The 57,483-nt window shown below is 72.3% G+C and carries 50 protein-coding genes (1 of these 50 only partly in view); 25 read left to right on the top strand and 25 right to left on the bottom strand.

From position 1 onward, the window contains the following. Positions 1–242 precede the first annotated feature (242 nt). The gene (locus D3273_RS01810) at positions 243–1,718 is read right to left on the bottom strand and encodes an ABC transporter substrate-binding protein (RefSeq protein WP_129222880.1); all 1,476 of its coding nucleotides are present in this window, start codon (positions 1,716–1,718) and stop codon (positions 243–245) included. A 143-nt stretch (positions 1,719–1,861) separates the two neighbouring features. After that, a complete protein-coding gene (locus D3273_RS01805) occupies positions 1,862–2,101 on the bottom strand; it encodes a hypothetical protein (RefSeq protein ID WP_129222878.1) in 240 nt (79 codons plus the stop codon). Between the two features lie 365 nt (positions 2,102–2,466). On the opposite strand from D3273_RS01805, the gene ileS reads away from it, so the two are divergent. Genes ileS through D3273_RS01790 form a run of 3 tightly spaced genes read left to right on the top strand, consistent with a single transcriptional unit; the run spans position 2,467 to position 6,831 of the window. Next, on the top strand, positions 2,467–5,550 hold the full coding sequence (gene ileS, locus D3273_RS01800; RefSeq protein ID WP_129222876.1) for an isoleucine--tRNA ligase: 3,084 nt from the start codon (positions 2,467–2,469) through the stop codon (positions 5,548–5,550). Then, positions 5,550–6,074, top strand: a complete 525-nt coding sequence (gene lspA / locus D3273_RS01795) for a signal peptidase II (protein WP_129222874.1) — start codon at positions 5,550–5,552, stop codon at positions 6,072–6,074. The genes ileS and lspA overlap by 1 nt, the downstream gene beginning before the upstream one ends. A gap of 52 nt (positions 6,075–6,126) precedes the next feature. Next, on the top strand, positions 6,127–6,831 hold the full coding sequence (locus tag D3273_RS01790; protein ID WP_129222872.1) for a hypothetical protein: 705 nt from the start codon (positions 6,127–6,129) through the stop codon (positions 6,829–6,831). 153 nt (positions 6,832–6,984) lie between these two features. On the opposite strand, the gene msrB is transcribed toward D3273_RS01790, so the two are convergent. From msrB to D3273_RS01745, 9 genes are all read right to left on the bottom strand, one after another. Further along, complete coding sequence (gene msrB, locus D3273_RS01785; RefSeq protein WP_129222870.1) at positions 6,985–7,392, bottom strand: peptide-methionine (R)-S-oxide reductase MsrB; 408 nt, start codon at positions 7,390–7,392, stop codon at positions 6,985–6,987. Between the two features lie 97 nt (positions 7,393–7,489). Then, on the bottom strand, positions 7,490–8,527 hold the full coding sequence (locus D3273_RS29540; RefSeq protein ID WP_129222868.1) for an energy transducer TonB family protein: 1,038 nt from the start codon (positions 8,525–8,527) through the stop codon (positions 7,490–7,492). Beyond that, positions 8,524–8,982, bottom strand: coding sequence for a TonB system transport protein ExbD (exbD, locus tag D3273_RS01775; RefSeq protein WP_129222866.1), 459 nt, complete (start codon positions 8,980–8,982; stop codon positions 8,524–8,526). Before exbD ends, D3273_RS29540 begins: the two co-directional genes overlap by 4 nt. Positions 8,983–8,986: 4 nt before the next feature. Continuing rightward, positions 8,987–9,880 carry a tonB-system energizer ExbB gene (exbB, locus tag D3273_RS01770; RefSeq protein WP_129222865.1) on the bottom strand — a complete coding sequence of 298 codons (894 nt, stop codon included), beginning with the start codon at positions 9,878–9,880 and terminating at the stop codon, positions 8,987–8,989. 65 nt (positions 9,881–9,945) lie between these two features. Beyond that, positions 9,946–10,863, bottom strand: coding sequence for a hypothetical protein (locus tag D3273_RS01765; RefSeq protein WP_129222863.1), 918 nt, complete (start codon positions 10,861–10,863; stop codon positions 9,946–9,948). Further along, positions 10,860–12,419: a PepSY-associated TM helix domain-containing protein gene (locus D3273_RS01760; RefSeq protein ID WP_129222861.1), complete on the bottom strand. Its 1,560-nt coding sequence runs from the start codon at positions 12,417–12,419 to the stop codon at positions 10,860–10,862. Before D3273_RS01760 ends, D3273_RS01765 begins: the two co-directional genes overlap by 4 nt. Then, positions 12,416–12,724, bottom strand: a complete 309-nt coding sequence (locus D3273_RS01755) for a hypothetical protein (protein WP_129222860.1) — start codon at positions 12,722–12,724, stop codon at positions 12,416–12,418. Before D3273_RS01755 ends, D3273_RS01760 begins: the two co-directional genes overlap by 4 nt. Before the next feature lie 310 nt (positions 12,725–13,034). Then, positions 13,035–13,787 (bottom strand): SDR family NAD(P)-dependent oxidoreductase, encoded by a 753-nt coding sequence (locus tag D3273_RS01750; protein WP_129222859.1) that lies wholly within the window; start codon positions 13,785–13,787, stop codon positions 13,035–13,037. Positions 13,788–13,841: 54 nt separating this feature from the next. Further along, on the bottom strand, positions 13,842–14,489 hold the full coding sequence (locus D3273_RS01745) for a Crp/Fnr family transcriptional regulator (protein WP_165359334.1): 648 nt from the start codon (positions 14,487–14,489) through the stop codon (positions 13,842–13,844). 253 nt (positions 14,490–14,742) lie between these two features. On the opposite strand from D3273_RS01745, the gene D3273_RS01740 reads away from it, so the two are divergent. From D3273_RS01740 to D3273_RS01730, 3 genes are all read left to right on the top strand, one after another. After that, positions 14,743–15,318, top strand: coding sequence for a chromate transporter (locus D3273_RS01740; RefSeq protein WP_207210621.1), 576 nt, complete (start codon positions 14,743–14,745; stop codon positions 15,316–15,318). Further along, positions 15,315–15,845, top strand: coding sequence for a chromate transporter (locus tag D3273_RS01735; protein WP_129222856.1), 531 nt, complete (start codon positions 15,315–15,317; stop codon positions 15,843–15,845). Before D3273_RS01740 ends, D3273_RS01735 begins: the two co-directional genes overlap by 4 nt. Positions 15,846–16,027: 182 nt before the next feature. Further along, complete coding sequence (locus D3273_RS01730; RefSeq protein WP_129222855.1) at positions 16,028–17,608, top strand: carbohydrate porin; 1,581 nt, start codon at positions 16,028–16,030, stop codon at positions 17,606–17,608. Positions 17,609–17,632: 24 nt separating this feature from the next. Here the strand turns inward: D3273_RS01730 and D3273_RS01725 are convergent, their stop codons facing one another. Together D3273_RS01725 and D3273_RS01720 are read right to left on the bottom strand one after the other, a co-directional pair. Further along, positions 17,633–19,126: a CYTH and CHAD domain-containing protein gene (locus D3273_RS01725; protein ID WP_129222854.1), complete on the bottom strand. Its 1,494-nt coding sequence runs from the start codon at positions 19,124–19,126 to the stop codon at positions 17,633–17,635. 36 nt (positions 19,127–19,162) lie between these two features. Then, positions 19,163–19,705, bottom strand: coding sequence for an inorganic diphosphatase (locus D3273_RS01720; protein ID WP_129222853.1), 543 nt, complete (start codon positions 19,703–19,705; stop codon positions 19,163–19,165). Positions 19,706–19,872: 167 nt separating this feature from the next. Between D3273_RS01720 and D3273_RS01715 the strand changes: the two genes are divergently transcribed. The 4 genes from D3273_RS01715 (at position 19,873) to hemA (ending at position 25,572) form a co-directional block, all read left to right on the top strand. Beyond that, complete coding sequence (locus tag D3273_RS01715) at positions 19,873–21,921, top strand: M3 family metallopeptidase (RefSeq protein ID WP_129222852.1); 2,049 nt, start codon at positions 19,873–19,875, stop codon at positions 21,919–21,921. Positions 21,922–21,928: 7 nt separating this feature from the next. Further along, positions 21,929–23,023, top strand: a complete 1,095-nt coding sequence (locus D3273_RS01710; protein WP_129222851.1) for an ATP-dependent DNA helicase — start codon at positions 21,929–21,931, stop codon at positions 23,021–23,023. Between the two features lie 438 nt (positions 23,024–23,461). Beyond that, positions 23,462–24,043, top strand: coding sequence for a hypothetical protein (locus D3273_RS01705; RefSeq protein WP_129222850.1), 582 nt, complete (start codon positions 23,462–23,464; stop codon positions 24,041–24,043). A 293-nt stretch (positions 24,044–24,336) separates the two neighbouring features. Further along, positions 24,337–25,572 carry a 5-aminolevulinate synthase gene (gene hemA / locus D3273_RS01700; RefSeq protein ID WP_129222849.1) on the top strand — a complete coding sequence of 412 codons (1,236 nt, stop codon included), beginning with the start codon at positions 24,337–24,339 and terminating at the stop codon, positions 25,570–25,572. 112 nt (positions 25,573–25,684) lie between these two features. Here the strand turns inward: hemA and D3273_RS01695 are convergent, their stop codons facing one another. Further along, the gene (locus tag D3273_RS01695) at positions 25,685–26,896 is read right to left on the bottom strand and encodes a pyridoxal phosphate-dependent aminotransferase (RefSeq protein WP_129222848.1); all 1,212 of its coding nucleotides are present in this window, start codon (positions 26,894–26,896) and stop codon (positions 25,685–25,687) included. 178 nt (positions 26,897–27,074) lie between these two features. Further along, entirely contained in the window at positions 27,075–28,685 is a 1,611-nt protein-coding gene (locus D3273_RS01690) for a hypothetical protein (protein WP_129222847.1), read from the bottom strand. Positions 28,686–28,935: 250 nt separating this feature from the next. Here D3273_RS01690 and D3273_RS01685 point away from each other — a divergent pair, with 250 nt between their 5' ends. Further along, the gene (locus tag D3273_RS01685) at positions 28,936–29,670 is read left to right on the top strand and encodes a hypothetical protein (protein ID WP_129222846.1); all 735 of its coding nucleotides are present in this window, start codon (positions 28,936–28,938) and stop codon (positions 29,668–29,670) included. 172 nt (positions 29,671–29,842) lie between these two features. Beyond that, complete coding sequence (gene ychF / locus D3273_RS01680) at positions 29,843–30,940, top strand: redox-regulated ATPase YchF (protein ID WP_129222845.1); 1,098 nt, start codon at positions 29,843–29,845, stop codon at positions 30,938–30,940. 566 nt (positions 30,941–31,506) lie between these two features. On the opposite strand, the gene D3273_RS01675 is transcribed toward ychF, so the two are convergent. Genes D3273_RS01675 through petA form a run of 3 tightly spaced genes read right to left on the bottom strand, consistent with a single transcriptional unit; the run spans position 31,507 to position 34,314 of the window. Further along, the gene (locus tag D3273_RS01675; RefSeq protein WP_129222844.1) at positions 31,507–32,403 is read right to left on the bottom strand and encodes a cytochrome c1; all 897 of its coding nucleotides are present in this window, start codon (positions 32,401–32,403) and stop codon (positions 31,507–31,509) included. A gap of 29 nt (positions 32,404–32,432) precedes the next feature. Then, positions 32,433–33,719 (bottom strand): cytochrome b, encoded by a 1,287-nt coding sequence (locus D3273_RS01670; RefSeq protein WP_129222843.1) that lies wholly within the window; start codon positions 33,717–33,719, stop codon positions 32,433–32,435. 40 nt (positions 33,720–33,759) lie between these two features. Then, positions 33,760–34,314 (bottom strand): ubiquinol-cytochrome c reductase iron-sulfur subunit, encoded by a 555-nt coding sequence (gene petA, locus D3273_RS01665; RefSeq protein WP_281011153.1) that lies wholly within the window; start codon positions 34,312–34,314, stop codon positions 33,760–33,762. A 282-nt stretch (positions 34,315–34,596) separates the two neighbouring features. Between petA and D3273_RS01660 the strand changes: the two genes are divergently transcribed. Further along, a complete protein-coding gene (locus D3273_RS01660; protein ID WP_245500931.1) occupies positions 34,597–35,064 on the top strand; it encodes a tRNA (cytidine(34)-2'-O)-methyltransferase in 468 nt (155 codons plus the stop codon). 4 nt (positions 35,065–35,068) lie between these two features. Here D3273_RS01660 and D3273_RS01655 read toward each other — a convergent pair whose 3' ends face one another. Then, positions 35,069–36,310, bottom strand: a complete 1,242-nt coding sequence (locus tag D3273_RS01655; protein ID WP_281011152.1) for a BaiN/RdsA family NAD(P)/FAD-dependent oxidoreductase — start codon at positions 36,308–36,310, stop codon at positions 35,069–35,071. Positions 36,311–36,408: 98 nt separating this feature from the next. On the opposite strand from D3273_RS01655, the gene hemF reads away from it, so the two are divergent. The 10 genes from hemF to D3273_RS01605 all read left to right on the top strand — a co-directional run bounded on the left by hemF (position 36,409) and on the right by D3273_RS01605 (position 49,078). Then, positions 36,409–37,335, top strand: coding sequence for an oxygen-dependent coproporphyrinogen oxidase (gene hemF, locus D3273_RS01650; RefSeq protein ID WP_129222840.1), 927 nt, complete (start codon positions 36,409–36,411; stop codon positions 37,333–37,335). A 187-nt stretch (positions 37,336–37,522) separates the two neighbouring features. Continuing rightward, positions 37,523–40,546, top strand: coding sequence for a DUF1217 domain-containing protein (locus D3273_RS01645; RefSeq protein ID WP_129222839.1), 3,024 nt, complete (start codon positions 37,523–37,525; stop codon positions 40,544–40,546). Between the two features lie 215 nt (positions 40,547–40,761). After that, positions 40,762–40,962, top strand: a complete 201-nt coding sequence (locus tag D3273_RS01640; RefSeq protein WP_129222838.1) for a DUF2158 domain-containing protein — start codon at positions 40,762–40,764, stop codon at positions 40,960–40,962. Between the two features lie 328 nt (positions 40,963–41,290). Beyond that, entirely contained in the window at positions 41,291–41,854 is a 564-nt protein-coding gene (locus D3273_RS01635; RefSeq protein WP_129222837.1) for a hypothetical protein, read from the top strand. A 110-nt stretch (positions 41,855–41,964) separates the two neighbouring features. Continuing rightward, positions 41,965–42,438, top strand: a complete 474-nt coding sequence (locus D3273_RS01630) for a hypothetical protein (RefSeq protein ID WP_129222836.1) — start codon at positions 41,965–41,967, stop codon at positions 42,436–42,438. Between the two features lie 257 nt (positions 42,439–42,695). Beyond that, positions 42,696–43,316, top strand: a complete 621-nt coding sequence (locus tag D3273_RS01625) for a hypothetical protein (protein WP_129222835.1) — start codon at positions 42,696–42,698, stop codon at positions 43,314–43,316. A gap of 164 nt (positions 43,317–43,480) precedes the next feature. After that, positions 43,481–46,804, top strand: coding sequence for a carbamoyl-phosphate synthase large subunit (carB, locus tag D3273_RS01620; RefSeq protein WP_129222834.1), 3,324 nt, complete (start codon positions 43,481–43,483; stop codon positions 46,802–46,804). A gap of 207 nt (positions 46,805–47,011) precedes the next feature. Beyond that, positions 47,012–47,485, top strand: a complete 474-nt coding sequence (gene greA / locus D3273_RS01615) for a transcription elongation factor GreA (RefSeq protein ID WP_129222833.1) — start codon at positions 47,012–47,014, stop codon at positions 47,483–47,485. A gap of 13 nt (positions 47,486–47,498) precedes the next feature. Further along, complete coding sequence (locus tag D3273_RS01610) at positions 47,499–48,053, top strand: hypothetical protein (protein WP_129222832.1); 555 nt, start codon at positions 47,499–47,501, stop codon at positions 48,051–48,053. Between the two features lie 20 nt (positions 48,054–48,073). Beyond that, positions 48,074–49,078: a mitochondrial fission ELM1 family protein gene (locus tag D3273_RS01605; protein WP_129222831.1), complete on the top strand. Its 1,005-nt coding sequence runs from the start codon at positions 48,074–48,076 to the stop codon at positions 49,076–49,078. Between the two features lie 45 nt (positions 49,079–49,123). On the opposite strand, the gene D3273_RS01600 is transcribed toward D3273_RS01605, so the two are convergent. Continuing rightward, the gene (locus tag D3273_RS01600; protein ID WP_129222830.1) at positions 49,124–50,215 is read right to left on the bottom strand and encodes an NADH:flavin oxidoreductase/NADH oxidase; all 1,092 of its coding nucleotides are present in this window, start codon (positions 50,213–50,215) and stop codon (positions 49,124–49,126) included. Between the two features lie 74 nt (positions 50,216–50,289). On the opposite strand from D3273_RS01600, the gene D3273_RS01595 reads away from it, so the two are divergent. Continuing rightward, entirely contained in the window at positions 50,290–50,643 is a 354-nt protein-coding gene (locus D3273_RS01595) for an ArsR/SmtB family transcription factor (protein WP_129222829.1), read from the top strand. 872 nt (positions 50,644–51,515) lie between these two features. On the opposite strand, the gene cobD is transcribed toward D3273_RS01595, so the two are convergent. After that, a complete protein-coding gene (cobD, locus tag D3273_RS01590; RefSeq protein WP_245500930.1) occupies positions 51,516–52,589 on the bottom strand; it encodes a threonine-phosphate decarboxylase CobD in 1,074 nt (357 codons plus the stop codon). Between cobD and cbiB the strand changes: the two genes are divergently transcribed. After that, a complete protein-coding gene (cbiB, locus tag D3273_RS01585; RefSeq protein WP_129222827.1) occupies positions 52,573–53,550 on the top strand; it encodes an adenosylcobinamide-phosphate synthase CbiB in 978 nt (325 codons plus the stop codon). The genes cobD and cbiB overlap by 17 nt on opposite strands. Here the strand turns inward: cbiB and D3273_RS01580 are convergent. The 4 genes from D3273_RS01580 to D3273_RS01565 form a co-directional block, all read right to left on the bottom strand. Continuing rightward, complete coding sequence (locus tag D3273_RS01580) at positions 53,534–54,970, bottom strand: cobyric acid synthase (protein WP_129223035.1); 1,437 nt, start codon at positions 54,968–54,970, stop codon at positions 53,534–53,536. The genes cbiB and D3273_RS01580 overlap by 17 nt on opposite strands. A 29-nt stretch (positions 54,971–54,999) precedes the next feature. Next, entirely contained in the window at positions 55,000–55,608 is a 609-nt protein-coding gene (gene cobO / locus D3273_RS01575; protein ID WP_129222826.1) for a cob(I)yrinic acid a,c-diamide adenosyltransferase, read from the bottom strand. A 135-nt stretch (positions 55,609–55,743) separates the two neighbouring features. Continuing rightward, on the bottom strand, positions 55,744–56,349 hold the full coding sequence (locus D3273_RS01570) for a TVP38/TMEM64 family protein (RefSeq protein ID WP_129222825.1): 606 nt from the start codon (positions 56,347–56,349) through the stop codon (positions 55,744–55,746). Between the two features lie 79 nt (positions 56,350–56,428). Next, on the bottom strand, positions 56,429–57,483 hold the 3' portion of the coding sequence (locus tag D3273_RS01565) for a L,D-transpeptidase family protein (RefSeq protein ID WP_129222824.1). Its footprint extends 553 nt past the window's final position; the window shows 1,055 of its 1,608 coding nt (coding positions 554–1,608); the start codon falls outside the window, past its right edge; the stop codon is at positions 56,429–56,431.

Below are 57,483 nucleotides of genomic sequence, written 5' to 3'. Positions count from 1 at the left end.
CGAACGCGTGGAGGACCAGCCCTCGCGCGGGATGCGGGAGGGGCCGGTCTCGGGGATGCAAAGCGTTTCAGCGCGCCGTCGCGGGCGGCACCGCCGGGAAAGGGGAGGCGGTGCGGCGCCGTCGCGACCGGGCGTGTTGCCGCCCGTGAGCGCGTTCGTCCTACATCATCCCGCCGCGCTTGGGAACCCTCCATGGTGCAGTGCAACCGGCATGGCCGGGCGCCGCGTCGGGACGGGCCCGGTCATTCGGCCGCCAGCCGCATCGCCACGGCCTCGGCCGGCTTCGGCTCGGCGCCGATCTGCGCCCGGCGGTCGCGCACCGCCGCCCGCACCTGGTCGAGCGCCAGGCCGAAGGCGGCGAGGCGGCGGTCGTCGGAGCCCGACGCGGCGCCGTCGAGCACCGCCGTCATCAACCGGTCGGCTTCCTCCTGGAGCGCGTCGAGCTCCTCGGCCGAGCCCGCCGCGCGGGCGGCCGCCATCATCTCGACGAGGCGGTGCACGACCCCCTCCAGCGCCGAGGAGCGCGCGCCGTTGAGCCGCCCCATCACGGCCGTGATCCCCGACGCCAGCACGCCCACCAGCATGGCGCCGATGTAGATCATGTCGCTGTATCGATCGAAGAAGGTCTGCTCGTCGTCGTCGATGTAGGCGGCGGAGCCGGCGTGGACCGGCAGGGACGCGCCCTTGTCGGTGCTCGGCGCCTCGATCCGCATGGCGATCGGCGCCGTGGCGGCGATGGGGCCCTTCTCCGTCAGGAAGAACCGCGTCAGTCCGCCCACGAGGTCCTGAGACACGTCCTCGTTGGCGACGAGGCGGTGCGTGATGCTGAGCGTGTCGTAGTCCTTGCCGGGGCGGGGCGGCGTGCCGCCGAAGATGCCGCGCAGGACCTCCGACTTCTCGTAGGCGGGCGAGCGGGCCGCGATGGCCTCGGCTTCGGCCACCGGGATGAAGACGACCGTCCCCTTGGCGAGCTCCGCTTCGTCCTTGTCGTCGTCATCGTCGTCCTTCGGCGGGGGCGCCTTGCCCTTCGCGCCGGCCTTGGCCGCCGTCCGGCCGACCTTGGCGCCCCGGGCGCCGGATTTCGCGGGCGCCGGCGCCGCCGCGGCGGGCGGGTCGATGGCCGCCACGGTGCGGACGATGGCGCGCAGGGCGGAGCTGGACACGACGTCGACCGCCATCACCCCCGCGACGCGCTTCGCGCGCAGCGCACCCTCGACCTCCTCGGGCTTCAGCTCCACCTGGACGACGCTGTCGGGCGAAAGGTCCGCTTCCGCCAGCATGGTGGACAGCAGGCTGCGGTTGCCCGCGCCCATGCGCAGCACGCCGATTGCGTGCCCCGGCAGGTCGGCGATGCCCTTCAGGCCGCTCGACGCGGGCGCCACCAGCACGGCCGCGTCGCGGTGCAGGATCACCACGGTCTGGGCGTCGCCCGGGATGGCGACGTCGGTTCGGATCACCGCGAGGTCGGCCCGGTGGGCGTCGACCGCTTCGGAGGCCGCCTTGGCGTTCTCGACCAGCTGCACCTGCAGGCGCACGGGGTTGCGGCTGCGCTTGAGCAGCCGCGTCGCGGAATCGATCAGGGCGCGGTCCGGCTCGTCGGTCTGCGACACCGCGACGGTCAGGCGCGTCGGCCGTTCGTACCACAGGGCGCCGGCCGCGACGGCCGCCCCCGAGGCCGCGAGGCCGCCGATCACCACCAACAACAAAGGGCGCTGCATCGACGCCGCGTCTCCCGACCCTGATGCATCGCGCCGACGGGGCCCGGACCCCGCCGACGCGATGCACGATCACCGTCCCATCCCACGACGCGTTGTGGCTTATTGTAAGGCGGCGGCCGCGTCGGGCCGCCGGATCCCGGCGTTCAGGCCGCGGCGCGCAGCAGCTGGAACAGGTAGAAGCCGTTCATGCGCACGGCCTGGTGCGCGACGGAGCGCTGGAAGCCCGGCAGCGCGTGCCGCTCCGGGTGCTGGCCGCCGTAGTTCCAATCGCCGGAGAAGAGAAAGCGCGGCACGGCCGCGTCGGCCGGCACGGCGCACCAGATCTCGCCCTCCTCGCGGCGCTTGAACATGTTCCACACGTGGGGTTCCATCGGTGTCCCCATGGGTCGAGGGTCCTCCTGAGGTGGCGCGGCGGGGCGGCCCGAAGGCCGTCCCCGTCCGCTGCCGATACGCTGACGCGAGTCCGCCGGTCCCGGCCGGCGGCTCCAGCGGGGTGAATGCGCGAGCATGGAGTTCGGTTACGGCGGGATCCGGGCCGGCCGAAAGAACGGAAGCCTTCCAATCTCCGTGGCAGGCTGCTACGTCACCGCCATGACGACGCGGGCCCGGATCACGCCGATTATGGGCCCGTGCGGCGCTTGAGCGACACGCTCGCCCCGCACGGGACCTTTCGCTCGTCCGCCATCCCGCATCTCGACGCGACGCGCCCGCACGGGATCCCGCCTCGCCGCCAGCCTCCCGGTCCCCCATGAACGACGCTTCCCCGCCCGCCGACCCGGCCGGCCCCGACTACGCCAAGACGCTGTTCCTGCCCCACACGGATTTCCCGATGCGGGCCGGCCTGCCCGCCAAGGAGCCCGAACTCCTGGCGCGCTGGGCCGCGATCGACCTCTACGGCCAGCTGCGCGCCCAGGGCGCGGGGCGGCCGAAGTTCGTGCTGCACGACGGCCCCCCCTACGCCAACGGCAACATCCACATCGGCCACGCGCTGAACAAGATCCTGAAGGACCTCGTCACCAAGTCCCAACAGATGCTGGGGCGCGACGCCAACTACGTGCCGGGCTGGGACTGCCACGGCCTGCCGATCGAATGGAAGATCGAGGAAGAATACCGCGCCAAGGGCCGCAACAAGGACGCCGTGCCGGTGGTGGAGTTCCGCCGGCAATGCCGCGCCTTCGCGCAAGGGTGGCTCGACGTGCAGCGGGAAGAGTTCAAGCGCCTCGGCATCGTGGGCGACTGGGACCACCCTTACGCCACCATGGCGTTCGACGCCGAAGCCCACATCGCCCGCGAGATCATGAAGTTCGCCCGCAACGGGCTGCTCTACCGCGGTTCGAAGCCGGTGATGTGGAGCGTGGTGGAGAAGACCGCGCTGGCCGAAGCCGAGGTCGAATACGAGGATCACACCTCCGACACGGTCTTCGCCGCCTTTTCCTGCGCCACCGTGCCGGCCAGCGGCGCGGTGCTGGACCACCGCGCCGCCGAGTGGAACGCCTTGGCGTTCCGCCACGATGCCGCGGGCGAGATGATGCCGGCCCGCGTGGTCATCTGGACCACCACGCCCTGGACCATGCCGGGCAACCGCGCCGTCGCGTTCTCGCCGAAGGTGTCCTACGGGCTCTACCGCGTGACCGCGGCGGCGGACGACAACTGGGCCAAGGTCGGCCAGCGCTACGTGCTCGCCGACACGCTGGCCGAGGGCGTGTTCAAGGCGGCGCGCGTCGAGGGCTTCGAACGCGTCGCCGACGTGTCGGCCGAAGCGCTGTCGGTCGGCCAGCTCGCCCATCCCCTGGCCGCCACGATGCCGGGCTACGGTTTCACCGTGCCGATGCTGGCCGGGGACCACGTCACCGACGAAGCCGGCACCGGCTTCGTCCACACCGCGCCCGGCCACGGCCGCGAGGATTTCGACCTGTGGCTCGCCTCGACCCGGGCGTTGCAGGCGCGCGACGTCGACACCCGGATCCCCTACACGGTCGACGCGGACGGCTTCTACACCGCCGACGCGCCGGGCTTCGAGGGCAAGCGGGTCCTCACCGACAAGGGCGCCAAGGGCGACGCCAACGAGGCCGTCTTCGCGGCATTGCTCGCCGCCGGCACGCTCGTGGCGCGTGGGCGGCTGAAGCATTCCTACCCGCATTCCTGGCGTTCGAAGAAGCCCGTCATCTTCCGCAACACGCCGCAATGGTTCATCGCCATGGACCAGCCCTTCACCGTGCCGGGCGCGCCGGCGCGCGCCGGCGCGGCCCACGGCGCCAACGCGCCCGACACGCTGCGCGGCGTGGCGCTGCAGGCGATCGCCGAAACCAGATGGGTGCCGGCCGCCGGCGAGAACCGCATCACCGGCATGATCGGCAACCGGCCGGACTGGGTCGTGTCGCGCCAGCGGGCCTGGGGCGTGCCCATCGCCATCTTCGTGCGGGACCGCGCCGACGGCACGGCCGAGATCCTGCGGGACGATGCCGTCGACGCCCGGGTGATCGCCGCCTTCGAGGTCGAAGGCGCCGATGCCTGGTACGAGGACGGGGCGGCGGCCCGCTTCCTCGGCGACAGGGTCGCCGAAGGCTGGCGCAAGGTCGACGACATCCTCGACGTGTGGTTCGATTCCGGCTCCACCCACGCTTTCACGCTGGAGGACCCCAAGACCTTCCCGCAGTTCGCGGGCCTGCGCCGCCGCGTCGACGGCGGGGACGACGAGGTCATGTACCTCGAAGGCTCCGACCAGCACCGCGGCTGGTTCCACTCGTCGCTGCTGGAATCCTGCGGCACCCGGGGCCGCGCCCCCTACGACGCGGTGCTGACCCACGGCTTCACGCTCGACGAGAACGGGCGCAAGATGTCGAAGTCGCTCGGCAACGTCGTGGCGCCGCAGGAGGTCATCAAGGCGTCCGGCGCCGACATCCTGCGCCTGTGGGTCGCGGGCGCCGACTATGCCGGCGACCAGCGCCTCGGCAAGACGGTGCTCGCCACCACGGTCGAGACGTACAAGAAGTGGCGCAACACCCTGCGCTGGATGCTGGGCACGCTGGACCACGCGGAAGCCGGGCAGGCCGTGCCCCACGCGGAACTGCCGGAGCTCGAGCGCTTCGTGCTCCACCGCCTGGCCGAACTCGATCGCACCGTGCGGGCCGGCTACGCGGCCTTCGACTACACCCGCATCCTGTCGGCGCTGGGCGCCTTCATGACGAGCGACCTGTCGGCCTTCTACTTCGACATCCGCAAGGACGCGCTCTACTGCGACCCGATCTCCAGCACGGCGCGGCGCGGCGCGCTGACCGCCATCGACGCCGTGTTCGACCGGCTGACCGTGTGGCTGGCGCCCATCCTGTCCTTCACCGCCGAAGAGGCCTGGCTGGCGCGGCACCCGTCGGAGCGCGGATCGGTCCACCTCCAGCTCTTCCCCGACATGCCCGAGGCCTGGTTCGACGACGCCCTGGCGGCGCGCTGGCGGCGCATCCGCGAAGCGCGGCGCGCCGTCACGGGCGCCCTGGAGCTGGAGCGGGCCGGCAAGCGCATGGGATCGTCGCTCGAAGCCGCGCCGCGCGTCTTCGTCTCCGATCCGGAGCTGAAGGCGCTGCTCGACGGCGTCGATTTCGCCGAAGTGTGCATCACCTCGGACATCGCGATCGAGGGCGGCGAAGGGCCGGCCGAGGCCTTTCGCCTGCCGGACGTGCCCGGCGTCGCGGTGATGCCGGCCCGCGCCGAAGGGCGCCGCTGCGCCCGCTCATGGAAGGTGACGCCGCTGGTCGGATCCGACGCGGATTACCCGGACGTGACGCCGCGCGACGCCCGGGCGCTGCGCGAGCTCGCCGCCTCCGGCCGCCTGCCGTGATGCGCGCGACCCGCGCCGACCCGCGCGCCGTGGGCGCCGCCGTCGCGGTCCTGGCCTTCGCGGCCGACCAGGCGTCCAAGCTGTGGCTGTTGCGCGGCTTCGACCTGCCGGAGCGTTCGCCCTACGGGGTGGCCCCCGGCATCGACCTCGTCATGGCCTGGAACCGCGGCGTGTCCTATTCGCTGCTGACGTCGGACACGGACGCCGGGCGCTGCCTCCTGGTCGGCCTCACGCTCGCGGCGTCGCTGGCGCTGGCGGTGTGGCTGGCGCGCAGCCGCACGGCGCCGACCTGCGTGGCGCTGGGGCTGCTGATCGGCGGCGCCCTCGGCAACCTCGTCGACCGCGTGAGCTACGGCGCCGTGGTGGACTTCGTGTCGCTCCACGCGGGCGGGTTCCACTGGTACGTGTTCAACGGGGCCGATTGCGCCATCACGGCCGGGGTCGTGCTGCTGCTGCTCGAGTGGGTCGCGTTTCCCGAGAAGCCGACGGCGGCGCTCGGCGCCGCCAAAACGCCGCGATCGTGACGGCATAAGGCGTGGTCTGAATTTTGTTCCATGCGCTGAGGTGGAGACGTTGATGCCGGCATCGAAGGGCGATCGTCGCGGGATGGCGGTGGCGGCTGGCCTGCTGGGCCTGTGCGTCGCGGCCTCGTCGGGCGCACGGGCGGCGGACGACGGCTACGCCAACGTGTTCTCGTCGGTGCTGGGCTCCGTCGGCCTGATCAAGGGCGATGCTTCGCCGGACATCCAATACCGCGAGCGGCCCCCGCTGGTCCTGCCGAAGGATGCCGCACTGCCGAAGCCGCAGGTCGGCGGCGTCAAGCACGTCGCCGCTTGGCCGCAGGACCCCGACGTCCTGAAGAAGCGCAAGGAGGCTGCCGAGGCCCACGCCCCCCACACGCTCGACCCGTCGCTCAGCGACCACGGCGGGATGCTGACCCGCGACGAGCAGATGAAGGGCCGCATCGCCGCCACCGAGGACGACCAGCCCGTCCGCCCGAACAACTGCGGCAACGACGGCCAGCACTGCATGCTGCTGAGCCGCGAGGAGCTCGACCGCCAGAGCGACGCCTATCGCGCCGCCAACCCCGACAAGCAGGATAAGCTCGTCGCCGGCCAGGAGCCCACGCGCGACTTCCTCACGCAGCCCCCCAAGGGCTACATGAAGCCGGTCAAGTCCGTGAAGGCCACCGCCGAGGCGCCCGAGGAAAAGTTGGACGAATCCAACCCGCGCTACATGCAGCAGCAGGAAGCCAAGCACCGCGCCGACGTGGAGCAGTGACGGGCGAGGGCCTGATCCCGGAGATCCGGGCCGCGCGTCCGCCGGTCGCGTGACGCGGACATCGTTCCGGCACGGCGGCGGTCGCGAATAGTTGCTAGGGAACCCTGGACCTGACGCCCGCGGCGTGAACCGCGGGCGTTTTCGCGTGTGCCGTCAGGCCGGCTCGAACGCCATCGCCACGCCGTTGATGCAGTAGCGCTGGAAGGTCGGGGCCGGGCCGTCGTCGAAGACGTGGCCGAGGTGGCTGCCGCAGGTGGCGCAATGGCATTCCGTGCGGATCATGCCGTGGGACCGGTCCTCGGTGGTCTCGACGGCGCCCTCGATCGGCATGTTGAAGCTCGGCCAGCCGGTGCCGCTTTCGAACTTCACGGTGTTCTCGAACAGCGGCGATTCGCAGCCCACGCAGGAGAAGGTGCCGCGGCGCTTCTCGTGCAGCAGCGCGCAGCTGCCCGGCCGCTCCGTCCCGTGACGGCGCATCACCTGGTACTGCTCGGGCGTCAGCATGGCGCGCCATTCCGCGTCGCTGCGGGTGACGGGGAAGGACTGGGCGTCGTGGGTCATGGTGGAGCCTCCGGTTCCCCTGGAGCTGTCCCTCGGCGGGCCGTTCGTCAAGGCCGTCCCGTTGATCGGGACGGCGCCGATGGGGCGCCGTCCCCCGTCAATGGAAGTGGACCGGCACCGTCACGGTTTGACGGCCCAGCTCGGGCGGCGGCGCCGGAACCGGGCTGGCGCGGTGCATCATGGACACGGCCGCCTGATCGAGCGCCCCGTCTCCCGAGCTGCCGGCGAGAGACACGGACACGACGCGACCGCCGCGGTCGATGGTGACGGTGACACGCGCCGTGCCTGCAGAACCGACGTCGACGTTCGGCTTGTAGGCGGCGATATGCGCCAGGAGTTCGTGATGCCAATCCGACACGGACGCGCCTGACGCCCGCGGTGCGGCCGACTCGCGGTCCGTGCCGCCGCCTTCGCGGGTCGCCGCGGCCCGGGCCGCTTGGCGCTGGGCCCGCGCGTCCGCGGCCGCCTTCGCCCGCGCCTGCTCACGCTGTTCCTGACGTGCCTCGGCGGCGGCTTCGCGCGCCTGCTGCCGCGCGACCTCGCGAGGGTCGGGCTTCGGCGGCACCGGTTTGGGCGGCTTCGGTGGCGCGAACTTCTTCACCTGCACGGGCCGCGGTGGCGGCGGCGCCAGCACGGCGTCGGACGGCGCCGGCGAAGGCGGCGGCACCACCTCCGGCAGGAGCGGCGGGACCTGCTGAGGCTGAGCCGGATCGGGCTTGGGCGGCAGGTCGGGCACCGCCGGATCCGGCGGCGGCGCGACCGCGGCTTCGACGGGCGGAGGCGGCTCCACGGCGGGCGGCTCCACGGCGGGCGGCTCCTCGGCCGCGGACGGGGGCGGCTCGACGGCGGGCGGAGGCTCCGATGGGACGTCGGGGCGTTCGGCGGCCTGCTCCTCCGGGCCGGGGCCGGAGTCTTCCCTCGGCTTCGGGTCGGCCGTGGGGGGAACCGGCACCGACACGGGATCGAGCTCCACCGTCACGCCCGCGACGCCTTCGGGCGGAGGCGGCGGCGCGAAGGCGTGGCCGACGAGCCACCAGCCTGCGCCGGCGTGGACCCCCGCGATCAGCAGCGTCGCGGCGGTCCAGCGCAGCGCGGCGCCGGGCTCGCGGCCGTCCCGGAGCGCGACGGCGCTCACGGGGCCGGACTCGACGCCGCGGCCCCGGCCGTGCCCTGGCCCGTGTCCTCCAGCCCGACCAGCGCGACCTTGAGGTAGCCCGCGGCGCGGAGCCCGTTCATCACGCCCATCAGGTCGCCGTAGGGGAGGCCCGCGTCGGCGCGCAGGAAGATGCGCCGGTCGCGGTCGCCGCCCGTTTCCGCGTCGAGCCGCCCCCGGAGCCCGTCGCGCGACACGCCTTCCTCGCCCAGCGACAGGGACAGGTCGCGCTTCACCGTCAGGAACACCGGCTTGTCCGGCCGGGGCTGGACCTTGGCGTTCGAGGTCGGCAGGTCGACGGGCACGTCGACGGTCGACAGGGGCGCCGCCACCATGAAGATGATGAGCAGCACCAGCGCCACGTCGATGAAGGGGGTCACGTTGATGTCGGCGATCTCGCCGACCTCGTCGTCCCCGTGGCCGAGCTTCACCGCCACCGGATCACTCCGCCGCCTGCTGGCGCAGCGACGGGCGGCGGTCGAGGTCGCGCGACAGGTGGCGCATCACCTCGGCCGAAGCGTCGCCGAGCAGCGCCTTGTAGCCCGCGGTGGCGCGGGCGAACCCGTTGAAGATCACCACCGCGGGGATCGCGGCGACGAGGCCGACCGCGGTGGCGAGCAGCGCTTCGGCGATCCCCGGCGCCACCACGGCGAGGTTCGACGTGTGGGCCTGGCTGATGCCCACGAAGCTGTTCATGATGCCCCACACGGTGCCGAACAGCCCCACGAAGGGCGCCACCGAGCCCACGGTGGCGAGCACGCCCGTGCCCTGCGTCATGGCGCGGGCGCCGCGGGCCTCGATCCGCCCCAGCGACAGCGCCGCGCGCTCCTTGACGCCGTCGGACGGCAGGGCGCCCGAGCGCGACACCTCGTCCGCCGCCGCGGCGACCAGCGCCGCCACCGGGCCGCCGCCGAGCCCGCCGGACCGCGTCACCGCGACGAGGCTGTCGGCGCCGGCCAGCGCCCGCAGGCCCCTGAGCGCGCGGCGCTTGGCACCGAAGAGCTGCATCGTCTTCGCGAGCCAGATCGTCCAGGTCGCCACGGAAGCGGCGAGCAGCCCCACCATCACGGCCTTCACCACGATGTCGGCGTTGAGGAACATCGACCAGGGCGACAGGTCGTGCGGCAGGCCCGCGGCGGCCGGGGCCGGGGCCGGAGCCGCCACCGGGGCGCCGGGGGCTGCGTCGGGAGCCGCCGGGGCCGGGGTCGCCTGGGATGCCGCCGCCGGCGGGGCCGCCTGTTCGGTCGCTGCCGGCGGGGCCGCCTGGGAAACGGCCGGGCCGGGGCCGAGCAGCAGCGGGATCAGCACGGGCGCGATGCGCCACCTGTGGGTCATGGTCGGACTCCGTGGTTTCGGATGGGCGCGGGCGGCGTCGGATCGGCTGCCCGCCGCGATGGTGTTCAGGCGGGGCAGGGTGACCTCGCCCGCCGCGCGTCGATGAGCGCTTCGAGCGCCGGCAGGCCTTCGAGCAGGTCGCCGGCCTTGGGGTAGGCCCGGTCCCGCCGCAGCGCCGCGACGAAGCCCGCCACGTCGGGGCCGGCCGCCGCGGCGAGGCGGCGGCACACGAGCCCCGCCCCGGTGCCGCCGGACGGCGCCAGCGCGGCGAGGGCGTCCGCGTCCTCCAGGGTGCCCGCGATGAGCGCATGGACGCGCGACGCCGTGTCGGCGTCGATCGTCGTCGTGGCGGTGTCTCCGCCGCGTGCCGTCGCGGCGCCCTCGCCCCCGGCCGACAGGATGCAGCGCTGCAGGTCGGTGCCGGCACCGCCATCGGCCGGCAGGACGACCGCGGCGGCGCGGTCCGACAGGAGGTCGCGCAGTCCGCCGCCGTCCCGCGCGGAGGCGAGCGCGGCGAGGCAGGGCGCCGCGGCCCGCCGCGCCGGTGCGCCGCGCTCCAGGCGGTCGAGCAGCGCCAGCGCGGCGACGCGGTCGGCGGCGGCGTCGTCCGGGGGCGCGCCGCGCCGGCCCTCGACGGCGAGGAGGGCGCAGATCAGCGCGACGACCGGCAGGGCGACCGGCACGGGCCGCGATCGGAACCGCCCCGCCGTCGCGATCGACCGCCACGACGGCGCCGGAACCAGGGCCAGCCCCTGCGCCAGCGCCCAGCCCCCGGCCGCGACGGCGGCCGCCCAGGTGACGGCGCCCGCCGGCCCGGCGCTCGCCGCGATGCCGAGGCCGCAGCAGGCGAGCGCGCCGAGCGCGGCGCTGCGATGCCGCGGGCGCGCTGGCGCCAGCCCGGCCGCGCGCCGCCGCTTGGGATCGGCGACGCCGAGCGCGGCGAGCGCCGCCGCGCTCGCCGCGGCGAGGACCAAGGGCGTCACGGGACGGCCCGTCCCGGGCGGAAGGGCCGGCGGTCCCGCATCGCGGCGGGCGCCGCCGTCCACAGGAACGCCGCGGCGATCGCCAGCACCGCCACGTCGCCCGACGGGACGGCGAGGCGGCCGGCGGCCAGCGCCGCGCCCCAGCCCGGCTCTCCCGCGGCCCAGCGCAGGGCGGGCAGCAGCGCGAGCCCGATCCCGGTCGCGGCCGACAGCGCCGGGCCGACGCGGCGGCGGGGCAGGGCGATGCCCGCCACGGTCGCCGCGGCGGCTGCGGCGAGGAAGCCCGCCTCGGTCCATCCCGGGCCGCCGCCGCCCGGCAGCCCGGCGAAGAACCCCGCCGCCGCCCCCGCGGTGGCGAAGGGCAGGCCCAGGCCGACGATGGCGGTGCAGCGGTCCAGCAGGGCGGAGGCGCGGTCGTCCCGGCGCGCGAGCCACAGGCGGATGCCGCCGAGGGTGGCGACGCAGGAACACAGCCCCAGCGCCGCCCAGGCGACTTTCGACGCGGGCCCGGCGAAGTCGCCGAAATGCAGCGGCGCCATCAGCCCGTAGAGCGTGCCGCCCACCGACGCCACGCGGCCGAAGGCGCGCCGGTCTTCCAGCAGGGTGCCGCTCGCGCCGTCGTAGACCAGCGTGTGTCCCGTGAGCGCTCCTGCGGGCGGCGCGGCGTAGACGGTGATCCGCGCGTCGGCGCGGCCGGGGCGGGCGAGCCGGACATAGGTGGGCGCCGCACCGGCCCGCGCCGCGGCATCGGCCATCACGGCGTCGAGGTCGGCCCGCGGGGCCGGCGTCGGGTCGGCCGGCGGCGGCGGTCCCGCGAGCGCGGCGAAGAGGGCTTCCCGGTCGCCGCCGTAGGACATCCAGGCGAGGGCCGGGAAGCCCGCCGAGGCCGACCAGGAGAAGACCGAGCCCGTGACGGCGAGCACGACCGCGAAGGGCAGCGCCCAGGCGCCCGCCATGTTGTGCCGGTCGCGCGCCGTGAGGCCCGGCCGGGCGCCGCGCCGCAGCGTGAAGATGTCCTTGAGCAGGTGGCGGTGGATCGCGAAGCCGGACAGAGCCGCGGCCAGGAGCGCGAGCCCCGCCACCCCCGTGACGGCGTAGCCCCAGGGCGCCGGCACGTACAGGCGGACGTGCAGGTCGACCAGGAAGGCCGCGAGCGCCCCCGGCGGATCGGCGTCCTCGATGTCGGCGGCCGGCCCGTCGCGGCGGCGCAGCACCGCGCCGTCCGGCGCGACGTCGAGGTCGATCCCGCGGGCGTCGGGCCCGGCCGGGCCGCGCAGCGACACGGCCAGCCGGTCGTCCGCGGCGGCGCTGAGGTCGACGGTGTCGCGCAAGCCCGGCGGCGCGTCCACGATGGCGCGGCCCACGGCCGCGTCGAGCGCCCGGGACAGCGGCGCCCGCGTCGCCAGGGTGCCGGACGACCAGGCGCCGATCTCCCGCGCCAACACCGCGACGGTGCCGGTCGCCACCACGACGTAGAGCAGCAGCCCGAGGCCGACACCCGTCCACCCGTGGATCGCGACGAGGCGCCGGTGTTCGCGGGCCGGAAGCCTGATCACGGGACGGCCGCCGCCGGGGCGCCCCCGTGCCGCAGCGCCACCAGCGCGGCGCAGACGGCGCAGAGCGCCAGGGACGCGAGCGCGGCGCGGCGCGGCGCGGGATCGAGGCAGGCGTGGAAGAACAGCGCCGCCCAGATGAAGGGCAGGGCCACGAGCGGGATCGTGATCGGGTCGATCCCGGCCGGGCCGGGCGGCAGCGCGGCGGACAGGCCCATCACGGCCAGGAGGGTGGCGACGGCGGCGCCGGGGCCGGCCAGAAGGGCGCGGACGAGGACGTCCCGCCGGTCAGCAGTCGAAGGAGGCATCTCGCTCGGGTCGGGGGTCCAAGGGCGACCGCCCGGGCTGGACCCGGCGGCCGAAGCGCAGCCTTACCCCGCCACGAACCTCGATCCGTTCCAAATGCCGGACAATGGAGCTTTTCCAGTTCCAGGATCGCCGCCGGCCGCCCCGGCGCGCGACCGCTGGCCTAAAGGCCGTTACGGACCACAGACGGTGACTCCCCTGCAACCACCGTCCCATGACGGGCAGGGGGCCCGCGACGGGCGTGGCCGAGCCACGGTCGAGCGGGTCGACGCCCCGAGCGCCGAAGGGGGCCCAGCCCCTCCGGCGTCCGCCTCAGATGGAGCCGCCTTCGACCATGAAGTTGTTGGCGGTGCACATGGCGCTGTCGTCCGACGCCAGGAACAGGACCATGCGGGCGAGGTAGACGGGGTCGATCGGGTCGGGCAGGCATTGGCGCTTCAGCTGCGCGTCGAGCTTCTCCGGCGTGACCCAGAGCTGCTTCTGCCGCTCGGTCATGACCCAGCCCGGTACCACGGTGTTGACGCGGATGCGATGGGGGCCGAGGTCGCGGGCGAAGCTCCGCGTCATGCCGTGCACGGCGGCCTTGGCGGTGGTGTAGACCGGCATGCCGCCGCCGGCTTCCCACCACGAGTTCGAGCCCATGTTGACGATCGAGCCCCGGCCCGCCGCCACCATGTCGGGCGCCACCGCCTGCGTGGCGAAGAACATGTGGCGCAGGTTCGTGGCGATGCGCTCGTCGTAATAGTCCGGCGTCACGGCTTCCCAGCCGTGGCGGTCGTCGCGCGCGGCGTTGTTGACCAGCACCCCCGCCGGCCCGACCTCGGCCTTCAACGTCGCGAAGGCGGCCTTGAGCGCGTCGATGTTGCGCAGGTCGCAGGCCGCGAAGCGCACCGCCCCGCCGACCTCGGCCGCCAGCGCCGCGCCGCGCGCCGCATCGATGTCGACGAATCCGACCTTGCTGCCCTGCTCGGCGAAGGCCCGCACGAGGTACTCGCCGATGCCCGCTGCCCCGCCCGTGACGTAGACGGTCGCGCCCTTCAGCGACGGATAGGTGGCGAAGCTCATGATGTTTCCTTCCCGGGTGATTTGTCCGACACATAGCCGATCCGGAGAAGCCTGTCAGGCGCGCCCGACCTTCAGCGCCATGTCGTGGCTGATGAGGCGCGTCACGGCGTGGCGGAGGTCCTGCCGGCCTTCGATGCGCCGGTCGAGCCCGGCCGTGGGCCAGGCGACGTAGCGCGAGCCCGCGGCGAGCCGCACCGTCGCGGACGCGGGCCCGCGTTGCAGGAAGGCGATCTCGCCGATGAACGTGCCGGGGCCGTAGGGGATGGTGCGCCCGCCCTTCTCGATCGAAACGCCGCCGGTGAGCACGTAGAAGAGCGCGTCCGGCGCTTTGCCCTCGTGGGTGAGGACCTCGCCGCCGGCGGCATCGTGCCAGGACGCGAGGCGCGCCAGCGCGCGGAACTCGCCCGGCGTCAGCAGCCCGAAGGCGTCGAACAGGCGGCGCTCCTCGGCGCTCAAGCCGATGTGGGTGCGGTCGAGCACCAGCTGCGCCAGCACGACGAGGTTGATGGTGAACAGCACCGCGTTCCAGAACAGGTCCTCCCAGTCCGGCGCGTCCGAGCCGTCGTAGTTGTTGGCGAGCGCGAGCGCGATGCTGACGAGCAGTACGGCGCGCAGCTTGATCTGGTCGCGGAACAGCAGCGCCGCCACGGAGGCCAGCGCGGCGAGGTGGACCAGAACATGGACGTGGGCGAGGAGCGTCATGGCCCGGCTTCGGCTTCGGCTTCGGCTTCGGCCGCGTCGCAGGCACCGCGCGACGGGCCTCGCCATGTCGCCAGCGGCGGTCCGCCCGTCAAGCGGGTGCGGCGATGCCCTCGGCCCATGGCGGCGATCCTGGCGAGGCAGACCGACGCCGGCGGCGTTTGCGGGCCGGGCCGAGGGGGCGGCGCGGTTCACACCTTGGCGACGCCGCCCGGCGCTCCTAAGGATGGGCTCACCCGCCGCCCCGAGCACCCCGATGGCCGACGCGCCCGTCCCCGCCACCCCCGCCGCCCCGCAGCCGACGGCGCTGCAACTGTTCCTCATCTTCTCCCGCATCGGGCTGACGAGCTTCGGCGGGGGCCTGAGCGGCTGGCTGTTGCGCGAGTTCGTGCGCGACCGGGCCTGGGTGGGCGAGGAGGAGTTCCTCAACGGGCTGTCGCTGTCGCAGGCGCTGCCGGGCGTCAACGTCACCAACATGGCGATCTGGATCGGCCACCGCCTGCTCGGCTTCCGCGGCGCCGCCGCCGGCGTGGCGGGCATCGTGGGGCCGGCCGCGGTGCTGATCGTCGGCATCAGCGCCGGCTTCGCGGCGCTGTCGCGCTTTCCCGCCACCCATTGGGCGCTCGACGGCGCGGCGGCGGCGGCCATCGGGCTCAGCGCGTCGATGGGCATCACCACGGCGCTGCGGGTGCCGCGGCGCTGGCTGCCGCTGGCCATCATGGCGGGCACCTTCGTGGCGATCGGCCCGCTGCACCAGCCGCTGGTCTATGTGGTGCTGGGCGTCGGCCTGGGCAGCATCGCCCTCGAATACGCGCGGTTGCGGCGCGGATGAGGGGCCCCGTCCTCGGCCTCTTCGCCGTCTTCGCGCCGCTGTCGCTCGTCACCGTCGGCGGGGGGCAGACCGTGATCGCCGCCATCCAGCGCCAGGTGGTCGACCAGCATCACTGGATGACGGCGCCGCAGTTCCTGAACGCCTTCGCGATCTCCCGCATGGCGCCGGGGCCGGGCTCGCTGCTGGCCACGCTGATCGGCTGGCAGGTCGCGGGGTTCTGGGGCGCCGTCGCGGCGACGCTCGGCATCTTCGGGCCGACCGCCATCCTCATCTACGGCGTCGCGGTGGTGTGGAAGCGCCACCAGGGCGCGCTGTGGCAGCGGGCGCTGGAAGGGGGGCTCCGGCCGGTCGCGGCCGGCATGATCCTGGCCTCGGTCTACGTGCTGCTGCAGTCGCTCGACGGCGGCTGGCTCGCCCAGGCCATCGCCTTCGCGTCGACGGCGGCTTTGATGGCGAGCCGGGTCAACCCGCTGCTGCTGCTCGTCGCCGGCGCGGGGATCTTCCTCGGCCTGCACGGGAACGGGTAGGTCCGAAGCCGGACTGCGCCGTTCTGGCCACAGACGTGGCGAAACTCGCGTCGGTGCGATCTCAGCCGTGGTCAGACGGCCTCCGCCGGCCCGATGATGCGGCGAAATCCGGGTGGGGCGCAGCGCGTCGCTTCGGGGAAGAAGACGATGGCGGGGGCATCATGAGGCGGGATCGGGTTGTCATGGCGGCCATGCTCGCCCTCTGGACGCTGGGTCTGACCGCGGTCGCCCCGGCCCAGGAGGCCGCGCCCACGCCCCCGGCTCCGGCGGCGCCCGCACCTCGCGCGGCGCCGCGCGCGGCCCGCAGGCCCGTCCGGCACGCGGCCGCCGTCGGCTCGAACCGGGCGGTGGGCCGGACCGGCGAGCCGATCGCGGCGCCGGGGCGGACCGCGGCCGCGACGGGCCCGGGCGCCGCGCGGGGCGCCAGCGGCACGGCGGGCGGCATCGGCGGCGCGCGGCGCGTCGGCAACCTCCAGGGCACCTCGGCCTCGCCCACCACGCCCACGGGGCTGCCGCCCGGCACGCTGGATTTCGGCAACGGCATCACGATGCTGGCCAACTACACGTCGGAGTCGGCCGGCAACCCGGTCGGCGGCATCCGCCAGGGCGTGCGCTACGCGGACCAGTTTTTCTTCGGCACCGACATCGACCTGCAGAAGCTCGCCGGCGTGTCAGGCGCCTTCCTGCACGGCATCTTCACGCAGCGCGACGGCCACAGCCTGTCCAACGACCTCATCGGCAACAGCATCTCGGTGCAGGAAATCTATGGCGGCGGCCAGACCTACCGGCTGACCTATCTCAGCCTCGAGAAGAAGCTGTTCGACGATCGGGTCGATGTCGAGGTCGGCCGCATCCCGGGTCAGACCGCCTTCCTGGGGTCGCCCTACTACTGCAACTTTCAGAACAATTCGGTCTGCGGCAGCCCGACCGTGGCCTTCACCGACACCAACTTCACCTACTTCCCGGCGCCGACCTGGGCCGGCGTGCTGAAGACGCAGCTCACGGATCGCTACTTCTTCAATGTCGGCGCCTATCAGGTGGCGCCCGAGAGCACCACGCGTGCGGACCACGGCGTCGGCTTCTTTGCGCCCTCGACCGGCTTCAACGTGCCCTTCGAACTCGGCTACGCCACGTCGTTCAAGAACGATCCCTATCCCCGCCATTACGGCGTCGGCGCCATCATCGACCGGTCGACCTACACGGACGCCGCCTTCGACCGGCAGGGCGGCTCGCCCGTCCTCACCGGCCTGCCCGGCGTGCAGCGCTTCGGCCGCACCGCCGCCTACGGGCGGTTCGACCAGTATCTGTATCGGCCCGACCTCGCTTCGCCGCGCGGCCTCAGCGTCTTCGCCCTCGCGATCGCGGGCACGGGCGGCCACCAGGTGGAGGACTACGAGTTCGAACTCGGCGGCGTCTACCTCGGTCCGTTCGCGAGCCGCCCCCTCGACTCGCTCGATGTCGTGGTGTCGACCCAGCATTATTCCGATATCGGCGTCGCGGGCATCCGCGCGTCTCGCATCGCCGCGGGGCTGAGCACGAACGACATCGACCGTCAGCAGACGTTCCTGGAACTCAACTACGGCATCCAGGTCGCCCCGTATGCGCGCCTGACGCCGAACATCCAGTACATCCTCGGCCCGGACCAGATCCGCGAGCCGAGCCGCCCGAAGCCCATCCCGGACGTCCTGGTGATCGGCGCCAAGCTGTCGGTGGACCTGTTCACCCTGGCCGGTCTCGCCAAAGGGCCGGAAGACCGGCTGTGACCCAGACCCCGGACGCGGGTTCGCTCAGCTCCAGAAGGGGTCGGCGTGGCGGAACCTGCGCCAGCGGCGGCGCAGGTCGCGCTCGTGGCCGCGGCGGCGCCCGTCGTTCCAGGCGAGCAGGGCCGCCGCCGGCTCGGCGAGCCCGGGATGGTCGGCCGGCGCGAGGTCGCCGACGCGCTCCTCCGTCACGGCGGCGTCGTTGATGGCGCCCAGGTTCCCGAGCACCTTCTTGATCGCCCCGACGTAGCGGTGGACGTCGCCGCTCGCGTAGAGCGAACTCACGTCCTCGCAGGCGTAGCGCAGCTTCTTCAGGCTCTTGCGCAGGGCGTGAAGCGCCTCGACGTCGAGCGACTTCAGGCGGCGCCCGCGCTTCAGAGCCCTGCGTTCCAGCCGGTCGAGCAGGTCCGGCAGGAGGTCGCGGAAGCGCGCGTCGCCGTCCTTCTCGCGCTTCATCCAGCCCCCGTCGGCCGTCCACAGCGAAAGGCCGAGCAGCAGCGCGGTGGGTACGGGCCCGTCGATGGCCGCCGCCACGGCCGCGTGGGCCCGCCCGCGCCGGGCTTGGGCGGCCTGGCGCAAGGCGGCCGCGGCGTCGGCGCCGAGGTCGCCCTCGGCCGCGGCGAGCGTTTCGGTGATGAACACGTCCCAGTCGCGCCCACCGCCGAGCACCCGGCCGAGGTCGCGCAGCTCGCGCTCGAAGCGCGCGGTCGCGTCGGGCTCGAGGTGGGGGGCGAAGAGCACGAACAGCGTGCGCATCTTGCGGATGGCGGCGCGGAGCCGGTGCACGCCCTCGACATCGCCGCGCGCCGCGGGCGACAGGTCGGCGGCGAAGTCCCGCGCGGAAGCCGCCAGCAAAGCCGGGAAGGCGTCGCGGAGCGCGATGTCGGCCGGCAGGGCCAGGTCGGCGGCGCCGGGATGGGGCGGCAGGTCGTCGGTGAGCAGCGCATAGCCGCGCTCGCTCTTGCTGTCCGGCCCGAAGCGCAGCGACGCGTCGCGGGCGAGCTCGGCGGCGAACTTCAGCAACGGGCCGACCGGGCCGCCCTTCAGCTCCAGCTCGACCTCGCTCAAGGGCTGCGACCGCCCTCCCGCCCGCACCTCGCCGGAGTCGAGCGCGGCCTCGACCGTGGTCTTGCCGTCGAGGGTGAGCACGCGGATGTCGCGCTCGACGTCGGTGGCGAAGACGGGCGCGACCCGGCCGAGGTCTCCGCCGAGCAGCGCCCGCGCTTCCGGGTCGCGCTCGACCGCCGCGGCATCGAGCGCGTCCGACGCCACGGGCCATTCCCATTCCCCGCGCGACGCGAAATTCGCCCCGCCGTGGAGGCTCTTCAGCGTCTGCACGAAGTTGTCGCCGGCCCGGCGCACCCGCAGCGCCACGCCCCGGGCCCGGAGGGCGAAGTCCGGGGTATCGTAATAGGTGGACAGGTTGCGCACGCGTCGCGGCGTCGCGGCGGCGAACAGGGGGTGGGCTTCGACGGCCGCGCGGGAAGCGGGGGGCAGCAGAAGCTTGATCTCGGTTTCCATGACGATCCTGTTCGCCGCGCGGACGCTCCTTCCATCCTAGCGCCGCCCGCAGGCCCTCGCCATCCCGGCTTCCAGCAATTCGCGGGCGCGTCCCGGCCCCCCGCGTTCGCCGATTTCGATCTCGCGGCCCTGGAGTCCGACGTAATGGCGGAAGAAGGCCTCGATCTCGTCGAGCAGGTGGGGCCTGAGGTCGTCGAGCGTTTCGATGTGGCCGGACGTGTGGGACTGGGCCGCGACGGCGAGCAGGCGGTCGTTGGAGATCCAGCGCCCGTCCTCCTTCTGGCGCACCGCGATCACGCCGATGAGCCTCGTCGCGATGATGCAGCCCACGGGCGTCGGCGCGTCGAGGAACACCAGCACGTCCATCGGGTCGCCGTCCTCGCCGAGCGTGGACGGCACGAAGCCGAAGTCGAAGGGGAAGACCGTTCCCTCGGGCAGCACGGCGTTCAAGCGGAACGCCGCGAGGCCATGGTCGTAGCCGTATTTGTTGGGGCTCCCCTTCGGCGTCTCGATCACCACGGTGATGCGGTCGTGGTCGAAGGCGGGGAGGTCGGCGAGGGTTCGGGGCGCTGGTGACATGACGGTTCCATGACGGTGGCACGGCAACGCCGGCGATCCCGCCGCGGTTCGGCGCGCGCCGGGCCGGCGGCCCGACGCCGCGCTTGAGCCCTTCGCCCCGAGCCCTTATCCAGGGGGAACAATCCGTGATCGCGCCGCACCGCCGGCGCATCGGGAGCGAGGATCGCATGTCCGCCAACCCCTTCTTCGAGACCTGGGACACCCCCTTCGGGGCCCCGCCCTTCGCCACCATCGCGCCCGAGCATTTCGTCCCCGCCTTCGAGCGCGCCATCGCGGACCACAGGTCCGAGGTCGACGCCATCAAGGGCGACCCGTCCGCGCCCACCTTCGACAACGTGGTGGGCGCGCTGGAGCGCGCCGGCCGGGCGCTGAGCCGCGTCGGCGGCGTGTTCTGGAACCTCGCGGGGGCCGACACCAACGACGCGCTGCAGGGCATCGAGCGGGACATGTCGCCGGTGCTGGCGCGCCATTGGCAGGCGATCGGCCTCGACCCGGAGCTGTTCGCCCGCGTCGAGGCCGTGCAGGCCGGCCGCGACGCGGGCGGCCTCACGCCCGAGCAGCGCCGCGTCCTCCAGCTCACCTACGACGGCTTCGTGCGCGGCGGCGCGAAGCTCGGCGACGCCGACCGGGCGAGGCTGGGGGAGATCGCCGAGCGCCTGGCCGAACTCGGCACGCGCTTCGGCCAGAACGTGCTCCACGACGAGAAGGCGTTCACCCTCGTGCTCGACGGCGAGGACGACCTCGCCGGCCTGCCGCCCGCCCTGCGCGACGCCGCCGCCCAGGCGGCCGCCGAGCGCGGGCTGCCGGGCCGGCACGTCGTGACGCTCGGCCGCTCGCTGATCGAGCCCTTCCTGCGCTTCTCCGCCCGGCGCGACCTGCGCGAAACGGCGTTCCGCGCCTTCGCGACCCGCGGCGAGCACCAGGGCGAGCACGACAACCGGCCCGTGGTGGCCGAGATGGCGCGGCTGCGCGCCGAGCGCGCGGCCCTGCTCGGCTTCCCGACCTACGCCCACCTCAAGCTCGACGACACGATGGCGAAGACGCCCGAAGCGGTGCGCGGCCTGCTCGACCGCGTGTGGGACAGCGCCCGCGCCAAGGCGGCGAAGGACGCGGAAAAGCTGGCCGAGGTGGTGCGGGAGGAGGGCGGCGACTTCGCCCTCGCGCCCCACGATTGGCGCCACTACGCCGAGAAGGTACGGCGGCGCGACTACGACCTCGACGAGAGCGAGATCAAGAGCTACCTCGCGCTCGACAACATCGCCGAAGCGGCCTTCGACACCGCCACGAAGCTGTTCGGCATCACCTTCACGCCGCGGCCCGACGTCCCCGTCTACCACCCCGACGTGAAGGCCTTCGAGGTGCGGGACCGCGACGGCGCCGCGGTGGCGCTGTTCTTCGCCGACTATTTCGCGCGGCCGTCGAAGCGCTCCGGCGCGTGGATGAGCGGCTTCCGCGGCCAGAACAACATGGACGGGGTGCGGCAGCGCCCCATCGTGGTCAACGTCATGAACTTCGCCAAGGGCGGCGACGGCGAGCCGACGCTGCTGTCGATGGACGACGCCCGCACCCTGTTCCACGAGTTCGGCCACGCGCTGCACGGCATGCTGTCGGACGTCACCTACCCGTCGATCGCCGGCACGGGCGTGTCGCGCGACTTCGTCGAGTTCCCGTCCCAGCTCTACGAGCACTGGATGACGCGCCCGGAGGTGCTGAAGCGCTTCGCCCTGCACCACGACACCGGCGAGCCCATGCCGGACGCGCTGTTCGAGCGGCTGACCGCGGCGCGCAACTTTTCCCAGGGCTTCGCGACGGTGGAATATTGCGCCTCGGCCATCGTCGACATGGCGTTCCACACCCTGACGCCCGAGGAGGCTCGCGCCGGCGTCGACCCGGCGGCGATCGAGGCCGCGACGCTCGACGCCATCGGCATGCCCGCCGCCATCGTGATGCGCCATCGCACGCCGCATTTCTCCCACGTCTTCGCGGGCGACGGCTATTCGGCGGGGTATTATTCCTACCTGTGGTCGGAGATGCTCGACGCCGACGGCTTCGGCGCCTTCGAGGAGAACGGCGTGTTCGATCCCGCCACGGCCGAGAAGCTGCGCGCCGACGTGCTCGCGGCCGGCAACACCCGCCCGCCCGAGGAGGCCTACATGGCGTTCCGCGGCCGCATGCCGAGCGTGGAAACGCTGCTCGAGCGGCGCGGGCTGAACTGAGCGCGCCATGGCCTGGTCACCCCAGCAGGACGCGGCGCTGAAGGCCGTGTCGGCCTGGCTGAAGGCGGCGGACCGGCCGGTCTTCCGCCTGTTCGGCTATGCCGGCACCGGCAAGACGACGCTGGCGAAGCAGATCGCCGAGGACGCGCCCGGTGAGGTCGCCTTCGGGGCCTTCACCGGCAAGGCGGCCCTGGTCCTGAAGTCGAAGGGCTGCCGGGGCGCCTCGACCATCCACTCGATGATCTACCGCACCCAGGGCGACGAGGAGGAGGAGACGCCCTCCTTCGTCCTGAACAAGAAGGCCAGCGCCAACGACGCCGACCTCATCATCATCGACGAATGCTCGATGGTGGACGAGGAGCTCGGGCGCGACCTCCTCAGCTTCGGCAAGCCCGTGCTGGTGCTGGGCGACACCGCGCAGCTGCCGCCCGTGAAGGGCGGCGGCTTCTTCACCGACGCCGCGCCCGACGTGATGCTGACGGAGGTGCACCGGCAGGCGGCCGACAACCCCATCATCCGCATGTCGATGACGGTGCGGGAAGGCGGGCGCCTGGCGCTCGGCACCTACGGCGACAGCCGCGTGATCCGCCGCGCCGAGATCGAGGCGCCGACCGTGATGCAGTCCGACCAGGTGCTGGTCGGCATCAACAAGACGCGCCGCGCCTACAACGGCCGCATGCGGACGCTGCTCGGCCATGCCGGCGACAAGCCCGAGATCGGGGAAAAGCTCGTCTGCCTGCGCAACGACAAGAAGAAGGGCCTGCTCAACGGCGGCACCTGGATCGTCACCGCCGTGCACGCGGACCGTGGCGCCAAGTTCTCCTTCAGCGTGAAGCCCGAGGAGGAGGGCAAGCGCAAGCCCGTGCGGGTCGGCGTGCTGCCGGCCTTCTTCGAAGGCCGCGACGAGGAGATCCCGTTCGCGCAGAAGCGCGAGTCGGACCAGTTCGACTTCGGCTACGCGCTGACGGTCCACAAGGCGCAGGGCTCGCAGTGGGACGACGTGGTGCTGTTCGACGAAAGCTTCGCGTTCCGCGAACACAGCGCGCGGTGGCTCTACACCGGCCTGACGCGGGCCGCCAAGACCGTGACCGTCGTGGTGTGACCGGGCCCGCTCCGCCGCGCCGCGGAGCGGCCCGAAAAGCGGCCGAAAAGACACAACTTTCCGCTTCATTCACCAGCCTGCCCATAGGGGGCGGTCCGGCAGCAGCTGAGCCTTGACCGTTGAAACATTGTGTCCGAAGGATGGAACCGCCGTTCGGAAAGGGCTTCGGCTTCTGATGGCGCGTTTCTGTCCGGCCCCGCAGCGATTTGGTTTCGAGTGAGCGAACGAGCGCAGCGTGACGTCGTGGCGAAGCTCGAAAACATCAAAGACGGCGATATTCGGGCGCTCGCCCCCCATCCGTGCAACCAAAAGCTTGGCCGCACGTTTTCGGGACAAGCGAGCGCGCGGTTCCGCCGTCCGATGCTTCGGGCGGGGGGCAAGCGAACGATGAGCGCGAAGCACTGAGAACAAGCACCAACGGATCAGGAGAGATCTAAAATGTCGTCCTTCATCACCAAGGCTGCGCTGGCCCCGGTGGCCGCTTCCTTCGCCCTCATGCTGCTCGCCAGCGCCCCGGTTTCCGCCCAGGGCACCCTGACCAACGGCCCGGATGGCCTGCAGCCGAACTCGCTCGGCGGTTCCAAGCCGCACAACGAGCGCATGCGCCGTCCGCTGACGGTCCGTCGCGCTGCCGGCGTCCCCGTGGTCGCCGCTGCCCCGGTCGCCGCCGCCCCGGTCGTCGCCAACCCGATCACGGGCGTTCTCGGCGTCGGCTCGACCGTCGTCGGCCTGCCCTTCCAGGTCCTCGGCGGGATCTTCCCGGCCGACAACGCGGCCCGCAAGGGTGGCGTGACCGCCGTCCGCTACGTCGGCACCGGCGCCAAGCAGGCCGAGATCGACGAAGGCTTCGCCACGCCGGTCCCGGTGGACCGTTCCGGCCCGATCTTCGTCGTCGAGAACGGCGATCCCACCATCACCCCGTTCTCGCTGATCGGCGCCCCGATCCGCGCCGTCGGCACGATCGCCCAGACCCCGTTCCGCGTCATCGGCGCCCCGTTCGGCGGCACCCCGACGTTCTGATCCCATCCGACGACCGCGGCGGCTTCGGCCGTCGCGGATCGAGACCGACGATGCGCCGGCTCCGCGAGGGGCCGGCGTTTTCGTTTTTCACGGGCTCCGACCGCCTCGGGTGTCAAGCCAGCTTGACACAACGGGGTGGCCGAGGGGATGTTTCACATCGCGGGACGGCGCACTACATGAGGGTTCGCTCATCGACGACGGCATCACCGCCGCGCCGCTGGGACCAGCGGCCGTGGAAGGCCGGACCATCGGGGGCGCCTCGTCGCGCGTCCTGGTCATCATGAGGGTTCGCGATGCAGTACCGCCAGTTCTTCGACGACGCGCTGACGCGGTTGCGGGACGAGCGGCGCTACCGCGTCTTCGCCGACCTCGAGCGTGACGCGGAGCGCTTCCCCCGCGCCACCTGGCACCACGGCGGCGACGAGATCGACGTCATGGTCTGGTGCTCCAACGATTACCTCGGCATGGGGCGCCATCCGGTCGTGATCGCGGCCATGCGGACGGCGGCGCAACGCTACGGCGCCGGCGCGGGCGGCACGCGCAACATTTCCGGCAACAGCCACCCCGTGGTGGCGCTCGAGGCGGAGCTCGCCGACCTCCACGGCAAGTCCGCCGCCCTGGCCTTCACGTCGGGCTGGATCTCGAACCTGGCCGGCATCTCCACCATCGCCAGCCTGCTGCCCGACGCCCTGATCCTGTCCGACGCGTGGAACCACAATTCCATGATCGAGGGCATCCGCCGTTCGGGCTGCGAGAAGCAGGTCTTCCGCCACAACGACGTCGACCACCTCGAAGACCTGCTTCGCGACGCCGGGTCGGACCGCGCCAAGCTCATCGTCTTCGAAAGCCTGTATTCGATGGACGGCGACATGGCCCCGATCGGGCGCATCACCGAGCTGGCGCGGCGCTACGGGGCCATGACCTACTGCGACGAGGTGCATGCCGTCGGCCTCTACGGGCCCCGCGGGGCCGGGATCGCGGAGCGCGACGGCGTGATGGGCGAGGTCGACGTGCTGGAAGGGACCCTGGCCAAGGGGTTCGGCACGCTCGGCGGCTATATCGCGGGCGACGCGGCGGTGATCGATGCCGTGCGCTCCTACGCGCCCTCCTTCATCTTCACCACCGCCCTGCCGCCGGCCGTGGCGGCGGCCGCCACCGCGGCGGTCCGCCACCTCAAGGCATCCGGCGAGGAGCGCGCCCGCCACCAAGCGCGCGTGTCCGACACCAAGCTCGCGCTGCTCCGCGCCGGCATCCCCGTCATGGAGAACCGCTCCCACATCGTGCCGGTCTTCGTCGGCGATGCGGAGCTGTGCAAGGCCGCGAGCGATCGGCTTCTGGAGAAGCACCGCATCTACATCCAGCCGATCAACTACCCGACGGTGGCCCGGGGCACCGAGCGGCTCCGGATCACCCCGACGCCGTTCCACGGCCGGGCCGAGATCGCGGCCCTGACCGAAGCCCTGAGCGAGGTTTGGCAGGCCCTCGACCTCCCGACCACGGCGCACGACCGGGCGATCGCGGCCGAGTGACCGCCATCGTCGGCCGACCACGCGGGGCGCGGCCGTAGCCGACGCCCCCCTCGCGCCGCCGGCCCCGCTGCCCGGCCCCGTCGCGCGATCAGCGTGGTCGCCTCGCTCCGCGTCAGCGTGCCAGCCAGGCGGCGATGCGGCGGCCGACCTCGACGACGTCCTCGGTCCGGCGCGCGTAGCACAGCCGCACGAAGCCTTCGCCGATCGCGCCGAAGGCTGACCCCGGCGCGACGCCCACCCCCGCCTCGTCGACCAGGCGCAGCGCGAGGGCGCGGCTGTCCGTCACCCCGTCGAAGCCGCAGAACAGGTAGAAGGCGCCGTCCGGCAGGGCGCAGCGCAGCCGCCCCGTACCCCGCAACGCGGCGGCCAACAGGTCGCGGTTGGCGCGGGCGCGCTCGACCTGCGTCCGGATCAGGTCCTCGCCGCCCGCGATGGCCGCCACGGCGGCCCGCTGCGTCGCCACCGGCACGCCCGAGGTGGAATATTGGACGAGGTTCTCGATCGCGGGGCCGAGCTCCGGCGGCGCTTCCAGCCAGCCGATGCGCCAGCCCGTCATGGCCCAGTTCTTCGAGAAGGTTTGCGCGAAAAGCACGCGGTCGTCGGCGCGCATGACGTCGTGGAACGAGGGGGCACGCGGGCCCGGGCCGTGGAAGAACCGGCCGTAGATCTCGTCGGCGACGATCCACAGGCCGTTGGCGCGCGCGAAGGCGAGCAACCCTTCCAGTTCGCCGTGCGTCGCCGTCCAGCCCGTCGGGTTGGACGGCGAGTTGACGATGAGCGCGCGGGTGCGCGGCGTGAGGGCGGCCTCCAGGTCCTCGACGGCGATGCGCCAGCGCCCGTGGTCGGCCTCGCCCTCGAACCGCATGGGGCACTCGACCGGCGCCGCGCCCGCCGCCACCAGCGCCCCGCCGAAGTTCGGCCAGGCCGGCGTCGGCACCAGCACCTCGTCGCCCGTGCCGGCGACCAGGCGGACGGCGATCTGCAGGGCGTGCATGCCGCCGACGGTGGCGAAGAAGCGTTCCGGGCCGAAGTGTCCCCCGTCGAACGGGCGGCCGTAATGCGCCTCCATGTACCCCGCGATGGCGGACCTCAGGTCCGGGATGCCGGCCTGGTAGGTGTAGAAGGTTTCACCCGCCGCGAGGGCCGCCGCCGCCGCGTCGCAGATGAAGCCCGGCGTCGACAGGTCGCCCTCGCCGACCCAGAGCGGGATCAGCCCCTGCCGGTTCCGACCGTAGTCGAAGACTTCCACGATGCCGCTCGTCGGCAGCGCCCGCACTTCGGGGCGGACGTGGTCGAGAATGGAAAGCGTCGTCGGATCTGGCATCTTGGAAAGGCTCGTCGGGGCGGGTCGATCCGCCGTTCCGTGCCATGGCCGCGCCGCGATGGCGAGGCCGTTCCGTGGGCCGGTGGGCGGCGGAGGACCTCTCGACGGGTCGGGGCGGAAGCCCCGGGCCCGCTGCTGACCGGGACGGCGCTGCCGCGCCGGTCCCGCCCGTTTCGGATCAGAACGAGTAATAGCGGATGGAGGTCAGCACGGTGCTCTCGTCGGCATGCGGCGCACCCCCCTGCAGGGCCGAGAAGGCGAAGCGCTGCGTGAAGGAATATTGCAGGCCGCCGCGCAGCTGGCCGTAGGCGCCGTTGTAGAACGTGTCCCACGTGCCCGCCGTGATCTGCCGGACGAGGCGGTTGTTGCCCGTGCAGGTCGCCGCCGACCCTTCGATGTTGCAGCCCGCGTTGGAGTTGAGCGCGTTGCCGTAGCCGTAGTTCACGCCGGCGACCGTGCCCTGCGACGAGCGGGCGTCCTGTTCCATGCCGGCATAGGCGTAGAAGTCGAGCGCCGGCGTGGCGTGGAGCGTGGCGCCGGCCAGCAGCATGGATTCCGACAGCGGCTTGGCCTGGCCGTTCGAGCTCACCGTGATGTCGGGAAGCTGGGCCGTGCCGTAGCGGCCGAGGCCCGCGCCGACCGCGCCCGACAGCTGCACGCTGAGGACCTTCGGGAGCAGGTCGACCAGCACGCTGCTGCCGCCCCCACCGCCGATCACGTCGCGGTTCCGGCCGTTGTAGCGGCTGTAGAAGTCGCGGCCGATGCCGAACCCCTCGACGTGCACGTCGTGGCCGTCCACCGTCGGGTCGTAGGCCACCTTGCCGACGATGTCGGGGGCGTGGTTGAGCGACAGCGAATTGGCGGAGTTGAACAGGCCGCCGCCCGTGGACGCCTGATTGTAGGTGAAGGTGGCGGGCAGCGCGCCGCTTTCGGTGGTCTGCGGGTTCTCGGCCGAGATGCCGACGGCGAGGATGGGGCTGATGTCCTTCACGAGCCGGACCTGCGGCTGGCGCGCCCAAACGAAGCCCGGCACGTACTGGGCATCGATGGTGAGCGGGATGTTCTCCTTGCGGACCTGGAGGCCCTTGGCGAACATCGTCGCCAGCGACCAGGTCTGGCCCGCGAGGAGGTGCAGCCCGTAATCCGAGCGGTCCACCGTCGTGTAGAGGTGGCGGACGCGGAGGTTGTAGCTGTTGCTCTCGTTCGAGTTCGCCGTCTGGGCCGCGCCGAGGAAGTCGAACTCGCCGTAGGCGGCGATGTGGGTGAAGGGATCCGGGTTGCCCTCGACGAGGCCGGAGATGCGGCTCTGGCGCGCCGAGAAGCGGAACTCGCCGAGGCGGCCCGAACGGCTCTGCCGGAACGGGATCGCGCCGAAGGGCGAGTCGATGTCGGCCGACAGGTTGTGCTGGCGCGTCACCGTTTCGAGCGCCACGAACCCGCCCGGCGTGAAGGTAAGCCCCTTGTAGCAAAGCGACTTCTCGGGGCAGGCCACGAACAGCGGCGTCGGCCCGTCGCCGTAGTTCTGGTCGCCCACCGCCTTCACCGCCACGGCGGTGCCACCCGGGGACGCGGTGCCGGCCCGCTTCGGCGCGGCGCGGGGCGCGTCCCGCGCCGCCTGCCTCTTGTCGCGCTCCTGGGCGTCGACTTTGGCTTCGAGGCGCCTGAGCTGCGCCTTCAGCAGCGCGATCTCGGCGGCGGTCGACGTGTCGGCGTGGACCCCCGACGCGCCGAAGCCCAGCAGCATGCAGGACAGCGAGGCGGTCGACAGGAGGCGGTGGCGGCTCTGCATGGCGTGGGACCCTTCCGGCGGGTGGTGCTCTCGGCGAAGCCTGCTGCCGTCCTGTGACGGCGGGATGAAATGGGCCCGTTTCGCCCGCGCCCGGCTCGCCTGAGCGCCGCACCGAGGTGTTTCGGCCACAGGTCCGCCGCAGGTGTGAACGGGAGGTCACCTCGCCCATTGAGGCCGGAAGGCTTGCGCGGGGCTGTCGCGCCCGCGGCACGCGGCTTGTGCCGTCCCCCGCCGCGTCGCACGAAGAAGCATGCAGACGAGGCCCAAACCGGCGAACACCTGGCGCGAGGAGCGCAACGCGCTGGCCCGCGCGCGGCTCGCCAAGGCGCTTCCGGCGGTGTTCCCCGCCCCCGTGCTGGTCCACGCCCACGCCCGGCCGCTGGTGCCGCCGCAGCCCCGCCTCGCGGTGGAAAGCTATTGGCGCCACCATCCGGTCCGCGCCGATCGGCTCGCGCGCGCCCTGGCGGCGCTGAGCCCCGTGCCGGACGGGTGGTCCTGGCGCCTGGCGTCGGCGCCCGGGGACGGGCGCGCGCGCAGTTTCCGCGCGCCGCCGACGCCGTTCCGCGAAGCCACGCACCCGGCCGGGCCGGGCACCTGCTGCCTGTGCGGCCAGCCGGTGTACCGCTTCGGCTGGCACCGGGACCTGTGGGGCGCGGGGGTCAACCGCCGTGCGCGATGGCACGGCTGCTGCGTGGCGGCCTGGAAGGTTTGGAACGCCCCCGCCGGCCAAGCCAAGCTGCTGGGCCGGCTGCAGCGCCGGCGGTGCCCGGTGACCGGCGGCCGCCTGCCGCGTGACCGGGAGGTCGACCACCGCGTGCCGCTCCACATCGTGTGGCGGGCGAAGCGCGGCGAGCCCTGGGCCGAGCTGCTGCGCCATTGGGGCTTCCCCAACCTGCAGGCGGTGGATGCCGCGGCCCACCGGCGCAAGACCGGTGCCGAGGCGACCGCCCGGGCCGCCCTGGCGACGCGCGACACCGCGGCGTGACGGGCCGGGGCCCGGTCCCGGCCCGGACCTCCGCGACGCCCGGACGCCCGCCGACGCCGTCGCGGCGGCGAGCCTTCGCCGCCCCGGGGCGCGCTCCGCTGTAGACCGCGACCGCACCGCCGTGGTTCAACGGCCGCCGATCCACGCACCCCGATCAGAGGCCGAAGACACCATGGGTTTCAAATGCGGCATCGTCGGCCTGCCGAACGTCGGCAAGTCGACGCTCTTCAACGCCCTCACGCAGACGGCGGCCGCGCAGGCCGCCAACTACCCGTTCTGCACCATCGAGCCCAACGTCGGCGACGTGGCGGTGCCGGACCCGAGACTCGACGCGCTGGCGGGCATCGCCAGCTCGAAGGAGATCATCCCGACGCGGCTGACCTTTGTCGACATCGCCGGGCTCGTGCGCGGCGCGTCCAAGGGCGAGGGGCTCGGCAACCAGTTCCTGGCCAACATCCGCGAATGCGATGCGGTGGCCCACGTGGTGCGCTGCTTCGTCGACGATGACGTGACCCACGTCGAGAACCGGCTGTCGCCCATCGACGACATCGAGATCATCGAAACCGAACTCATGCTGGCGGATCTCGACAGCCTCGAGAAGCGCGTGGTCGCCCTGGAGAAGAAGGCCAAGGGCGGCGACAAGGAAGCTAAGGAGACGCTGGCCCTCGTCGATCGCTGCCTCGTCCTGCTGCGCGACGGCCGGCCGGCGCGCCTCGTCGAGGTCAAGCCCGAGGAGAAGAAGCTCTTCGCCGGGCTCGGGCTCCTGTCGTCGAAGCCCGTCCTCTACGTGTGCAACGTCGAGGAAGAGTCGGCCGACGCCGGCAACGCCTTGTCGGCCGCGGTGGCGGCGCGTGCGAAGGCCGAGGGCGCCGAAAGCGTGGTGGTGTCGGCCAAGATCGAGAGCGAGATCGCCGTGCTGCCGCCCGCCGAGCAGAAGGACTACCTCGATGCGATCGGCCTCGCCGAGCCGGGGCTCAACCGCGCCATCCGGGCCGGCTACGCGCTGCTGCACCTCGTGACCTACTTCACGGTGGGCCCGAAGGAGACGCGGGCCTGGACCATCACGGAGGGTACGCGGGCGCCGGCGGCGGCGGGCGTGATCCATTCCGATTTCGAGAAGGGCTTCATCCGGTCGGAAACCATCGCCTACGCCGACTATGTCGCGTTCAAGGGCGAGGCCGGCGCGCGCGACAACGGCAAGTTCCGGCTGGAAGGCAAGGACTACGTGGTCGCCGACGGGGATGTCCTGCATTTCCGCTTCAACAACTGAGGCGCCGCCCCCGCGGAGAACGACGACCGGCCGGCGGAGTCCCGGACGGGGGTGAGGGGCCCCACGCGCGACGCGGCCGAGCGAGCCGCGTCACCGTTCGTCCCAGCACGCGGCGCCCGGTCGAGTCCGGCTTCCGCGTGGCACGCCAGGGACCGGACGGCGCAGGACCGCGGGCGGTCGAGGTCGCGATTGTCGGAAGCGCGGGCGCGCGTTGCCGCTCGTGCGGCGCAATGCGACGGAGATGCGCCGGCCTGTCCGCCGCTCGGCAGGACAGCGGCGCGAGCGACCGAAGTCGCACCCGACCGGTCCTCGGAACTCGGCCTCGCTCCGCGTGGAACGGCCGTCGCGATTCGGGGGCTGATCGGGTGCCGCGGGCGGCAAGCGCTGCGAGCCGATGGCGGCTCGGACGCGACGAAGCGCCGGGTTCTGCCGTGCGCTTCGATCACGGACGTTCCGCGGCGTCTCCCCACCCGGTCGAGCGCTGCGGCCGTCCTATCGAGACGAGCCCGTCGGTCGTCCTCCGGCCCACATTCCGCCGGAGGTGGCGCGGCGCGGCTGCGCCGAACTCAGGCTCGCGGCTTCGGGTCCGTCAACGGCATGGATCCAGCGCTCGCCGTGCCGCTCGCGTCCTTCACGCCGGCCCAGATGCGGTGCTTCAGGACGAACAGCAGGCCCGCGAAGACGGCCAGGAAGATGACTGCCTTGAAGCCGGTCTGCTTGCGCTGGTCGAGCTTCGGCTCCGCCATCCACTGGAGGTAGGCGGCGACGTCCTTCGAATATTGCGCAGTGGTCTTGGGCGAGCCGTCCGAATAATCGACCAGCCCGTCGCTGAGCGGCGGCGGCATCGAGATGGCGTGGCCGGGGAAGTATTCGTTGTAATACTTGCCGTCCGGGATCTTCACGCCGGCTGGCGGGTCGTCCTTGTAGCCGTTGAGCAGGGCGTGGATGTAGTCCGGCCCCTCGTTCTGGTACTGGCTGAAGGGTTCCAGCAGGAACCACAGCCCGCCGCGCTCGAAGGACCGCGCCTTGGCCAGCGTCGACATGTCGGGCGGATAGGCGCCGCCGTTGGCGGCCCGCGCCGCCTGCTCGTTGGCGAAGGGCGACGGGAACGGGTCCGACGGGCGGCCGGGCCGGTCGTACATGTTGCCCGAGTCGTCCGGCCCGTCCTGCACCTTGAAGGTGGCGGCCAAGGCCTTCACCTGGCTGTCCGAGAACTGCGGGCCGCCCGCCTCCGCGAGGTTGCGGAACGACAGGAACTTGGCGGCGTGGCAGTTCGAACAGACCTGCCGGTACACTTGGTAGCCGCGCTGGAGCTGCGCCGTGTCGTAGGTGCCGAAGGGCCCCGAGAAGGCCCAGTGCTCCATCGGCGGCAGCGGGTTCTCCGCCTCCTGCGCGGCGGCCGCGCCCGCCAGGCCCAGCGTCAGGGTCGTGGCGAGGAGCATGGATTTGGCGAAGGACGTCATGGTCCGGGATCCGAAGCGCGCCATGGGGATCAGCCGTCGACCGATGGGGACGCGGCCGTGCGGGCCGCCGCGAAGGCGCCGGAACCGCCCGCCATCCGCGGCCCCAGCACCGCCTCGGTGATGGAGGCCGGGAGCTGCCGCGGCGTTTCGAAGAAGCCCATCGCCGGCGTGATCAGCAGCAGGTGGATGAAGTACCAGGCTGTCGCCACCTGCGACACCAGAACGATGGCGCCCTGCGGCTCCTGCGACCCGCAATAGCCGAGCACGAACACGTCTGCGAAGAACACGAACAGGAAGGCGCGGTAGATGGGCCTGAAGTTCGAGGAGCGGATGCGCGACGTGTCGAGCCAGGGCATGAAGGCCAGGATCAGGATCGAGCCGAACAGGGCGCACACGCCGCCGAGCTTGGACGGCACGGCCCGCAGCATGGCGTAATAAGGCAGGAAGTACCACTCGGGGACGATATGCGCCGGGGTCACCAGCGGGTTCGCCTCGATGTAGTTGTCCGAGTGGCCGAGGTAGTTCGGGATGAAGAACACGAAGTAGGCGAAGAACACCATGAACACCGACAGCGCCAGCCCGTCCTTCACGGTGAAGTAGGGGTGGAAGGGCAGGGTGTCCTTCTTGGACTTGACCTCGACGCCGACCGGGTTGTTGGAGCCCGGGACGTGAAGCGCCCAGATGTGCAGCACCACCACGCCGGCGATCATGAACGGCATGAGGTAGTGCAGCGAGAAGAAGCGGTTCAGCGTGGCGTTGCCGACCGAATAGCCGCCCCACAGCCAGACCGTGATGGCATCGCCCACCACCGGGATGGCCGAGAACAGCGAGGTGATGACCTTGGCGCCCCAGAAGCTCATCTGCCCCCAGGGCAGCACGTAGCCCATGAAGGCGGTCGCCATCATCAGCAGGAAGATGATGAGGCCGAGGATCCACAGCACCTCGCGCGGCGCCTTGTAGGAGCCGTAGTACATGCCGCGGGCGATATGGACGTAGACGGCGATGAAGAACATCGAGGCGCCGTTGGCGTGGATATAGCGCAGCATCCAGCCGTAGTTCACGTCGCGCATGATGTGCTCGACGGAAGCGAAGGCGAGCGTGGCCTCGGGCGTATAGTGCATCGCCAGCACGACGCCGGTGACGATCTGGCACACCAGCATGAAGGCGAGGATGCCGCCGAAGGTCCAGAAGTAGTTGAGGTTCCTCGGGTTGGGAAAGACCACGAAGGACGAATGCACGAGCCCCACCACCGGCAGCCGGCTTTCGAACCAGCGCAGCACCGGGTTCTTGGGGACGTAGGTCGAGGCTCCACTCATGGCAGGTCGCTCTCTTCGGGCGGTCGGGCGGCTGTCGGCGTCAGCCGATCTTCACCTTGGTGTCGGTCAGGAAGGCGTAGGTGGGGACGGCGAGGTTGAGCGGCGCCGGACCGGAGCGGATGCGCCCGGACACGTCGTAGACCGAGCCGTGGCAGGGGCACTTCCAGCCGTCGAACGGCCCGTCGTGGCCGAGCGGCACGCAGCCGAGATGGGTGCAGATGCCGATGACGATCAGCCATTCGGGCTTCTGGACGCGCTGGGCGTCGGTCTGCGGGTCCTTGAGGTCGGACATCGGCGTGGCTTCCGCGTCCTTGATCTCCTTCGGCGTGCGGTGCCGCACGAAGACCGGGTTGCCGCGCCATTTCACCGTGACGATCTGGCCGGCCTCGATCTTGGAGATGTCGATCTCGGTCGACGACAGGGCCAGGGTGGATGCGTCCGGGCTCATGGAGGAGATCAGCGGCCACACCACCGTGCCGACCCCGACGGCACCCACCGCGCCCGTCGCGATGAGGAGCATGTCCCGGCGGGTCACGCCGTCGGACGGCGCGCTTCCGGAGGGCCCATGGCCATGGTTCGCAGTCGTCGTCGACAACGCGTCACTCCCGTATCGATCGTTCGCCCTCGGAACGGAAACCCGCCCCCGGACATTATGGCGGCCCCGGTCGCCTCGTTCCCGCCCGGGAAACGGCTAGAACCGCACCGGAAGCGTCACAATGCGACCCAACGCCACCGACGGTTTCGGCCCCGTTATCGCACCGCGGTGCGGCGGCCCGGGACCTGTCCATCGATCGCCGATCTGTCGCACCCTTGCCCGCGGTTGTCCAGCCTGCGCCTCGGGCCATCCCGCGTTGCTGCACTGCACCATGGCGGCCGCATGATCGCGCCCCCGTTGCGGCTCGCGCTGTTCCAGCCCGACATCCCGCAGAACGCCGGGACGCTGCTGCGCACCTGCGCCTGCCTGGGGGTGGGCGCCGACCTCGTCGAGCCCGCGGGCTTCCCGACGGCGGATCGCAACTTCCGCCGCGCCGGGATGGACTACCTCGACGCCCTCGACCTCCGGCGCCACGCGTCCTTCGCGGCTTTCGAAGCGTGGCGGGCCGCGAAGCTGCCGCGCCGGCGCCTGGTGCTCCTGACCACCGCGGCCGAGGCCGATTACCGCGACGTCGCGTTCCGGGCGGGGGACGTGCTGATGGTGGGGCGCGAATCGGCCGGCGTGCCGGCGGAGGTCCACGACGCCGCGGATCTCCGGCTCGGCGTGCCGATGCGGCCGGGCTTCCGCTCGCTCAACGTCGCGGTGGCGGCCGCCATGGTGCTCGGCGAAGCGCTGCGGCAGCTGCGGTGACCCGTCAGCCCCGCCGCTCGGCCAGCCAGGCGAGGGCGCCGGCGCCGGCCGCGGCGCCGGTGGCGAAGCAGGCCTGCAGCAGGTAGCCGCCGGTCGGCGCTTCCCAGTCCAGCATCTCGCCCGCCGCGAAGGTGCCCGGGCGGCGGCGCAGCATGTGGCGCGCGTCGAGTTCCGACGCGGCGAGCCCCCCGGCGGAGGAGATGGCGCCCGCGATCGGCAGCGCCGCGTCGAGGCGGACCGGCACGGCGCCGACGAGCGCCGCCAGCGCCGCGTCGTCGCGCTCCCCGAGCGGCCGCCCTTGGGCGTGGGCCGCCTCCTGCAGCAAGCCGATCGCCACGGGCGACAGGTGCAGCGCCTTGCGCAGCGCCGTCGCCACCGAAGCCTTGCCGGCCCGCGCGGAGGCGAGCCGCGCCAGCACCGCGTCGCGCGGCCTGTCCGGCTGGAGGTCGACGCGCAGCAGGGCGGTGCCGTCCGCCGCGACGGCGTCCCGCAGCGGGCCCGACAGCGCGTAGACGCCGCCGCCCTCGATGCCCGCCCGCGTCACGATGGCCTCGCCGCGCGAAACCCGGTTCCCGAACGAGAAGGCGACGCCCTTCAGCGGCTGGCCCTCGAACCGGGCGCGGAACACGTCCGACCACGCGACCGCGAAGCCGCAGTTCGACGGCCTGAGCGGCGCCACGGCGGCCCCCTCGGCTTCCAGCGCCTCCGTCCAGCGCCCGTCCGCCCCGAGCTGCGGCCAGGACGCGCCGCCCATCGCCAGCACGGCAGCGTCGAAGCCCTCGGCGTGGGGGCCGTCCGGCGCTTCGAAGCACAGCGCGCCGTCGCGGTCCCATCCCGTCCAGCGGTGGCGCGCCCGGAACGTCACGCCGGCGGCGCCGAGCCGCTTCAGCCAGGCGCGGAGCAGGGGCGAGGCCTTGAAGCTCTGCGGGAACACGCGGCCGCTCGTGCCCACCACGGTCGGTTCGCCGAGCTCCGCGCACCAGCGGCGCAGCGCGTCCGGGTCGAAGTCGGCGAGGGCGGGCGCGACCAGCGCTTCGCCGGCGCCGTAGCGGGGCGAGAACCGGTCCATCCCCTCGCTGTGGGTGAGGTTGAGCCCGCCTCGCCCCGCCATCAGGAACTTGCGCCCGGGGGTCGGCATGCGGTCGAACACCGTCACGCGCGCCCCGCCCCGGGCCAGGGTTTCGGCGGCCATCAGCCCGGCAGGGCCGGCGCCGACCACGGCGGCACGGGAAAGATCGGGGGACACTGGCGACTGCACACCTGTTTCGCGATGGGGACGCACGGTTTGCATTCGCGGCGATGCGAATGCAAACGACGGGGCCGATCCCGCGGACACCCCCGACCATGCCGATTCCAGCCCCGGACCTCGAAGACCGCAAGGCCGCCGCGCGGGCCTGGTTCGAAACCCTGCAGGCGAAGCTGATCGCGGCCTTCGAAGCGCTGGAGGAGGCCGGCCCCGGCGCGTCCGCCGCCGGAAACCCGGCGGCTTGGGGCTCCGCCGCGGCGCCGGCCGCGCCCGGCCGCTTCACCCGCAAGCCGTGGAAGCGAACAGACCACACCGGGGAGCCGGGCGGCGGCGGCACCATGGCGATGCTGCACGGCCGCGTCTTCGAGAAGGCCGGCATCCACGCGTCCACGGTGCACGGCACCTTCGCGCCCGAGTTCGCCAAGTCCATGCCCGGCGCCGCCGAGGACCCGCGCTTCTGGGCGTCCGGGATCTCGCTCATCGCCCATCCGTGGAACCCGAACGTGCCGGCGGTGCACATGAACACCCGCTTCGTGGTGACGAGCCGAGCGTGGTTCGGCGGCGGCGCCGACCTGACCCCCGTGCTCGACCGGCGGCGCACGCAGGACGACCCCGATTCCCGGGCCTTCCACGCCGCGCTGGAGGCCGCCTGCGCGGCCCACGCGAGCGTGGCGGACTACCCGAAGCTGAAAAACTGGTGCGACACCTATTTCCACCTGCCGCACCGGGACGAGCCGCGCGGCATCGGCGGCATCTTCTACGATTATCTCGGCGACGCCTGGCCCGAAGAGTTCGCCTTCACGCGTGCGGTCGGCGAAGCCTTCCTCGGGATCTACCCCGAGCTCGTGCGCCGCAACGTCGGCACGGCCTACGGCGAAGGCGAGCGGCGCGAGCAGCTGGTCCGCCGCGGACGCTACGTCGAGTTCAACCTGCTGCACGACCGGGGCACCATCTTCGGGCTGAAGACGGGCGGCAACGTCGAATCCATCCTGTCGTCGCTGCCCCCGGCGGTGATCTGGCCCTGACCGCTCCGCGCGGGAAAATGTCCCACGCGCAATCGTGGCGAATGAAAGGCGGCCGTGGTTCCGGCCCCTGTCCCGACCGCGTCGCGCCAGTCCCGCGCAAGCCCGCGCCGTCTCACTGTGCCCATGGATCGGGTCCGATGCCGGCGTCGGGCAGCGATCCGGTGCCGATGGGCGGGAGCGGAACGCGATGCTATCGACCTATGCTCAGTACCAGATCTACGCGCGCGACATGGGCGCCAGCCTGAAGCGCGTCGCCGCCGAGCCGGCCGTGGCGCGCGACACCGCCTATTACCGGGCCAACATCGGCAAGGTGAAGACGGTCGACGACTTCATCGGCGACTACCGGCTGTTCAGCTATGCCATGAAGGCCTACGGACTGTCGGATGCGGTCCAGAATCGCGGCTTCATGCGCAAGGTCCTGACCAGCGACCCGGCGGATGCGAAGAGCTTCGTCAACACGCTCACGGACGGCCGCTACAAGCCGTTCGCGCTCGCCTTCAGCTTCACGGCCAACGGCAAGGTCGTCGACACCGCGGTCGCGCAGGACGCCGCCCAGCAGAGCGACACGCTCGCCCGGTTCGGCAGCCAGACCCTGGTGGGCGCGAACAGCAGCGCCGACGTCGCCTACTACAAGGCCCACATCGGCCAGGTCACCTCGCTCGACGGCCTCGTGTCCAACGATCGCCTGTACCGCATCGCCCTGCAGGCCTACGGCATCGACCCGGCCACCACCTCCGTCGACACGGTCCGCCATATGCTGACCAGCGACACGTTCGATCCCGCGAGCACCGTCAACGCGTCGGGCCATCCGTCCGACGCCGCCCAATCGTCCGCCGACCTGCAGGCCACGGTCGTGCGCTACGGGGCCACCACGGCGTCGGACGCCTCGTCGCAGGCCCTGGGCACGATCGAGACGGCCTATTACCGCAACGCCATGCCGGGGGTGACCGGCGTGGACGGCTTCCTCAGCGACGACCGCCTCGTCGCCTATGCGACGCAGGCCTTCGGCCTCGATTATGCGAGCGCCGCCGTGCTCAAGCTCGCCAAGGCCAACGGCGCCGACACCACCAAGCCGCTCACGGCGGCGATGAAGTCGGACATCCTGCGGGCCGCCCTCACGAGCGACCTGTCGAACGCGTCGAGCGTGGCCCGGACGCTCGGGAGCGGCTTCACGGCCGCGGCGGCGTCCTTCGACTTCGGCCCGACCGCGATCCAGTCGCCCGCCAGGACGGCCGACATCACGACCCGGTACGGCAACGCGGCCGGCTCGGACGCGGCGTCCCAGCAGGCCGCCGCGACCGAGACGGCCTATTACGTCGCCAAGATCCCGGCGGTGAAGACGGCGGCCCAGTTCCTCGCGGACCCGCGCCTCGTCGCCTATGCGACGGCGGCCTACGGCCTGACCTTCCCGACCGGCACCACGCCGGCCCAGCAGGCCGCCACCCTTCAGGCCGCGATGACCGGCGACCCGACCGATCCGCAGGGCGTCGCCGCCAAGGGGGACAGCGCCCTCCTGGCCTTCGCTTCGGCCTTCAACAGCGCCAAGGTGGTCCGGGCGCAGGCGGGCGACGCGGCCGAATCCACCGTGGACCTCTACGGGCAGGCCACCGGGCAGGCCGGCGGCGCCGCGGACGAGACCGCCTACTACCTGGCCACGATGCCGGGCGTGAAGACCGCGGATGCGCTCGCGTCCGACGCCAAGCTGGCCGCCTACGTGACGGCGGCCTACCACATCGCCTACCCGGACGGCGCCAGCGACGCCCAGAAGCAGGCGCAGCTCAAAGCCATCCTGACCGCCGACCCGGCCGTGGCCGGCGCCACCTACGGCGACGGGGCGCGCCGCCTCGCCGCGGCCTTCCAGTTCAATGCCGCCGGGGTGGCGCAGCAGGGGCGCAACGCCGTCACGGCGTCCGGCCTCGAGGCCCAGCCCGCGGCCCCGCTGCAGGCGACCGTGGACCTCTACACCGAACGGCTCGGCACCGATCCCGTCGCGACGCTGAAGGGGGCGAAGGAAACGGCCTATTATCGGACGGCGATCGCCAAGGTCGCCACGGTGGACGACCTCGTCGCCGACCCGCGGCTCGTCGCCTACGCGGCCGCGGCCTACGGCGTCGCCTTCGCCGACGGCGCCACGCAGGCCGACAAGGCGAGCGAGATGAAGGCCATCCTCACCAGCGACCCCGGCGACCCGAAGAGCGTCGCGAGCCAGCTCGGCGACTCCGCGCGCCAGCTCGCGTCGTCCTTCACCTTCAACAGCGCCTACGCGGGCGACGACGCGATCAAGGGCGGCGGCCAGGACGGCTTCCTGGCCCTGGCGGCGGCCTTCAACTTCGATGCCGCGGGCCACGTCACCGACCCCAGGCTGGCGCAATCGGCGAAGGACACGCAATCCACCCTGACGGCCTACGTCAAGCAGGCCGGCACGGCCGGACGCGCCGTCGCCCAGGCCGACGCCACCTATTACGCCGCCTCGATCGGCGACGTGAAGACGCTCGGCGGATTCCTGTCGGACCCGCGCCTGGTCAAGGTCGCCACCGCGGCCTTCGGCGTGGCGCGGCCGGCCGGCCTGTCGGACGCGCAATGGTCCGCGCGGTTGAAGAGCGCGCTGACCAGCGACGTCGCCAACCCGAAGAGCGCGGCCTCGACGCTGGGGCCGGCCTACCGGGCCATGGCGGCGGCCTTCAACTTCGCCTCCGACGGCAAGGTCGCGCGCGACCCGGCCCGGCTCGCCCAGTCCGGGAAAGCCGCGGCGCTGGTGGCCGACCCCTACGCGCAGCAGGCGCTGGACGCCGAAGCGGCGACCCGGAACAAGGCCGTCGGCCTCGCGCTCAACTTCGGGCAGCGCGCCGCCGGCATCACGAGCGCCTACCAGATCCTGGCCGACAAATCGCTCCTGTCGGTGGTCCAGACGGCGTTCAACCTGCCGTCCTCGATGGCGACGCTCGACATCGACACCCAGGCCCGGATCATCACCGACGCCGTCAAGCCGTCCGACCTGCGGGATCCCAAGAAGCTCGGCGTCATCCTGAAGAACTTCGCGATCCGCACGGACATCAACGCCGCCGCCAAGGCGTCGTCCGGCTCCGTGCTCACGCTGTTCGACCGCGGTTCGAGCGACTCGGCCGATTCGCTGCTCAGCCTCGTCAATCCCGCCGCGCAGGGCGTGGACACATCGTCCATGCCGATCCTGCAGCTCTTCAACCAGGGGTGAGGGCGGTCCGCTCCGGGCGCGGCTTCCGCGCGAACGGACCGGCCGCCGCGTCGTTTTCGCCGCACCCCGGGGCCTTTCCGCCTGTCTGCGCTGCCGTCCTCATGCTACGGGTCGCACCGTGATGGCAGGAACCGGCGTTCGACGCGGACCCGGTCCCTGCGCGGGGCGACCCTTCCCGGGCCAGCCGGGCGGGACGCCGAACGTGGAGACGGGCGATGGATTTCAAGAAGGGCGATATCGTGCAGCTCAAGTCGGGCGGCCCCGCCATGGTGGTGACGGGCGACGGCGGCGACGACGTGCACGTGCTCTGGTACGGCGAGATCGTCGACGAGATCAAGACCGGCACCGTGCCGGGATTCTGCCTCGTCGAGGCCGAGCTCGAGGAAGCCGAGGACGAGGCCTTCGGCCGCCGCTGATCCGGCCCGCGGAGGGGAGCGCGGCCGCGACGGCCGCCTCCGCCCCGCCGAGCAGTGGCATCGCGCCCGGGCTTCCGGGACGATGCCCGGCGCCCGCGCGCCCCGCTCCAGGAGCGCGGCGGCACCGGCGGCCCGCCCGTGGCGGCCCGCCGCCCGGGCGCGGATCGATCGGTCCGCGTCGTTAACCGAACCTTGAGAGAACTGGGAAGAAGCCGAGGTTAACACTCGTTAACCGATGGGAAGTCTGGCAGCTTCGAGGGGTCGCAAGTCGGACCGCGATGCCGGGCGAGACCGGGCACTTGGAGCCGACGCTTCCCGAGAGTTCGCCATGCGTTTCGATCCCGCCGCACTTCTCCGCCGCCGCGCCCTTCCGGCCGTCCTGGCCGCCGGCCTGCTGGTCGCCGGCGCTTCCGCCGGTGTCGCCGACAATCTCGCGCCGGCCGCGCAGCCTTCCGTTCCGGCGGTGGACGCCACGGCAGCGCCGGCCGCCGCCACCGGCGCCCCGCTGTCGACCGACGCCCGCATCGTCGTCGTCGAGTGGAAGATCAAGAAGGGGCACGAGCAGGAGTTCCTGGACTATTGGGCCACGAAGTCCACCGTCCCCGACCGCAGCGGCCTCATCGCGGAATTCATGTCGGGCCAAGAAAGCCGCGAGCAGTTCCCCTGGATCAACTGGGCCGCCGCCGAAAGCGGAGACTATACGACGTTCTACAACATCGGCATCTGGCGCAAGGCCGACGATTTCATGGGCCAGATCGGCAAGTATATCGACAACAACCGCCCGCCGATGGCGTTCGAGGCCGACCACCGGCACCGCGTGTTCCTGCAGCCGCTGCGCTGGCGCATCGGGCAGGCGAGCCTCCCCGCCCAGGATGCACAGGGCGTTAAGTAAGATCGGACGTCCGTGGCCGTCCGGCCCGCCGCGGCCCACGGACCGTTAATCCCGTTGCGCCACTTTCCCCGGATGCGCGACGCCGCGCGCCGCGGCCGGGAGATGGTGCGATGCAGGGCTTTGCTGCGCTGATGATGACGGTCGCGATCGCGGCCACGACTCCGGCGGTCCGGGACGCCGTGCGGCCGGCCGATGCGGCGGCGCCCGCGGCGGAAGCCTATGTGGCGGTGCTGGACGCGCAGTGGAACGTGACGCGCGAGTTGCGCGTCGCTTGTCCGGTCGAGTCCGGCTGCGCCGTCGACCTCGCCCTGGGCGATCCCGAGTTCAGCGCCGTCCACGTCCGCTTCGACCCTCCCCAGGCGGGCGCCGTCGCGGTGACGAGCCGCTTGGAACACCGGGACGGCCGGGCGTCCCAGGCCGAGGACGAGGTGCTGTCGCTCGACCACACCGGCTTCGCGGCCGGCCATTACGACGCCCGAACGACGGTTTCGACGGCCGAGGCCGGCCCGATCGTGATGGTGGCCGTCCGGGTCCCGGGCTGGACGGCGTCCGCCCCCGCGCCTGCCCCCGCCCAGCGCACCTGACGCGAAGCCCCGGGACGACGCTCCCCCGGGCACCCCGCGCCGCGCATCGACCAGGGCCGGTGCCGTGCCGGAACCCCGCAGGGTGGCGGCGGAGTTCGAAGGGGGCCGAGGCCGGGCGCGGCGCGGCTGTGTAACCGCCGCGTTTCCGTCGCCGAAGCGATGGAGGCGGCCGGCCCGGCGGCGATCTCGTCCCGGACCCACTCGGCCGCCGCGCCGCCGGACCCTTCCGGCCGGCGCCCTTTCGAAGGACGTCCACAATGGCTTTCGCTTTCAAGCGCCACATCGCCCCGGTGGCGATCGCCGCCGCCCTCGGCCTCGCCGCCGCCGGCTCGGCCCGGGCCGAAAACGTGCACGAGCGCGGCACCATCGCCTCGCTCGACGGCTCGGTCCTCAAGATCAAGGACAACGCCGGCAAGGATGTGATGCTCAACCTCGACGACGGCTGGAAGATCGTCGGCGCGTCCAAGGGCACGATGGCCGACATCAAGCCCGGCACCTTCATCGGCACCGCCACCACGGGCGAGGACACCGGCATGAAGGCCGTCGAGGTCGTCGTGTTCCCCGAAGCCATGAAGGGCACCGGCGAGGGCCACTACGCCTGGGACCTGCAGCCCGGCGGCAAGACCATGATGACCAACGCCACGGTGAACAACGAGGTGAAGGGCACCGACGGCAAGTCGGTGACGCTCACCTACAAGGGCGGCGAGAAGAAGGTCGACATCAAGGACGGCACCCCCATCGTGCAGCTCGGCGATGCCACGAAGGCCGACCTGAAGCCGGGCGCCAAGGTGTTCGTCAACGCCAGCGCCATGACGGGCGACAAGCTCGAGAAGGGCGCCGTGATCGTCGGTGTCGACGGCGTCACCCCCCCGATGTGATCCGGCCTCCCCAGGGCTGAAACCGCAGGGACCCGGCCGAAAGGCCGGGTCTTTGCATGTCCGGGATCGCGCGTCCGGCGGCGCTTCCGCAACGGTCGCCCCTGCTCTAAGACATTCCCGCCCGCCCGGCCGACGACGACACGCGAATCTGTAGGACCCGATTGATGCCGAAGCGCACCGACATCGCCACGATCATGATCATCGGCGCCGGGCCGATCATCATCGGCCAGGCCTGCGAGTTCGATTATTCGGGCACCCAGGCCTGCAAGGCGCTGCGCGAGGACGGCTACCGGATCGTCCTGGTCAACTCCAACCCCGCCACCATCATGACCGACCCGGACATGGCGGACCGCACCTACGTCGAGCCGATCACGCCCGAGATCGTGGCGAAGATCATCGCGGCCGAGCGCCACGCGGTGCCGGGCGGCTTCGCGCTGCTGCCCACCATGGGCGGCCAGACGGCGCTGAACTGCGCCCTGGCGCTCGAAAAGATGGGCGTCCTCCAGGACCACGGCGTGGAGCTGATCGGCGCCACCGCGGCCGCCATCGACAAGGCCGAGGACCGCGAGCTGTTCCGCGACGCCATGACCAGGATCGGCCTCGACACGCCGCGCTCGCACCACGTCGGCTCGCTGTCGGAAGCGCTGGCCTGCATGGACGACGTCGGCCTGCCGGCGATCATCCGCCCGTCCTTCACCATGGGCGGCACGGGCGGCGGCATCGCCTACAACCGCGACGAATATATCGAGATCATCGAGCGCGGCCTCGACGCGTCCCCCACCACGCAGGTGCTGGTCGAGGAAAGCGTGCTCGGCTGGAAGGAATACGAGATGGAGGTCGTGCGCGACCGCGCCGACAACGCCATCATCGTGTGCTCGATCGAGAACGTCGACCCGATGGGCGTCCACACCGGCGATTCCATCACGGTGGCGCCCGCGCTGACGCTGACCGACAAGGAATACCAGATCATGCGCGACGCCTCGCTGGCGGTGCTGCGCGAGATCGGCGTCGAAACCGGCGGCTCCAACGTGCAGTTCGCCGTGGACCCGGCGAACGGCCGCATGATCGTGATCGAGATGAACCCGCGCGTGTCGCGCTCCTCCGCGCTGGCGTCGAAGGCGACGGGCTTCCCCATCGCCAAGGTGGCCGCCAAGCTGGCGGTCGGCTACACGCTCGACGAGATCCAGAACGACATCACCGGCGGCGCCACCCCGGCCTCGTTCGAGCCGACGATCGACTACGTCGTCACCAAGATCCCGCGCTTCGCCTTCGAGAAGTTCCCCGGCGCCGAGCCGCTGCTCAACACCGCCATGAAGTCGGTGGGCGAGGCCATGGCGATCGGCCGGACCTTCGGCGAATCGCTGCAGAAGGCGCTGCGCTCGCTGGAAACGGGGCTGAACGGCCTCGACGAGATCCCGATCGACGGCCTCGTGCCCGGCGAGGAGAAGGTGGCGCTGCGCGCGGCCCTCGGCCGGCCGACGCCGGACCGCATCCTCGTCGTCGCCCAGGCGCTGCGCCACGGCATGAGTCACGCCGAGATCCACGAGGCCTGCCGCTTCGACCCCTGGTTCATCGCCCAGATCCAGGACATCGTCGACCTGGAGGAGAAGGTGCGCCGCTTCGGCGTGCCCGCCACGGCCCCGAGCCTGCGCGCCCTGAAGAGCGCCGGCTTCTCGGACGCGCGGCTCGCGGCCCTGGCGGGGCGCGACGTCGGCGAGGTCACGGCCGCTCGCCGGGCGCTCGGCGTCCGCCCGGTGTTCAAGCGGATCGACACCTGCGCGGCCGAGTTCGCGTCCCCCACCGCCTACATGTATTCGACCTACGCGCCGCCCTTCGCGGGCGGCACGGTCGACGAGGCGCGCCCGTCCGATCGCGAGAAGGTCGTGATCCTCGGCGGCGGGCCGAACCGCATCGGCCAGGGCATCGAGTTCGATTATTGCTGCTGCCACGCCTGCTTCGCGCTGGGCGAAGCCGGCTACGAGACCGTCATGGTCAACTGCAACCCGGAAACGGTGTCGACCGATTACGACACCTCGGACCGGCTGTATTTCGAGCCCCTCACCGCCGAGGACGTGCTGGAAGTGCTGGAGGTCGAGCGGTCGAAGGGCACGCTGAAGGGCGTCATCGTGCAGTTCGGTGGCCAGACCCCCCTGAAGCTCGCCCATGCCCTGCAGGAGGCCGGCATCCCGATCCTCGGCACGACGGTGGATTCGATCGACCTCGCCGAAGACCGCGACCGCTTCAAGCGCCTGCTCGACAAGGTGGGGCTGAAGCAGCCCAAGAACGGCATCTCCTACTCGGTCGAGCAATCCCGGCTCGTCGCGGCCTCGCTGGGCCTGCCGCTGGTGGTGCGCCCTTCCTACGTGCTGGGCGGGCGCGCCATGGCGATCGTCCGCACCGAGGCGGCGCTCGACTCCTACCTGCTCGACGTGCTGCCGGGCCTCGTGCCGCCCGAGGTGAAGACGCGGTACCCCAACGACAAGACGGGGCAGATCAACACGGTGCTGGGCACCAACCCGCTGCTGTTCGACCGCTACCTGTCGGACGCCATCGAGGTCGACGTGGACGCGCTCTGCGACGGCACCGAGGTGGTGGTGGCCGGCATCATGGAGCACATCGAGGAGGCCGGCATCCATTCGGGCGATTCCGCCTGCTCGCTGCCGCCCCACTCGCTCGACGCGGCGACGATCGCCGAGATCGAGCGCCAAACCCGGGTGCTGGCGCTGGCGCTCGGCGTGGTCGGGCTGATGAACGTGCAATACGCCATCAAGGACGGCACGATCTTCGTCCTGGAGGTGAACCCCCGCGCGTCGCGCACCGTGCCCTTCGTCGCCAAGGTGATCGGCCGGCCGCTGGCCAAGATCGCGTCGCGGGTGATGGCGGGCGAGAAGCTGTCGGCCTTCGACCTGTCGGCGCCCAAGCTCGGCCACGTGGCCGTGAAGGAGGCGGTGTTCCCCTTCGCGCGCTTCCCCGGCGTCGACACCGTGCTGGGGCCGGAGATGCGCTCCACCGGCGAGGTGATCGGGCTCGACCGCTCCTTCGACATCGCCTTCGCCAAGAGCCAGCTCGGCGCCGGCACGGCGGTGCCCACCAAGGGCACGGTGTTCGTGTCGGTGAAGGACGCCGACAAGCCGCGCGTGCTCGACACCATCCGGGTGCTGAGCGGCCTCGGCTTCAAGATCCAGGCGACGGGCGGCACGCTGAAGAGCCTGCGCGAGGCCGGCATCGCGGCCACGAAGGTCAACAAGGTGTCGGAAGGGCGGCCCCATGTGGTGGACGCCATCAAGAACGGCGGCATCCAGCTCGTGGTCAACACCACGGAAGGCGCCCGGGCGCTCAGCGACTCGCGGGACCTGCGCCGCGCGGCCCTGCTCCACAAGGTGCCCTATTACACCACCCTGGCGGGCGCCATCGCGGCGGCGCGCGGCATCGGCGGCTACGTGGGCGGGGAACTCGAGGTGCGGGCCCTGCAGGACTATTTCGGCTGAACGCCCGGCCCGCGGTCCCCGACCCCGCGGCGGAACCCCGCCCGGCGCCCGCGTGTTGACGAGGCTTCGCGCCCGCATCATCCTGAACAGCCGTCGAGCCGGCCTCCCGCCGCCCGCACCGGGCGCGCCGTGGGCGCGCCGGCCGGCTCGATCCCCATGCCGTCCTCGCGGGCGCCGGCCCGCGATGCACCGTTGAGAGTGAACGAGATGGACAGAGTGCCGATGACCGTCGCGGGCTATTCCGCGCTGGAGGCCGAGCTGAAGATGCGCCAGCAGGAGGAGCGTCCGCGCATCATCCAGGCGATCGCGGAGGCGCGCTCCCACGGCGACCTGTCCGAGAACGCCGAATACCACGCCGCCAAGGAATCGCAGTCGCTGAACGAGGGCCGGATCGCCGAGCTCGAGGACAAGCTGTCGCGCGCCGAAGTCATCGACGTGACCAAGCTGTCCGGCGGGACGGTGAAGTTCGGCGCCACGGTGACGCTGGTCGACGAGGACACCGAGGAGAAGAAGGTGTTCCAGATCGTCGGCGAAAGCGAGGCGGACGTGAAGTCCGGCAAGGTGTCGATCACCTCGCCCACCGCCCGCGCCCTCATCGGCAAGAAGACCGGCGACAGCGTCGAGGTGAACACGCCCGGCGGCGGCAAGAGCTACGAACTGCTCGACGTGGCGTTCCGCTGATCGCGCCCCACCCATGACGCTCCTCCCCACGCGCCGCGCCGCCCTGGGCTTCCTGGCCTCGGCGGCGGCGGGCGCCGCCCTGCCGCTCGCCCGGTCGGCGCCCGCCGCCGCGCAGTTCGGACCGTCGCCCTTCGACGCGCCCGCGGCCGTGCCGGCCGGGCTGCGCTTCGGCACGGTTTCGGCCGACACGTCGCGCATCGCCCGGCTCGGCAATCCGGTCGGCGCCCAGATCCTGCAGCGCGACCTCGACCGCCAGCTGCGGGTCGTCTTCGCGGATCTCATGGGCGGGGGGAGCCGGGGTGCCGCGCTGCTGGTGCGCGTGAACTCGCTCTACCTCGGCTTGTACACCGGCGGGCGTGCTGGCAGCGGGCAGGGCATCGGCCCCGACAACATCGACGGCGTCGGCCTAGTGTCGTCGGGGGGCCGCGTGCTGTCCCAGACGCCGATCTACACGACGCTGGACCCGAGCTACAGCGGGGCCTGGTACCTGCCGGACATCGACCGGAGGCGCATCGACTCCATCTCCTACCAGCTCGCCTATTGGCTTCGCCGGGAGATGGGGATCTGACCACGGGACCCGCGGACGCCGTGCTCGCCGCCGAGCCGCCGCTGCTTCCGCCCGGCACCACCGCCTGGGTGCTCAGCGACGGCAAGATCGGCGACGAGGTCCAGTGCTTCGGCATCGCCGACGCGCTGGGCCTCGCGCCCCCGCGCCGCCTCATCGCGCCGCGCGCGCCCTGGTCCTGGGCGACGCCCTGGGGGCCGGTCGACCCGCGCGAAGCGCCGGGACGGGACGGCAGCCCCATCGCGCCGCCCTTTCCCGACATCGTCTTCGCGGCGGGGCGCCGCACGGTGCCCTACCTCCGCCGGATCAAGGCGGCATCGGGCGGTCGCAGCTTCACTGTTTTCGTCAAGGACCCCTACACGGGGACCGGCACCGCCGACGTGATCTGGATCCCCGAGCACGACAAGCTGCGCGGCGACAACGTGATCGTGACGCTGACGCCCGCGCATCGGCTGCGGCCGGACGTCTTCGCCCGCGCCAGGGCCGAGCCCGATCCCCGCATCGCGCCGCTGCCGCATCCGCGCGTCGCCATGGTGCTGGGCGGCAAGGGCGTGAACCACGACTTTTCTGCGGCCGACATCGCCAACTTGGCGGAGATCGCCGGCACGATCGCCGCGACCGGCGCGAGCCTGATGGTGACGCCGTCGCGCCGCACGCCGCCCGGAGCCGTGGCGGCCATCCGCGCCGCGCTGGCGCCGGCCCTCGCGCAAGGGCGCGCCTTCGTGTGGGACGGGACGGGCGAGAACCCGTATGCGCAGATCCTCGCCCACGCCTCGGCGATCCTCGTCACGGGCGACAGCGCCAACATGGTGGGCGAGGCGACCGCGACGGGCGTCCCCGTCCACGTCTACGAGCCGTCCGGCGGCCACCCCAAGGTGACGCGCTACCTCGACCGGCTGACGGAGGTGGGCGCGGTGCGGCGCTGGACCGGGCGGCTGCAGAGCTGGAGCTACGCGCCGATCGACTCGGCGCCCGTCACCGCCGCCGCGATCGCCGAGCGCTACCGGGCGTTCCGCGCGCGGCGATGAGCGCGGCTCCCCGCGCGCCGAGCCGGCGCGGGGGGAGCATCGCCCTCAGCGATAGCGCGCGAGCCAGTGGGCGTAGGGCGGCGGCAGGGTCGCCCAGGCCGGGTTCTCCACGCCGAGCGCCTTGGCGGCCATGTAGGGCCAGTGCGGGTCCGCCAGCAGCGGCCGGCCCAGCATCACCAGGTCGATCTTGCCGGCCTGGACGAGTGCGTCGGCCTCGTCGGGCTTGGAGATGTACCAGCTCGTCGTGCCCGGCAGCCCCGTTTCGCGCAGCACGCGGCCGGCGGTGTCGGCCATGAAGTTCGGTGCCCAGGGGATGTTCGCATCCGGCGTGTTGAAGCCGATCGACACGTCGACGAAGTCGAGCCCCTCGTCCTTCATGCGCCGCAGCAGCGCGATGGAGTCGTCGACCATCGCGTCGTTGCCGTCGAACTCGACGACGCCGAGCCGCACCGTGAGGGGCCTGTCCTGCGGCCACACCTTGCGCACCGCGACGAGCGTTTCGAACAGGAAGCGCGCGCGGTTCTCGGCCGAGCCGCCGTAAGCGTCGGTGCGATGGTTCGAGAGCGGCGAGAAGAAGTTCTGCGCCAGGTAGCCGTGCGCCATGTGGAGCTCCAGCCATTCGAACCCGACGTCCCGGGCCCGGACCACCGCCGCGACGGTGTCGGCCTGCACGCGCGCGATGTCGTCGAGGCTCATCTCGCGCGGCACCCGCCCGAGGCCGCCGCCGAAAGCCAGCGGCGACGGCGCGATGGTGGTCCAGGCGTTCTCCTCGCCCTCGGCGATGTGGTCGTCGCCCTCCCAGGGGCGGTTGGCCGAGGCCTTGCGGCCCGCATGGGCGATCTGGATGCCGGGCACGGCGCCCCCGTCCCGGATGGCGGCCACCACGGGGCGCAGCGCGTCCGCCTGGGCATCGTTCCACAGGCCGAGGTCGCCCCAGGTGATGCGGCCTTCCGGCGCCACCGCGGTGGCCTCGACGACCACGAGGCCCGCGCCGCCGCGCGCCAGCGACGCGTAATGGGCTTGGTGCCATGCGTTGATGGCGCCGTCGCGGGCCATGTACTGGCACATGGGCGACACCGCGATGCGGTTGCGCAGGGTGGTGGACTTCAGGGTATAGGGATCGAACAGGCGAGCCATCGTGACCTCGGCGAGGGGTGATCGGCCTTAGTTCGTCATCCATCGAACAAAGGCAAGGGGGAGGGCGGGCGGAAATGTCGGTGGCGAAGGGGGAGCGGGTGCCGCCGGAGCCCTTGAGGCTGGAGCGCGTGCTGCATGCGCTGGGCGACCCGGTGCGGCTCGGCATCGTGCGCCAGCTCGCGCGCGACGGGGAAAGCAGCTGCGCGGCGCTCGACGGGGGCCGGGCGAAATCCACGATGTCCCATCATTTCCGCGTGCTGCGCGAGGCCGGGCTGGTGCGGACGCGCGGCCTGGGCACCACGCACCTGAACACGCTGTCCCGCGCCGAGGTCGACGCGACCTTCCCGGGCCTGCTCGCCGCCGTGCTGGGCGGATCGGCCGGTGCGGTCGAAGACCGGGAGGGCGGTGTCGGGAGCGCCGCATCGTGACCGTGCGCCGGCCGCCTTCCCGCGAGGTCGGCTCCAGCGGTGACGGGGACCGGGGGAGTACGGGGACGGATGGACGGGCCTCGGCCATCGCGACCACACGCTGTGATGGTGCGCTGAGGATGGTCTATTATGAGAAGTCTGTTTTGGTTGGCGATGTCTGAGGGGCATAAGAGACCGGTGGATGCGGTCTGATATGGGCATACCCAAAACCAACTACTCAGACGCCGTTGTCGACCCTCGAGGCTTCTTTGTCAGTAATGGCCGAACAGAGTTCGTACCATGGACGGAATTATTACCAACAACATAAACTCATTGAGGAACGTCAGTATAAACAGCCATTCTCTCGGGAAGCCGGACAATAATGCTAATGGTGCAAACGTTACCCAAAAGATAAGTATTTGTATCCAAATACCTGTCGCCAGCATCATGATATTACCGATAGGACCATCGGCCTCGTCTTCATGGAGATGGTAGAAGAATGTGAATGGAAAGTGAAAATCGAGGAAGTGAAGTATGGGTCCTGTCAGTGCGTAGCATAGAATGATATATGCGATGTAGCCTACCGCTCCGGCTAGTAGTCCTGTGTACCATGGATAGGCTCTTCGAGCCCTCCGAATTTCGGCCATAGCAGAACTCCCGCTCAATCGGAGGCTTATACGATCAAATCGACAGCTCCTTCAACGTCTGATATTTTGAGCATACCCATAGCGAACCGAGGCAGGCGAGCCTTCGAAGTGCGGCCACGGCGGTCCCCTTCGGGCATATCCAAAACGATCCAACCCAGACATGGACGTGCTGAGCATCTCGCTTTGGGTGTCCCCATAACGAACTGCCGATAGCAGTCCCGTCCCGGCCGCCCTCCCGGGAAGCGCTCAGAACGAGCCGGCAGCCGCCGCCGGCCCTCGACCCATCGCCGGTCCGACAGGCGTTCCGAGAGGACCCAGAGCGTCGTCCAGCCGGTGCCACGCCGCCTCGTCCCCCGGCAGGCCGAACCGCAGCCGCCGCGGGTGCTCCGCGAAGGGGCGCGTGAGAATTCCTCTGACGGCGAGGCGGCGGAACCAGGGGTCCGCGTCGTCGACCTCGGCCAAGCGGAACAGCGACGTGCCGCCCACCACCGTGGCGCCCCTCGCCGTCAACAGCCCGTCGAGCCGCGCGGCGTCGCGGGCGAGGCGGGCGCGGGCGGAGGCCGCCCAGGCGTCGTCGGCGAGGGCCGCCCGGCCGACCGCGATCGCGGGGCCGCTCACCGCCCAGGGACCGAGCGCCGCCCGCAGCGCCGCGGCGCGCTCCGGCGGTGCCACCGCGAAGCCGAGCCGCAGCCCCGCGAGGCCGTAGAACTTGCCGAAGGAGCGCAGCACGACGGCGTTCGGCGGCGGCGCGGGCGCATGGCTCCAACACGGCGCGACGACGTCGGCGAAGGCTTCGTCGACCACCAGCAGGCCGACGTGCCGCGCCAGCGCGGCGAGGTCGGCCGGTGCCACGAGGCGCCCGTCCGGGTTGTTGGGGTTGACCACCACGGCGGCGTCGAAGCCCGCGAGGGCGGCGAGGGTGTCCACCGTCTCGACCGTCGCACCCGTGGCCTGCCAGGCGCGGGCATGGTCGCCGTAGGTGAAGCCGAGCACGCCGACGCGCCGGGCCGGGAACAGCCGCGGCAGCCATTGGATCAGCGCTTCCGTGCCGGGGGCCGCCACGGTTCCGGCGGCCTCGGCGCCATAGGCCCTCGCCGCCGCGGCTTCCAGGGCGCGGGCCGCGCCGGCGTCGGGCAGACCCGTCCAGGCGGCGGGGTCGAGCGAGGGCAGGGGGTAGGGCACCGGGTTGATGCCTGTCGACAGGTCGATCCAGGGCGCCGGCGCGTCGGGAAAGGCCGCGCGGGCCGCGCCGAGGTCGCCGCCGTGATAGGTGAAGCGGTCCCGTTCCCCAGACTCGGTGTCGATGTTCCTGTCCTCCACTATCCCGCTCTGCTGCATCGCCCTCGGCCTCGAAGCCGCCTTCGGCTATCCCGCCTCGCTGTACCGCGCCCTGGGCCACCCCGTCACCTGGATGGGAGCTTGGCTCGCCGCGCTGGAGCGCGGGCTGAACCGCCCGGCCTGGGGCTTCGCCCGCCGCCGCAGCGCGGGCGCCCTGGCGCTCGCGGCCCTGCTCGGCGCGACGGCTGCCGTCGCGTGGGCCCTGCAATGGGGGTTCGGGCACTCGCTGCCGGGCATCCTCCTTCTGGCCGCGATCGCGGCGAGCCTGCCGGCGCAGCGCAGCCTGCACGACCACGTCCGCGACGTGGCGGTCGCGCTGGAACGCGACGGCCTGGTGGCCGGGCGGCGGGCGGTCGGCCGGATCGTCGGGCGCGACACGGCGGTGCTCGACGAGGCCGGCGTGGCGCGGGCCGCGATCGAGAGCCTCGCCGAGAATTTTTCGGACGGCGTCGTGGCGCCGGCCTTCTGGCTGGCGCTGGGCGGGCTGCCGGGCTGCGCGCTCTACAAGGCCGCCAACACGGCCGACAGCATGGTGGGCCACCGCTCGGAGCGCTACGCCGCCTTCGGCTGGGCGGCGGCGCGCTTCGACGACCTCGTGAACCTGCCTTGTTCGCGCCTCGCCGCGCTGTGGGTCGTCCTCGCCTGCCCGCTCGCCGGGGGTTCGGCCGCGGGGGCGTGGCGGGCGGTCCGGCGCGACGCGTCCCGCCACCGCTCGCCCAACGCCGGCTGGCCCGAGGCCGCGGTGGCGGGCGCGCTCGGGCTGAAGCTCGCCGGCCCGCGGGTCTACGGGGCCGTGCCGGTCGAGGACGCCTTCATGGGCGACGGGCGGCCCGACGCGGGCGCGGCGGACATCCGCCACGCGCTCAAGCTGTACCGCTGGGCCTGCGGGGTGCAGTTCGCCGTGCTGGCGGGGCTGGCCGCGCTGGTCACCGTGCCAGGCTGAGCAGCCGGTCGAGGTCGACGTGGCGTTCCAGGTGGTCGGCCAGGCGGTCCAGCACGCGCTCGACCTCGGCCTCATAGGCGAGGTCCGAGGGGGCGGCCCCGAGGCGGCGGAGCCAGGCGGCGCGCTGGCGGTCGTCCCCGAAGAAGCCGTGCGCGTAGGCGCCGCCCACCCGCCCGTCGGCCGACACGGCGCCGTCTTCCGCGCCGTCGTCGAAGCGCAGCAGGGGCCGGGCGCGGTCGGGGCCGGTCGTCGCGCCCACATGCATCTCGTAGCCCGCGAAGGGCACGCCGTCGTCGACCGTGCGTCCCGTGACGGGGCGCAGCACCTTCGCGCCCGTCAGCACCGTTTCGACGTCGAGCAGGCCGAGCCCGGCGACGGCGCCGGGCGGCCCCTCGATCCCGTCGGGGTCGGACACGCGGCGGCCGAGCATCTGGTATCCGCCGCAGAGCCCGAGCACGCGCCCGCCCCGCCGCGCATGGGCCAGGATGTCGATGTCCCACCCTTCGCGGCGCAGCGCCGCGAGGTCGGGGATGGTGGCCTTCGAGCCCGGCAGCACCACGAGGTCGCAGACCGGCACGGGCTCGCCCGCGCGCAGCATCACGAGGTCGACCCCCGGCTCCAGCTTCAGGGGGTCGAGGTCGTCGAAGTTGGAGATGCGCGGCAGCACCGGCACGCAGATCCGCACCCCGGTCCCGCGGGCGCGAGGGGCGCCGAGCGCCACGGCGTCCTCGGCGGGAAGCCGCGCCGCTTCGGCGAAATGCGGGATCAGCCCCAGCGCCGGCCAGCCGCTGCGCTCGGCGATGATCGCCATGCCGTCCGTGAACAGCGTCGGGTCGCCGCGGAACTTGTTGACGAGGAAGCCCACCACCATCGCGGCGTCCTCGGGGTCGATCACGGCGCGCGTGCCGACGATCTGGGCGATGACGCCGCCGCGGTCGATGTCGCCGATCAGCGCCACCGGCACGCCGGCGCGGCGCGCGAAGCCCATGTTGGCGATGTCGTTCGGCCGGAGATTGACCTCGGCCGGCGAGCCCGCGCCCTCCACCAGCACGAGGTCGGCCTCGGCGCGCAGGCGCGCGAAGCTGTCCTGCACGGCTTCCATGAGCCGCGGCTTCCAGCCCTGGTATTCCCGCGCGCGGGCGTTGCCGACGACGCGCCCCCGCACCACCACCTGGGAGCCCACCTCGCTCTGCGGCTTCAACAGCACCGGGTTCATGTGGACCGTGGGGGCGACGCCCGCCGCCCGGGCCTGCAGCGCTTGGGCGCGGCCGATCTCGCCGCCGTCCGCCGTCACGGCGGCGTTGTTGGACATGTTCTGCGGCTTGAACGGCCGCACCCGCAGGCCGCGGCGCGCATAGGCGCGGGCGAGGCCGGCGACGACCAGCGACTTGCCGACGTCCGACCCCGTGCCCTGCAGCATCAGGGCGCGGGCGGCGGGGGCCGGGGAGGTCAAAACTCGATCCCCGCCTGCGCCTTCACGCCGGCGGCGAAGTGGTGCTTGGTGGCCTCGAAGGTGGTGACGAGGTCGGCGGCGGCGATCAGCTCCGGCTTGGCGTTGCGCCCCGTCGCGACGACGTGGAGGCCCGGCCGCCGCGCTTCCAGCGCGGCGACCACGTCGCCGAGCCGCAGGTAGTCGTAGCGCAGCGCGATGTTGATCTCGTCGAGCACCAGGAGGCGGATGGCCGGGTCGGCCATCAGCTCGCGCGCCTTGCCCCACGCCGCCTCGGCGGCCGCGACGTCGCGGTCGCGGTCCTGCGTTTCCCAGGTGAAGCCCTCGCCCATGGAATGCCAGCGCACGAGCTCCGAGCCTTCCAGCAGGCGGCGCTCGCCCGTGTCCCACGCGCCCTTGATGAACTGCACCACGCCCACCGGCCAGCCGTGCCCCAGCGCGCGCAGCGCGAGGCCGAAGGCGGCGGTGGACTTGCCCTTGCCGGGTCCGGTGTTGACCATCAGCAGCCCCTTCTCGGCGATGGGCTTCGACGCCACCTCGGCGTCCTGCACGGCCTTGCGGTGGGCCATCTTGAGCTTGTGGCGGAGGGCGTCTTCGGCGTCGGTCATGGGGGCGGCATAGACCGGAACGGGCGCGCCGTCACGGCGCCCGCGCCACGACCTCGCCGGGGCCGACCGCGCGCCCGGCATTCGCGGCCCGACGCAACGGGCCCGTTCAGGCGGCCGGAGGCTTCAAGCCGGCGATCAGGGCCTTCGATCGCGGGTCTCACGGGCGGCATTCCCCGGCCGGCGCGCCGCGTGCCGCCCTGCGGCGCCCTTCAAGCGCCACAGCGCCACCGCGGTCAACGCGACGCCGACGGCGGCGGTCGCCCCGCCCGCGCCCGACGGATCGGCCAAGGCCGCGCCGCCGGTGCGGCCCAGATACACGAACAGAAGGGTCTGCGGCAGCACGCCGACGAGCGAGATGACGCTGTATTCGCCGAACCCCATGCGGGACACCCCGCAGGCGAAGGCGATCACGGGGCCGGGCACCGGGGACCCCAGCCGCAGGAGCCCGAGCACGCGCCAGCCTTCGGCTTCGATCGCCCGCAGGACGGCCTCGGCCCGGGGCTTCCGCGCCACGAAGCGGCCGATCGGGCCCGCGAGGACGTGGCGGGCCAGCGCGAAACCCAGCGTCGCCCCGAATGCGCTGCCGATCATGGCCGGGACCAGCGCGGACCAGCCCAGCATCGCGCCGGCGCCGATGCAGACCACGGGGCGCGGCACCGGCACGACGCCGCCCAACGTCAACAGGCCGATGACGGTCAGGACCTCGGCGAGGGCGGGATCGGCGACGGGAAGCGGAAGCACGATGTCGGCTCTCGATCCTCGCCTGTCACGGGCGCCGTCCCGCGACGTCGGAGCTGTGCGGGGGCCGAGCGCCCCCTTCTCAGTTCCTGTTGGCCGCCGTCGAGACCGGGTCGGCGGCGGCCTGGACGTTGGCGCCCACCGTGTCGATGCCGTAGACGTCGTCGCGGAACTGCACCGTGCCCGAAGGATCGGCCCAGCCGGTCAGGTACACCCAGGCCACCGGCACCGCCTTCGGCAGCTTGATGTCCTCGTGGTCGCCGGTCTTCACCTGGTCGAGCATGGCATCCTTGGTCCAGGTGCCGGTCGGCGAACCGCCCGTCCCCTCGAGCAGCCAGGCGGCGAGGTCGAACACGCCTTCGACGCGCACGCAGCCGTGCGACAGGAACCGGTAGTCGCCGCCGAAGAAGCGCTTGGACGGCGTGTCGTGCATGTACACGGCGTATTTGTTGGGCATGTTGATGCGGATGTTGCCCAGCGCGTTCGACGTGCCGGAGTCCTGCCGCAGGATGTAGTTGGTGGCCTTCTGGGAGTTCCAGTCGACCGAGCGGGCGTTGATGACGTTGCCGGCGCCGTCGAGGATGCGGATGTGCTGCCGGCTGAGGTAGCCGGAGTCCTTCTGCATCTTCGGGATGATCTCGTTCTTGATGATCGAGGTCGGCACCGTCCAGGTCGGGTTGAGGTTGATGGCCTGCACCTTGGCGTCGACTTCCGGCGACGCGTGCTCGGGCCCGCCCACCACCGCCACGTAGCGGTGGACCACCTTGCCGTTCTCCACCGCCTCGACGGATGCCGAGGGGATGTTCACCACCACGTAGCGGTCCGCGAAGGAGATGTTGCGGCCGGCCAAGCGCTGCGCCGAGGACGCGAGCTCGGTGAAGCGCGTGCGGGCCGGCACGTTCATGGCCTTCAGCGTGGCGCCCGCCACGACGCCCGTGTCCTTCAGGCCGTGGCGCGCCTGGAAGCGCTTCACGGCCGCGGCGAGGTCGTTGCCCCACTTCTGCGAGAACATGCCGGCCGTCAGGTCGGCGGGGTCTCCGCCCTCGGCCTTGCCGAGATCGCCCTCGATGGCGAGGCGCAGGCGCAGCGTCGAGATGGCCTTGCCGGGCGAGCCGGCCGAAACGGGGCCGGCGATCT

This window comes from Lichenibacterium minor, from assembly GCF_004137685.1.
GTDB lineage: Bacteria > Pseudomonadota > Alphaproteobacteria > Rhizobiales > Beijerinckiaceae > Lichenihabitans > Lichenihabitans minor.
Note: the sequence above shows the minus strand (reverse complement) of the source record. Positions and strands in the feature narration are given on the sequence as shown.

Coding starts and splice junctions, on each gene's coding strand:
- D3273_RS01810 (WP_129222880.1), bottom strand. CDS start 1,718: ATGCAGCGCCCTTTGTTGTTGGTGGTGATCGGCGGCCTCGCGGCCTCG.
- D3273_RS01805 (WP_129222878.1), bottom strand. CDS start 2,101: ATGGGGACACCGATGGAACCCCACGTGTGGAACATGTTCAAGCGCCGC.
- ileS (WP_129222876.1), top strand. CDS start 2,467: ATGAACGACGCTTCCCCGCCCGCCGACCCGGCCGGCCCCGACTACGCC.
- lspA (WP_129222874.1), top strand. CDS start 5,550: ATGCGCGCGACCCGCGCCGACCCGCGCGCCGTGGGCGCCGCCGTCGCG.
- D3273_RS01790 (WP_129222872.1), top strand. CDS start 6,127: ATGCCGGCATCGAAGGGCGATCGTCGCGGGATGGCGGTGGCGGCTGGC.
- msrB (WP_129222870.1), bottom strand. CDS start 7,392: ATGACCCACGACGCCCAGTCCTTCCCCGTCACCCGCAGCGACGCGGAA.
- exbB (WP_129222865.1), bottom strand. CDS start 9,880: ATGACCCACAGGTGGCGCATCGCGCCCGTGCTGATCCCGCTGCTGCTC.
- D3273_RS01755 (WP_129222860.1), bottom strand. CDS start 12,724: ATGCCTCCTTCGACTGCTGACCGGCGGGACGTCCTCGTCCGCGCCCTT.
- D3273_RS01750 (WP_129222859.1), bottom strand. CDS start 13,787: ATGAGCTTCGCCACCTATCCGTCGCTGAAGGGCGCGACCGTCTACGTC.
- D3273_RS01745 (WP_165359334.1), bottom strand. CDS start 14,489: ATGACGCTCCTCGCCCACGTCCATGTTCTGGTCCACCTCGCCGCGCTG.
- D3273_RS01740 (WP_207210621.1), top strand. CDS start 14,743: ATGGCCGACGCGCCCGTCCCCGCCACCCCCGCCGCCCCGCAGCCGACG.
- D3273_RS01735 (WP_129222856.1), top strand. CDS start 15,315: ATGAGGGGCCCCGTCCTCGGCCTCTTCGCCGTCTTCGCGCCGCTGTCG.
- D3273_RS01730 (WP_129222855.1), top strand. CDS start 16,028: ATGGCGGCCATGCTCGCCCTCTGGACGCTGGGTCTGACCGCGGTCGCC.
- D3273_RS01725 (WP_129222854.1), bottom strand. CDS start 19,126: ATGGAAACCGAGATCAAGCTTCTGCTGCCCCCCGCTTCCCGCGCGGCC.
- D3273_RS01720 (WP_129222853.1), bottom strand. CDS start 19,705: ATGTCACCAGCGCCCCGAACCCTCGCCGACCTCCCCGCCTTCGACCAC.
- D3273_RS01715 (WP_129222852.1), top strand. CDS start 19,873: ATGTCCGCCAACCCCTTCTTCGAGACCTGGGACACCCCCTTCGGGGCC.
- D3273_RS01710 (WP_129222851.1), top strand. CDS start 21,929: ATGGCCTGGTCACCCCAGCAGGACGCGGCGCTGAAGGCCGTGTCGGCC.
- D3273_RS01705 (WP_129222850.1), top strand. CDS start 23,462: ATGTCGTCCTTCATCACCAAGGCTGCGCTGGCCCCGGTGGCCGCTTCC.
- hemA (WP_129222849.1), top strand. CDS start 24,337: ATGCAGTACCGCCAGTTCTTCGACGACGCGCTGACGCGGTTGCGGGAC.
- D3273_RS01695 (WP_129222848.1), bottom strand. CDS start 26,896: ATGCCAGATCCGACGACGCTTTCCATTCTCGACCACGTCCGCCCCGAA.
- D3273_RS01690 (WP_129222847.1), bottom strand. CDS start 28,685: ATGCAGAGCCGCCACCGCCTCCTGTCGACCGCCTCGCTGTCCTGCATG.
- D3273_RS01685 (WP_129222846.1), top strand. CDS start 28,936: ATGCAGACGAGGCCCAAACCGGCGAACACCTGGCGCGAGGAGCGCAAC.
- ychF (WP_129222845.1), top strand. CDS start 29,843: ATGGGTTTCAAATGCGGCATCGTCGGCCTGCCGAACGTCGGCAAGTCG.
- D3273_RS01675 (WP_129222844.1), bottom strand. CDS start 32,403: ATGACGTCCTTCGCCAAATCCATGCTCCTCGCCACGACCCTGACGCTG.
- D3273_RS01670 (WP_129222843.1), bottom strand. CDS start 33,719: ATGAGTGGAGCCTCGACCTACGTCCCCAAGAACCCGGTGCTGCGCTGG.
- D3273_RS01660 (WP_245500931.1), top strand. CDS start 34,597: ATGATCGCGCCCCCGTTGCGGCTCGCGCTGTTCCAGCCCGACATCCCG.
- hemF (WP_129222840.1), top strand. CDS start 36,409: ATGCCGATTCCAGCCCCGGACCTCGAAGACCGCAAGGCCGCCGCGCGG.
- D3273_RS01645 (WP_129222839.1), top strand. CDS start 37,523: ATGCTATCGACCTATGCTCAGTACCAGATCTACGCGCGCGACATGGGC.
- D3273_RS01640 (WP_129222838.1), top strand. CDS start 40,762: ATGGATTTCAAGAAGGGCGATATCGTGCAGCTCAAGTCGGGCGGCCCC.
- D3273_RS01635 (WP_129222837.1), top strand. CDS start 41,291: ATGCGTTTCGATCCCGCCGCACTTCTCCGCCGCCGCGCCCTTCCGGCC.
- D3273_RS01630 (WP_129222836.1), top strand. CDS start 41,965: ATGCAGGGCTTTGCTGCGCTGATGATGACGGTCGCGATCGCGGCCACG.
- D3273_RS01625 (WP_129222835.1), top strand. CDS start 42,696: ATGGCTTTCGCTTTCAAGCGCCACATCGCCCCGGTGGCGATCGCCGCC.
- carB (WP_129222834.1), top strand. CDS start 43,481: ATGCCGAAGCGCACCGACATCGCCACGATCATGATCATCGGCGCCGGG.
- greA (WP_129222833.1), top strand. CDS start 47,012: ATGGACAGAGTGCCGATGACCGTCGCGGGCTATTCCGCGCTGGAGGCC.
- D3273_RS01610 (WP_129222832.1), top strand. CDS start 47,499: ATGACGCTCCTCCCCACGCGCCGCGCCGCCCTGGGCTTCCTGGCCTCG.
- D3273_RS01600 (WP_129222830.1), bottom strand. CDS start 50,215: ATGGCTCGCCTGTTCGATCCCTATACCCTGAAGTCCACCACCCTGCGC.
- D3273_RS01595 (WP_129222829.1), top strand. CDS start 50,290: ATGTCGGTGGCGAAGGGGGAGCGGGTGCCGCCGGAGCCCTTGAGGCTG.
- cbiB (WP_129222827.1), top strand. CDS start 52,573: ATGTTCCTGTCCTCCACTATCCCGCTCTGCTGCATCGCCCTCGGCCTC.
- D3273_RS01580 (WP_129223035.1), bottom strand. CDS start 54,970: ATGCTGCAGGGCACGGGGTCGGACGTCGGCAAGTCGCTGGTCGTCGCC.
- cobO (WP_129222826.1), bottom strand. CDS start 55,608: ATGACCGACGCCGAAGACGCCCTCCGCCACAAGCTCAAGATGGCCCAC.